This is a genomic window from uncultured Aquimarina sp. (assembly GCF_947492115.1).
Taxonomy (GTDB): domain Bacteria; phylum Bacteroidota; class Bacteroidia; order Flavobacteriales; family Flavobacteriaceae; genus Aquimarina.
In genome coordinates this window covers 115,344-173,014 of sequence record NZ_CANLMM010000006.1, presented here as the reverse complement: position 1 = coordinate 173,014, position 57,671 = coordinate 115,344, and the positions used below count along the sequence as shown (strand labels likewise).

Below are 57,671 nucleotides of genomic sequence, written 5' to 3'. Positions count from 1 at the left end.
ATTACCTAGTGGAGTCGAAGTGGAAATCAAAGTTTGATAAAACTTCCAGTAAGAAAGTCTTACATGAAATGTCCCAAGCTGCGTGCGAGGGAAAAACGGCAAAAATACATTCAGGGTTGAAGTATTTTGACCCTGTTTTTTTGCGAAATTTTAAATAAGTATACTAATTAATAATTAATAAATATGTCTGGGTTAATAGGAAAAAAGATCGGTATGACCAGCATCTTCGACGAGAATGGGAAAAACATTCCATGTACTGTGATCGAAGCTGGGCCATGCGTGGTTACCCAAGTCAGAACTGAAGAAGTGGATGGTTATGAGGCTATTCAATTAGGTTTCGATGACAAAGCAGACAAAAATGCTACGAAAGCGGCTTTAGGTCACTTTAAAAAAGCAGGAACTGTTGCTAAGCGCGAAGTTGTGGAATTCCAAGGTTTTGATGAGGAGTACAAGTTAGGTGATACAATCACTGTAGAGCACTTCGTAGAAGGAGAGTTCGTGGATGTAACAGGAACTTCTAAAGGAAAAGGTTTCCAAGGAGTTGTAAAGAGACACGGTTTTGGTGGTGTTGGACAAGCAACACATGGTCAGCATAACCGTTTAAGAGCTCCTGGTTCAATCGGAGCTGCATCGTATCCTGCAAGAGTGTTTAAAGGAATGCGTATGGCAGGAAGAATGGGTGGAGATAAAGTAAAGGTTCAAAACTTGAAAGTGTTAAAAGTAGTAGCTGAAAAGAATCTACTAGTTGTGAAAGGTTGTGTGCCTGGACATAAAAACGCTTACGTAACTATTCAGAAGTAATGAAGGTAGCAGTAATTGATATTAACGGAAAAGAAACAGGTAGAAAGGTAGATCTTTCTGATGCTGTTTTTGGTATAGAGCCTAATGATCACGCTGTTTATTTAGATGTTAAGCAGTACTTGGCGAATCAACGTCAAGGAACGCATAAAGCTAAAGAACGTGCTGAGATCGCAGGTAGTACAAGAAAAATTAAGAAACAAAAAGGAACCGGTACGGCGAGAGCAGGTAGTATTAAGTCTCCAATTTTCAAAGGTGGAGGTAGAATATTCGGACCTAGACCACGTAATTATTCTTTTAAATTAAATAAGAATTTAAAAAGATTAGCACGTAAATCTGCGCTAAGTATAAAGGCAAATGACAAGGCAATTACAGTGGTAGAGGACTTCACTTTTGATACAATTAAAACAAAGAATTTTACTGCAGTTTTAAAGTCGTTAGGGCTGGAGGATAAAAAATCTTTATTTGTGTTGGGAGAGTCAAATAAAAATGTATATTTGTCGTCACGTAATTTAAAAAGCTCTGAAGTTGTAACTTACTCAGAATTAAGTACTTATAAAATACTTAATGCTAAGAATGTTGTTCTTTTAGAGGGTTCTTTGAAAGGAATTGAAACGAATTTAAGTAAATAGAAGCCATGAGTATCTTAATAAAACCTATTATTACGGAAAAGGCTACTGCAGATAGTGAGGTTTATAATCGCTATGGATTTGTGGTAGATAGAAATGCGAATAAGGTAGAGATTAAAAAAGCAGTAGAAGCTGTTTATGGAGTATCTGTTACTAAAGTTCGAACTATTAATGTCCGTCCAGATCGTAAAACTCGTTATACAAAAACGGGAATGATCACTGGTAAAACAAAAGCTATTAAAAAAGCTATTGTACAGGTGGCGGAAGGTGATGTAATTGATTTATATAGTAATCTTTAAGACTAAAAAATGTCAGTAAGAAAATTGAAACCAATTACCCCAGGTCAGCGTTTTAGAGTAGTTAATGGGTTTGATGCCATTACTACTGATAAGCCGGAGAAAAGTTTATTAGCTCCGAAAAAAAGATCAGGCGGTAGAAACAATCAAGGAAAAATGACCATGCGCTACAAAGGTGGAGGTCATAAGAAAAGGTATCGTATTATCGATTTTAAAAGAGACAAGCAAGGAATTCCTGCTACTGTTGCTACTATCGAATATGATCCAAACAGAACTGCTTTTATAGCGCTTTTAAACTACCAAGATGGTGAGAAGCGTTATATTATCGCTCAGAATGGGCTGCAAGTGGGTCAGAACGTAGTTTCTGGTAATAATGTTGCTCCAGAAATTGGAAACGCAATGCCACTTAGCGATATCCCTCTAGGTACTATTATTTCTTGTATAGAATTAAGGCCAGGTCAAGGTGCTGTAATGGCGCGTAGTGCTGGTTCTTTTGCTCAGCTTATGGCGAGAGATGGTAAGTTTGCTACAGTAAAATTACCTTCTGGCGAAGTGAGAATGGTGTTAGTAAATTGTATGGCTACTGTCGGAGCAATTTCTAACAGTGATCACCAATTAGTTGTTGGTGGTAAAGCGGGTAGAGGAAGATGGTTAGGTCGTCGTCCTAGAACTAGACCAGTAGCAATGAACCCTGTTGATCATCCAATGGGTGGTGGTGAAGGACGCTCTTCTGGAGGTCACCCACGTTCTAGAAAAGGTCTTCCTGCTAAAGGATTTAGAACCCGTTCTAAGACAAAAGCGAGTAATAAGTATATTGTAGAACGTAGAAAGAAATAATAAGATATGGCACGTTCATTAAAAAAAGGACCTTACATTCACTACAAGTTAGAGAAGAAAGTTGCAGCGAATGTTGAGGCTAATAAGAAAACTGTTATCAAGACTTGGTCAAGAGCTTCTATGATTTCTCCTGATTTTGTTGGTCAGACGATCGCAGTTCACAATGGTCGCCAGTTTGTTCCTGTGTACATTACAGAAAATATGGTAGGTCATAAATTAGGAGAGTTTTCGCCAACACGTTCTTTCAGAGGGCACGCTGGTGCTAAAAATAAAGGTAAAAAATAATTTAAGCTATGGGAGTTCGTAAAAGAGAAATGGCAGAAAGAATTAAGGAAGAGAAAAAGCAGATTGCTTTTGCTAAACTTAATAACTGTCCTACGTCACCTCGCAAAATGCGTTTAGTAGCAGATTTAGTTCGTGGTGAAAAGGTAGAAAGAGCGCTTCATATTCTTAGATTTAGTCAAAAAGAAGCTGCACGTCGTTTAGAAAAGTTATTGCTTTCTGCAATAGCAAACTGGCAAGCAAAAAATGAAGACGCAAGCATTGAAGATGCTGATCTTTTCGTAAAAGAGATTCGTGTAGATGGTGGAAGTATGTTAAAAAGATTACGTCCAGCACCGCAGGGTCGTGCACACAGAATAAGAAAACGCTCTAATCACGTTACAATCGTGGTTGCGGCAAAAAATAATACACAAAGCTAATATAAATAGTATGGGACAGAAGACAAATCCAATCGGAAATCGCCTTGGTATCATTAGAGGATGGGAATCCAACTGGTATGGAGGTAATGACTACGGTGATAAATTAGCCGAAGACGATAAGATTAGAAAGTACGTACACGCACGTTTATCTAAAGCTAGTGTATCTAGAGTAATTATTGAGCGTACGCTTAAACTTGTAACCGTTACTATCACTACTGCTAGACCTGGGATTATTATCGGAAAAGGTGGCCAAGAGGTAGACAAGTTAAAAGAAGAGCTTAAGAAGATTACAGATAAGGAAGTTCAGATTAATATTTTTGAAATCAAGAGACCAGAGCTTGATGCGTTTTTAGTAGGATCTAGTGTTGCTAGACAGATAGAGAGTCGTATCTCTTATCGTAGAGCAATAAAGATGGCTATTGCGGCTGCAATGAGAATGAATGCTGAAGGTATCAAAATTCAAATTTCAGGAAGATTAAATGGTGCTGAAATGGCGCGTTCAGAGTCTTATAAAGACGGAAGAATTCCTTTATCAACATTTAGAGCTGACATAGATTATGCTTTGGTAGAAGCGCACACTACTTATGGTAGATTGGGTGTAAAAGTATGGATTATGAAAGGCGAAGTATATGGTAAGAGAGAGCTTTCTCCTTTAGTAGGTCTTTCTAAGAAACAAGGAAAAGGAGGCGACAGAGGAGCCGGACGAGGTGGAAATAATAAATCACGTCGTAGAAAGTAATTTTTTAAAGTAAATTAACAATGTTACAGCCTAAAAGAACAAAATTCCGTAAGCAGCAAAAAGGACGTATGAAAGGTCTTTCTCAAAGAGGTCATACGCTTTCAAATGGAACTTTCGGAATCAAAGCATTAGATTCAAGTTTTGTAACCGCTAGACAAATAGAAGCAGCTCGTATTTCTGCTACTCGTTATATGAAAAGAGAAGGTTCTCTGTGGATTAAAATTTTCCCAGACAAGCCTATTACAAAGAAACCTCTTGAAGTACGTATGGGTAAAGGAAAAGGTGCTGTAGAATATTGGGCAGCAGTTGTAAAACCAGGAAGAATCTTGTTTGAGATAAGTGGTGTTCCTCATGATGTGGCTAAAGAGGCGTTACGCTTAGCCGCTCAGAAATTACCAGTTAAAACTAAGTTTATCGTAGCTAGAGATTATCAAGCTTAATAATTGAAGATTATGAAACAATCACAAGTAAAAGAATCGTCGACAGCTGAATTACAAGAGGAACTTGGAAAATATCGAAAAGAATATTCAGATTTAAAAATGGCTCATGCTATGTCTCCATTAGAAAATCCTTTACAAATCCGTAAAGTTAGAAGATCTATTGCGAGAATGGAAACAGAGCTTACTAAAAGAGAATTAAACGGTTAATTCTGCTGAAAGATGGAAAAAAGAAACTTAAGAAAAGAACGTATAGGTGTAGTTACTAGTAACAAAATGCAGAAGTCAATTGTGGTTTCTGAGGTTAAAAAAGTGAAACACCCGATGTACGGAAAGTTCGTGTTAAAGACAAAGAAATATGTTGCGCACGACGAGAAAAATGACTGCAATATTGGTGATACCGTAAAGATCATGGAAACAAGACCTATGAGTAGAACCAAATGCTGGAGATTAGTAGAAGTAATTGAAAGAGCTAAGTAATTATGGTACAACAAGAGTCTAGATTAAAAGTAGCAGACAACACAGGTGGTAAAGAAGTTTTAGTTATCCGTGTTTTAGGTGGTACAAAAAGAAGATACGCCTCTGTAGGAGACAAGATCGTTGTCAGTGTTAAAGAAGCAACTCCAAATGGAAATATCAAAAAAGGAGCGGTTTCAACTGCAGTTGTAGTTCGTACCAAAAAAGAAGTGCGCAGACCAGATGGTTCTTATATTCGTTTCGATGATAATGCATGTGTTCTTTTGAACCCTGCTGGAGAAATGAGAGGAACACGTGTGTTTGGTCCTGTAGCGAGAGAACTTCGTGACAAGCAGTTTATGAAGATTGTATCACTAGCGCCAGAAGTGCTTTAATAGTATTGCAGACATGACAAAACTAAAAATTAAATCAGGAGATACAGTAAAGGTTATTGCTGGAGACAATAAAGGTCAGCAAGGAACTGTACAAAAGGTATTGAAAGATAAGAACAAGGCAATTGTTGAAGGTGTAAACCTTGTTTCAAAACACAAAAAGCCTAGTGCTGCTAATCCACAAGGTGGTATAGTAAAGCAAGAAGCACCAATTCATATTTCCAATTTATCATTGTTAACATCTAATGGTGAGACTACAAGAGTTGGATATAGAATGGAAGGAGATAAGAAAGTGAGATTTTCTAAAAAATCTAATGAAGTAATATAGTTATGGCTTATATCCCAAGACTTAAACAAGAGTATAAAGACAGAATCGTGTCAGCTCTTACAGAAGAATTTAGTTACGGTAATGTAATGGAAGTACCAAAACTTAAAAAAATAGTTTTAAGTAGAGGTATTGGTGCAGCTGTAGCAGATAAAAAGTTAATCGATTACGCTGTAGATGAATTAACAACAATTACAGGGCAAAAAGCTGTAGCTACAATTTCTAAGAAGGATGTTGCTTCTTTCAAATTACGTAAAGGAATGCCAATAGGTGCTAAGGTTACGTTAAGAGGAGAAAGAATGTATGAGTTTTTAGATCGTTTGATTACTTCAGCTTTACCACGTGTAAGAGATTTTAATGGTATTAAAGCAACTGGTTTTGATGGTAGAGGTAATTACTCTTTAGGGATTACTGAGCAGATCATTTTCCCGGAGATTGATATTGATAAGGTGAATAAAATTTCAGGAATGAATATCACTTTCGAAACTTCTGCGAATACTGATAAAGAAGCAAAATCATTGTTAACTGAACTAGGTTTACCTTTTAAAAAGAATTAATTATGGCTAAAGAATCAATGAAAGCCCGTGAGGTGAAGAGAGCTAAAACGGTTGCTAAATATGCTGAAAAGCGTAAGGCTTTAAAAGAAGCTGGAGATTATGAAGCATTACAAAAATTACCGAAAAACGCTTCGCCAATCCGTATGCACAATCGTTGTAAGTTAACAGGAAGACCAAAAGGATATATGCGTCAGTTTGGAATTTCTCGTGTTACTTTCCGAGAAATGGCAAATAAGGGATTAATTCCAGGTGTAACTAAAGCTAGTTGGTAATAACAAAAAATTAATTGGTCTAAGGTTCGGTTAAGAAATAATTGAAAACCAAGATCATAAATATCAAATAATGAATACAGATCCTATTGCAGATTATTTAACTAGAATTCGTAATGCAAATAGCGCTCAACATAGAGTAGTTGAGATTCCTGCATCGAAAGTTAAAAAAGAGATTACTAAGATATTATTCGATCAAGGGTATATCTTAAGTTATAAATTTGAGGATAATACAACACAAGGTAGTATTAAGATTGCTCTTAAATACGATAAGTTAACAAAAGAGCCTGTGATTAAAGAATTACAAAGAATCAGTAAGCCTGGTTTACGTAAATACGCAGGATCTAAAGAAATACCAAGAATTCTTAATGGATTAGGTATTGCGATTGTTTCTACTTCTCACGGTGTAATGACTGGTAAGCAAGCTAAGCGAGAGAATGTAGGTGGAGAAGTACTTTGTTACGTATACTAACAGTAAAAAAAGACAAAAGAAATGTCAAGAATAGGAAAAAATCCAGTAACTATTCCGTCTGGTGTCACTGTAGAGGTGACAGGTAATGTTGTTACTGTTAAAGGAAAATTAGGAGAGCTTTCACAGGAGATCGATAGTATCGATGTGAAAGTAGAAGAAGGTCAGGTTGTTCTAGAAAGACCTAGTGATGCTAAAGATCATAGAGCGAAGCACGGATTATACAGAGCTTTAATCAACAATATGGTACAGGGTGTTTCAGAAGGTTTTACTAAAGAGTTAGAATTGGTAGGGGTAGGATATAGAGCTTCTAATCAAGGACAGAAATTAGATTTGGCTTTAGGTTTTTCTCATAACATCGTTATAGATGTTGCACCAGAGGTAAAAATCGAAACTATATCTGAAAAAGGTAAAAACCCGATCGTAAAATTAACTTCTCATGACAAGCAATTGGTTGGTCAGGTAGCCGCTAAGATTAGAGGATTCCGTAAGCCAGAACCTTACAAAGGAAAAGGAGTTAAGTTCGTAGGAGAGCAATTAAGAAGAAAAGCAGGTAAATCTGCATAATAACGAAGTTATGGCATTCTCAAAAGATTTAAGAAGATTAAAAATCAGAAAGCGAATCCGCGGAACAGTAAGCGGAACAGAACAACGTCCTAGATTATCTGTTTTTAGAAGTAATAAAGAGATCTATGCACAGATCATAGATGATGTAACTGGTAAGACTATTAGTGCTGCTTCTTCAAGAGATAAAGATATAGCAGCTGCATCAGGAAGCAAAGCAGAAAAAGCTGGCTTAGTTGGTAAAGCTCTAGCAGAAAAAGCTATGAAAGCAGGTGTAGAAACCGTATCTTTTGATAGAGGTGGATATTTGTACCATGGAAGAGTTAAATCATTAGCTGAAGGAGCTAGAGAAGGAGGACTTAAATTCTAAGAAATTATGTATCAAAAATATAAAAACGCAGAATTAGTAAAACCAAGTGGACTTGAATTAAAGGATCGTTTAGTTGGTGTACAACGTGTTACTAAGGTAACAAAAGGAGGTAGAGCATTTGGATTCTCTGCTATCGTTGTTGTAGGAGACGAAAACGGTGTTGTAGGTCATGGTTTAGGTAAGTCTAAAGAAGTTGCTGAAGCTATTGCCAAAGCAGTAGAAGATGCTAAGAAGAATCTAGTACGTATACCATTAAATAAAGGAACTTTACCTCACGAACAAAAAGGTAAGTACGGTGGAGCAAGAGTATTATTAATGCCTGCTGCAACGGGTACAGGAGTTATTGCCGGTGGAGCGATCCGTGCGGTATTAGAATCTGTTGGTGTGCATGATGTACTTTCTAAAAATCAAGGATCATCTAACCCTCATAATGTGGTGAAAGCAACTTTCGATGCTTTGTTACAAATGAGAAGTGCAGAACAAGTTGCTAAGCAACGAGGTGTTTCACTTGAAAAAGTATTTAAAGGATAATAAATTAGGAACGATGGCAAAGATTAAAATTACTAAAGTAAAAAGCGCGATAAACCGTACTCAGAGACAGAAAAGAACTCTAGAGGCTTTAGGTCTTAAAAAGATCGGTCAGGTTGTTGAGCACGATGACACTCCTAATATCCTAGGGATGGTAAATAAAGTTAAACATTTAGTTTCAGTAGAAACAAAATAATATAAGCACATGGATTTAAGTAACTTAAAACCTGCTGCAGGTTCAGTAAAAAATAACAGCAAGCGATTAGGTCGTGGTCAAGGTTCTGGAAAAGGTGGAACAGCTGCTCGTGGTCACAAGGGAGCAAAGTCTCGTTCTGGTTACTCTAGAAAGATTGGTTTCGAAGGTGGGCAAATGCCTCTTCAAAGACGTGTGCCTAAGTTTGGTTTTACTAATATTAATAGAAAAGAATATCAGGGAATCAATTTAGATACACTTCAGAAGCTAGTTGACGCTGGTAAAATAACTGATACTGTAGATCTAGACGTGATATTGGAAACACGTTTAGCGGGGAAAAATGATTTGGTTAAGATACTGGGAAGAGGTGAGCTGAAAGCAAAATTAAAGGTTTCAGCACATAAATTTACAGCCACTGCAAAAGCTGCAATTGAAGCAGCAGGTGGTGAAGCGGTAACCTTATAAAAGATATTTCATGAAATTTATTGATACAATAAAAAACGTTTGGAAAATCGAAGAGCTGAAAAATAGAATTCTAGTGACATTAGGATTGCTTTTAGTATATCGATTTGGAGCACAAGTCGTGCTTCCTGGAGTAGATGGAGGTGAGTTAGCTAGTTTAGGGGCTCAAACAGAAAATGGATTACTTGGTTTATTTAATGCGTTTACTGGTGGGGCATTCGCTAATGCCTCTGTGTTTGCTCTTGGGATTATGCCATATATATCGGCTTCAATTGTTGTGCAACTCATGGGTATAGCCATTCCGTACTTGCAGAAGTTGCAAAAAGAGGGGGAGAGTGGAAGGAAAAAAATTAATCAGATCACTAGATGGTTAACAATTGCGATAACTTTAATACAAGGACCAGGTTATATTTACAATTTGTTTGCCACTCTTCCGGCTACTGCTTTTAGCACCGAAATTAGTCAAACTGTTTTCGTTGTATCGTCTGTTATAATTCTTACAACTGGTTGTATTTTTGCGATGTGGTTGGGAGAAAAGATTACCGATAAGGGTATCGGTAATGGAATATCCTTATTGATTATGGTTGGTATTATTGCTACACTTCCTCAATCATTTGTTCAGAATTTTGTTTCTAGAACTTCTGGAGAAGGAGGTGATGTGATTATGGTATTGATTGAATTAGTAATTTGGTTTGTTATTATTTTAGCTTCCGTGCTATTAGTGATGGCTGTTCGTCAAATACCGGTGCAATATGCCAGAAGAACTGCAAGTGGGGGATATGAGAAAAATGTATTTGGTTCTCGTCAATACATACCCTTGAAACTTAATGCCTCGGGGGTGATGCCGATTATATTTGCACAAGCTATTATGTTTGTGCCTGCTGCGGTTGCGAAACTTTCGGATTCTGATTTTTCTCAGGGAATAGCAGCTGCATTCAGCGATATTTTTGGGTTTTGGTATAACGTGGTATTTGGTTTGTTAATTATAATCTTTACATATTTCTATACTGCTATTACTGTACCGACAAACAAGATGGCTGATGATTTAAAAAGAAGCGGTGGTTTTATTCCAGGAATCAGACCAGGTAGTGAAACAGCAGAGTATTTAGATAAAATAATGTCTCAGATAACATTACCAGGATCTATATTTCTAGCTTTGATTGCTGTATTCCCTGCTATTGCAGTTAAGTTATTAGGTGTTCAACAAGGATGGGCACTGTTTTTCGGAGGAACCTCATTACTAATTATGGTGGGAGTAGCAATTGATACAATGCAACAGGTTAATTCATATTTGTTAAACAGACATTATGATGGATTAATGAAAACTGGTAAAAATAGAAAAGCGGTAGCATAATGGCAAAACAACCAGCAATAGAACAAGATGGAAGTATTATAGAAGCATTGTCTAATGCAATGTTTCGTGTGGAATTAGAAAATGGTCACGTGGTGACAGCCCATATCTCTGGTAAAATGCGTATGCATTATATTAAATTACTACCAGGTGATAAAGTGAAATTGGAAATGAGTCCTTATGATTTATCAAAGGCTCGTATAACATACAGATACTAATAATTTTAAGAATATTAGTTAATTAAGATTTTTTGTTTACTTTTGCAGGCTGAAAATCTTGTTAACGAGACCTTCTGAAATGCTAATACGTATTTTCAGGATTTAAACACAAAGAGATGAAAGTTAGAGCATCAATAAAAAAGAGAAGTGCCGAGTGCAAGATTGTGCGTAGAAAAGGCCGACTTTACGTAATTAATAAAAAAAATCCTAGATTTAAACAAAGACAAGGGTAATTATGGCAAGAATTGCAGGGGTAGATATACCTAAACAAAAGCGAGGAGTTATAGCATTAACCTATATCTTCGGAATCGGTAGAAGTAGAGCTAAAGAGATATTAGCTACTGCCAAAGTAGACGAGAGTATTAAAGTTTCTGACTGGGATGATGATCAAATTGGTCGTATTCGTGAAGCTGTAGGAGCCTATACCATTGAAGGAGAATTACGTTCTGAAGTACAACTGAATATTAAGCGTCTTATGGATATTGGATGCTACAGAGGTATACGTCACAGAGCTGGTTTACCACTTAGAGGACAACGTACAAAGAACAATTCTAGAACACGTAAAGGAAGAAGAAAAACAGTTGCTAATAAGAAAAAAGCAACTAAATAATAAGTAGTATGGCAAAGTCAACTTCGAAAAAACGTAAAGTAATCGTTGAATCTATAGGAGAAGCTCATGTAACAGCATCTTTTAACAACATTATTATTTCGTTAACTAATAAAAAAGGAGACGTTATTTCTTGGTCTTCAGCTGGTAAAATGGGATTCAGAGGTTCTAAAAAGAACACACCATATGCTGCACAGTTAGCTGCAGAAGATGCTGCTAAAGTGGCTATAGAAGCTGGATTAAAGAAAGTAAAAGTTTACGTTAAAGGTCCTGGAAACGGTAGAGAGTCTGCAATACGTTCTATTCATAATTCTGGAATAGAGGTTTCAGAAATCATCGATGTAACTCCAATGCCTCATAATGGTTGTCGTCCTCCTAAAAGACGTAGAGTATAAGTAAAAGTGTCCCGAGTTCATTCGGGATCTCTTTTATTAATATATTATAAATCAAAGTAAGTCTAAGAAGAGGAAAAACAATTATCGAAGGAAAGAGACCTTAATTCATAATTACCTCTCAAAATTTAAGTAAAAATCAAATGGCAAGATATACTGGTCCAAAAACTAAAATCGCTCGTAAATTTGGTGAAGCGATCTTCGGAGACGATAAGTCGTTCGAAAAAAGAAATTATCCTCCTGGTCAACATGGAAATAACAGACGTAGAGGAAAGAAAAGTGAATATGCAATCCAATTAATGGAAAAGCAAAAAGCTAAGTATACATATGGAATATTAGAGCGTCAGTTCAGAAATATGTTCGAAAAAGCAACAAGGTCACAAGGAATTACTGGTGAGGTTTTACTTCAATTATGTGAATCTCGTCTTGATAATGTTGCTTTTAGAATGGGATTGGCAAACTCTCGTAGAGGAGCTAGACAACTAGTTTCTCATAGACACATTACTGTTAATGGAGAGTTAGTAAATATTCCTTCTTACCGTTTAAAACCTGGTGATGTAGTAGGAGTAAGAGAAAAATCAAAATCTTTAGAAGTTATTCAAAACTCATTAGCTAACAATAGCAAGGTGTATGAGTGGATTACTTTTAATAATGACACAAAAGAAGGTACTTTTGTATCTGTGCCGGCAAGAATTCAAATTCCGGAAAATATCAACGAACAATTCATCGTCGAATTATATTCGAAGTAATAAATAACTCTTAGAAGAAACAATAATATGGCAATATTAAATTTTCAGAAGCCCGATAAAGTTATCATGATCGACTCTAGTGAGTTTGATGGTAAGTTTGAATTTAGACCATTAGAACCTGGATACGGACTGACAGTTGGTAACGCTTTACGAAGAGTTTTGCTATCTTCTTTAGAGGGATTCGCTATAACTTCATTGAGAATAGAAGGAGTAGATCATGAGTTTTCTACAATTTCTGGAGTTGTAGAGGATGTAACTGAGATTATTCTAAACCTAAAACAAGTTCGTTTTAAACGTCAGATTGAAGATATAGATAATGAGTCAGTAACCATTTCTATTTCTGGTCAAGAGCAATTAACAGCTGGAGATTTTCAGAAGTTTATTTCAGGTTTTCAAGTTCTTAATCCAGACTTGGTAATCTGTAATATGGATAAGAAAGTTGCTCTTAATCTAGAGATTACTATAGAAAAAGGTAGAGGATATGTGCCTGCTGAAGAAAATAAAAAGGCAAATGCTCCTATCGGAACAATCTTTACTGATTCAATCTATACGCCAATCAAAAATGTAAAGTATAGTATCGAGAATTATCGTGTAGAACAAAAAACAGATTACGAAAAGTTAGTTTTCGAAATTGTTACAGATGGTTCTATACATCCTAAAGATGCTTTGACTGAAGCTGCTAAAATCTTGATTCACCACTTTATGTTGTTCTCTGATGAGCGTATCACGTTAGAAGCTGACGAAATTGCTCAGACTGAAACATATGATGAGGAATCATTACATATGAGACAGTTATTAAAAACTAAATTAATCGATATGGATCTTTCTGTTAGAGCATTAAATTGCTTGAAAGCGGCAGAAGTTGATACATTAGGAGATTTAGTTTCTTACAACAAAAATGATTTAATGAAGTTCCGTAATTTCGGAAAGAAATCTTTAACAGAGCTTGAAGAGCTTGTAAATGTTAAAGGTCTTAATTTCGGTATGGATCTTTCTAAATACAAATTAGATAAAGACTAACACATCATATTTTGCTCTCTGCACGAGGTGGATCGAGCAAGATGATGCTAAATTTTTAATGTCATGAGACACGGAAAAAAAGTAAACCACTTAGGAAGAAAAACTGCACATCGCAAGGCAATGCTTGCAAACATGGCTTGTTCTCTTATCGAGCATAAAAGAATAAACACTACAGTTGCAAAAGCAAAAGCTTTAAAGCAGTTTGTTGAGCCATTAGTAACTAAATCTAAAGAAGATACTACGCACAACCGTAGAATCGTATTCAGTAAATTACGTAATAAGTATGCAGTTGCTGAATTGTTTAGAGATGTAGCAGCAAAAGTTGGAGACAGACCTGGAGGATACACTAGAATTATCAAGTTAGGGAATCGTCTTGGAGATAACGCTGATATGGCAATGATAGAATTAGTGGATTACAACGAATTGTATAACGCTGGTAAGCCTGCTAAAAAGAAATCTACTCGTAGAGGTAGAAACAAAAAGGCTAGTGCTCCTGCAGCACCTGCACCAGAAGCTACTAATTCAGAAGAAGAATAAATGATTAGTATTAATCACACATAATAGAAAAGGATAAACGTTCTGTCGTTTATCCTTTTTTTTTGAATTTTTGTAAAAACTTAAATCCTAAGAAAAAGGAATCGTAATATTAAATAATTATAAAGGATGAAATATCAATCTCGAAAAAAGGCAATCGTTTTATTAGCAGATGGTACTATTTTTTATGGAAAAGCAGTTGGAAGAGAAGGAACTGCATTTGGAGAAGTTTGTTTTAATACTGGTATGACAGGATACCAAGAGATTTTTACAGATCCTTCCTATTTTGGTCAATTAATGGTAGCTACCAACGCACATATCGGTAACTATGGGACACAAAAAGAAGAGGTTGAGTCTGATTCTATTAAAATTGCAGGATTAATCGTAAAGAATTTTAGCTACGAATTTTCTCGTGATCGTGCAGATAGTTCTTTACAAGATTTTCTAGAGGAGAATAATCTTCTGGCTATATCTGATGTAGATACAAGAGCACTAGTAAGTTATATTAGAGATAATGGAGCCATGAATGCACTGATTTCTACAGAAATTGATGATATCGAGGGGTTGAAAAAAAGATTGGCAGAAGTTCCTGATATGAATGGATTAGAACTTGCATCACAAGTATCTACAAAAGAGCCTTATTATTTTGGTAATCCTGATGCTACTTATAAAATCTCTGCTTTGGATATAGGAGTTAAGAAAAATATTCTACGTAATCTTTCTGAAAGAGATGCTTATATAAAAGTTTTCCCATATAATGCTACTTTTGAAGAAATGAGCGAATGGGGACCAGATGGTTATTTCTTATCTAATGGTCCTGGAGATCCTGAACCTTTATCCCAAGCCATTGCTACGGCAAAGGAAATAATCAGTAAAGACTTGCCTTTATTCGGAATATGTTTAGGACACCAAGTTATTGCATTAGCTAATGGAATCGGTACCTATAAAATGCATAATGGACATAGAGGAATTAATCATCCGGTAAAAAACTTAATTACAGGAAAAGGAGAAATTACTTCGCAAAATCATGGTTTTGCAATCAATAGAGAAGAAACAGAGGCAAATCCAGAAATTGAAATTACTCATGTTCATCTTAATGATGATACTGTGGCAGGTATAAGAATGAAAAATAAAAATTGTTTTTCTGTACAATATCACCCAGAAGCAAGTCCAGGTCCTAATGATTCTGTTTATCTATTTGATCAGTTTATAAATAATATTAAAAACGCAAAAGTAGAGGCTTAAAAAAACATAATTTTTGCAAAACCAAAGGATAATATGTAATAAGTTGATCTATAACGTTATAGTTGATAACTTGTTGTGTTTACTGGTGTTTAAGCAATAAATTAAGAGGTTTTCTGAGGTATTTAAACTAACTCGTTTTGTATATTGCGAAGAATTAAAATTATCCAACAAAAACAAATCAAGAAATGAGTGTAATTATCAATATTCACGCCAGACAAATTTTAGATTCACGTGGTAACCCAACTGTAGAAGTTGACGTGATAACCGAAAATGGTGTATTAGGAAGAGCAGCGGTTCCATCTGGTGCATCTACAGGAGAACATGAAGCGGTAGAGCTAAGAGATGGTGGTAGTGACTATATGGGTAAAGGAGTAAAAAAAGCTGTTGAAAATGTGAATACCATAATCGCAGAAGAATTACTTGGTTTTTCAGTGTTTGATCAGAATTTATTAGATCATACAATGATCAAATTAGATGGAACTCCTAATAAATCCAAATTAGGAGCGAATGCGATCCTAGGTGTTTCTTTGGCTGCTGCAAAAGCTGCTGCTAATGAGCTGAATATGCCATTGTATAGATACGTAGGAGGAGTGAGTGCTAATACATTACCAGTTCCTATGATGAATATCATTAATGGAGGATCTCATAGTGATGCACCAATTGCTTTTCAAGAGTTTATGGTAATGCCTGTAAAAGCTGAAAACTTTACACATGCTATGCAAATGGGAACCGAGATTTTTCATAATCTAAAAAAAGTTCTTCATGATAGAGGATTAAGTACAGCTGTAGGAGATGAAGGTGGTTTTGCTCCTACTTTAGATGGTACAGAAGATGCTTTAGATTCTATAGCACTTGCAGTAGAAAAAGCTGGGTATAAGTTTGGAGATGAAGTAATGGTAGCATTAGATTGTGCAGCGGCAGAATTTTATGTAGATGGAAAGTATGATTATACTAAGTTTGAAGGAAAATCTGGAGTAGTTAGAACTAGCGAAGAGCAAGCTGATTATTTAGCTTCCTTAACTGAAAAATATCCTATTATCTCTATTGAAGATGGTATGGACGAGAATGACTGGGATGGATGGAAATATTTGACAGAAAAAGTTGGTGATAAGGTTCAGTTAGTTGGAGATGATTTGTTTGTGACAAATGTAGAACGTTTGTCTAGAGGAATCGAGAATGGTATCGCGAATTCAATTTTGATAAAAGTGAATCAAATTGGTACACTTACTGAAACTATTGCAGCAGTAAATATGGCACATAATGCAGGGTACACTTCTGTGATGTCACATAGATCAGGAGAAACTGAGGATAATACCATAGCTGATTTAGCAGTTGCTTTAAATACTGGACAGATAAAAACAGGTTCAGCATCTAGAAGTGATAGAATGGCTAAATACAATCAATTACTTCGAATAGAAGAAGAATTGGGTATGGTAGCGTATTATCCAAAAGAAAAAGCATTTAAAGTCAAAAAATAAATGTATCAAAGAGCTCACCTTAATGGTGAGCTTTTTTTTTATATGTAAATCAATAAAAAATTAGGTAATATCCTTTAAGTAATCTTTTTCATATTCGTAAAAGTTGTGCTTATTTTCCTTAGTCTTAATAATTACGTATTGGACTTTTTATAGTTATGGAGTAAGTTATGATTGATGAATTATATGATTATTGAAAGTTATATGAAAAATAACTTCAAAAATGATATTTCCTGTGCAAAATTGATAGTGCGATTAATAATATATTAACACTATATTTTGTAATTTAGCAACCCTTACTATAACAGCAAAATTCTAAATAATAACAATGTCAAAAAAAGCTATTTTAGAAATCGACGGTAACAAATATGAGTTCCCTATAATCGAAGGAACTGAAAAAGAATTAGGAATAGATATCAAAACTCTCAGAGGTGCTACAGGTGGTATCACTACAATAGATCCAGGATATAAAAACACAGGAAGTTGTGAGAGTGCAATAACTTTTCTAGATGGAGAAAAAGGAATTTTAAGATACCGAGGATATTCTATAGAAGAATTAGCAGAAAAAGCAGATTTTTTGGAAGTAGCTTATTTGTTGATTTTTGGTGATTTACCAACTGCAGAACAATTAGATAAATTCGATAAAGACATTAAAGAAGAGTCTCATATAGATGAAGACATGAAAAGAATCCTAGATGGATTCCCTAAAAGCGCTCATCCAATGGGTGTGCTTTCTTCCTTAACAAGTGCGTTAATTGCTTTTAATCCTGGATCAGTAGATGTAGATTCAGAAGAAGCAATGTATGGTGCAATTGTAAAAATAATGGCTAAGTTTCCTGTTCTAGCTTCATGGACGATGAGAAAGCGAAAAAGTCTTCCTTTGGATTATGGAGATAGTTCTTTAGGGTATGTAGAGAACTTGAGCAAAATGATGTTTTCTAGACCGAATAAGACATATGAAGCTAATAAAATTGTAAATGATGCACTAGATAAACTATTAATTTTGCATGCAGATCATGAACAAAACTGTTCGACATCTACAGTAAGAATTGTAGGTTCTTCTCATGCAGGTTTATTCGCTTCCTTGTCAGCTGGTATTTCTGCTTTATGGGGTCCATTACATGGTGGAGCCAATCAAGCGGTTATAGAAATGTTAGAAGCAATTAGAGAAGATGGAGGAGATACTGCAAAGTACATCGCTAAAGCGAAAGATAAAGAAGATCCATTCCGTTTAATGGGATTTGGACATAGGGTATATAAAAACTTTGATCCTAGAGCAAAAATTATAAAGGTTGCAGCAGAAGAAGTATTAGGAGATCTGGGGATAGAAGATCCTGTTTTAGATATCGCTAAAGGGCTTGCAAAAGTAGCCTTGGAAGATGAATACTTCGTTAAAAGAAAACTTTATCCGAATGTAGATTTCTATTCTGGGATTATCTATAGAGCTTTAGGTATACCTACAGAAATGTTTACGGTTATGTTTGCTTTAGGTAGACTTCCAGGTTGGATTGCGCAGTGGAGAGAAATGCGTCTGCGTAAAGAACCGATAGGAAGACCAAGACAAATATATACAGGAGAAACTTACAGAGCGTTTAAATCGGTTTCTGAGAGATAATAAAAGTATAAAAAGTAAAAAAGGGTATTGATTTTTTCAATATAGTAAATTGAAAATGAGCTGCTAACTATGTTAGCGGCTTTTTTGCTTATTACGGGTATTGCAATAAAATAACGAACTAATTACATTTTAGTAAATGTATTTGGAGTAGTAAGACTTTTTTAATGTGAATAAATGTACATGTTAAGATCTTTCTTTTATTAAAAAACACTAAATAATGTTTAGTGTTTATTCTATTTTAATTAACATTTCTTAAATAATTGTTTAATTTATTTTTGAGGATTATTTGTTTTAAACTTAGTTTTATTGAAGTATTATTATTATTTCGAATGTTTGAAAATATATTTTTTAAAAATTCAAGAAAATTCAAATTTTAAGGTAACATTATTCCCCGTTGCGTAACTAAGTAATACGGAACTTATATTTAAATTCTACTTAGATGCTAAAACTATTGAACTCTTGGAGTCATGGCTATGTTGTTATTCCTGTAATTTGCGCTTTACAAAAAAGAGGTTTTTTTAAGTCAGTAAATAAGATTGATTTTTCTTTGGAAGAATTGTCTGAAATTATATCGTTCAATTCCGGATACATGAAAGCCACCTTAAGAATTCTATTATCTATGGGGTGGTTTAAGATCACTGAAAATGGTAAGTATCAATTGGTAAGCCAAAAAACGGAAGACGTTCCAATCTCCTTGTTAGAACTAATTAAAAAAGATTGTTTTAGTAAGGAGTCACCAATTGAAGATGTACAACTGTATTCGGATATACTAGATGACTTGAAAAAAGGATGGAATTGTAAGGACCCTTTTTTAATATCTATGCTCGATGGTATTACATTAATACCAATAATGCTGAAATTAAGAGCATGTTCTGAAAATTATAAGTATCAATTCGATAAAGAAATATTTCACGGGAAAATACAGTCTAAAATTGTTGCTTTATTTTTTGAAAGAGGATGGCTGATGAAAGAAGGTGATAATATCAGTTTTTCCGATTTTGGTAATACACTAATTGACAAAGCAATGAATTTCGGAACAGTAGTTTCCTATACGTCGTTGCTTTACAACATGGAATCGTTACTTTTTGGAAATCCAAAAGAACTTTTTGAATATTCTGATGAAGGTCATGAAGTACACGTCGATCGAAGCTTAAATGTCATTTCTAGCGGTTTTCAGCATCAAAGATATTTTAAAGAAGTTGACGATATTATTATAGATATCTTTAATAAACAACCTTTTGATAATCAACCGTCTTACGTTGCTGATATGGGATGTGGCGACGGTACCTTTTTGAAGAGAATTTATCAAACAATTACAGAAAATACTGAGCGGGGTAAGGTATTTGATAAGTACCCACTAAGATTAATAGGAATTGATTTTAACAAAAAAGCACTTTTAGAGACAGAAAAAACATTAGGAGAGATTCCTAATTTGCTGATTACAGGAGATATCGGAGATCCGGAAGCTTTATACGAATCACTATCTGAACGAATTGATGACCCTGAAAATGTATTACATATAAGATCATTTTTAGATCATGACAGACCATATATTCCTGCAAAAGAGGAATTTCCTTATGTAGATTCTGAAAGTTTTAGTATTGATAAAAATGGTCAACTAATAGATGAAAAGTTAGCTTTTGGAAGTTTAGTAGAACACTTTGATAGATGGGCAAAGTTGAAGTCCAGATTTGGTATTATTATCTTAGAAGTACATTCTTTGCCTTTCTCCATGGTGAATAGGTTTTTGAATGAATCCGAAAACTTACATTTTGATGCATATCATGCCTTTTCTCACCAGCATTTAGTCGAAGCATCGACATTTTTGTTAGCAACTGCAAATGTTGGGTTATTTCCTGATGAAAATTTTTCTAAAAAATTTCCAAGTCAATTACCTTATTCTAGAATTACCTTAAATTATTTCAAAAAAGAAAACTACGCTATACGAACTGCATCCGAAAAGGACCTTGATGAACTGTATCAGTTAGAAAAAGATTGTTGGCCTAAAAACCTTAGAAAAAGCCAGCGTATAATAAAAGAGAGAATTAAAAAAAAACCTACGAATCATTTTGTGATCCAATTTGAAGGGAAAATAGTAGGTGCAGTTTATACACAGTATATCGAAAGTGTCGAGGTTCTAAAGAATGCTAAGTTTGAAGATATCGATCAACTGAATCAGTCCAGCTCTGATATTATTCAATTATTAAATCTGAATATAACCCCTTCCTGCCAGCATATGGGTTTAGGAGATAAGCTATTGAAGTTTCTAGTAACACATTTGAAATTAAAGGGTGTTGTAAAACGAATTGTTGGAGTAAGTCGTTGCAGAGATTTTATTGAGGAGTCAGGCATTACCTATGAAGAATATGTACGAACAGAAGACCAAAGAGGGCTTCCACTTGACCCTATTTTAAGATTTCATGGCTTACACGGCGCAACAGTTTCGGATATTTTGTTTGGATATCGAAAAAGGGATAAAGAAAATTTAGGAAATGGAGTCCTTATAAGCTATGACTTGTTAAACGAATCTAAAAGTTCTCAAAATAGAAATGAAGAAAAGAAATTTTCGGGAGATAAAATGTTGGAAGGAATTAAAAATGATATCTATCAAAAAATAAATAAACTATTACGTTCTTCTTCTGATTTTGATTTTGATGTTCCTTTAATGGAAATGGGACTTGATTCTGCTGATTTAATGGAATTAGGCGTTTTAATAGATAATACATATCAAATTAAAACACCATCCACATTTTTTTTCCAATTTAACACACCTAAGGCTATTGTAAATAGGTTATTGGAGCTATCTCCTGAAACCATACTTGATAAAGAGGAAAAGCATACACGATCAAGCGATTCTCAACAATTGAATGAAGAAGGGATTAAGGATACGTCTGATAGCAATGAGGTAGCCATTGTTGGGTATAGTTTCAGACTTCCAGGTGCTTCTACAAATAAAGCACTCTGGGATATTTTAGAAAAAGGAAAGACGGTAATAAGCGACACACCAAAAGATAGATGGATCTGGCCAGAATGGATTGATATATATGAAGAGCATAAGGGTATAAACCTGGGAGGATATGTTGAAGATATAGATAAATTTGATGCTTCTTTTTTTAGAATAACACCAAGAGAAGCCGAATTAATGGATCCTCAACAAAGATTATCGCTGGAGTTAGTATGGGAGTTATTAGAGAATTCGGGTTATAAGCCTTCCAAAATAAAAGGGAGTAATACTGGAGTATATGTAGGAGTAAGCGGGAGTGATTATGAATTGTTGTTAAGAGATAATAAAGTAGAAGAAACCTTATCAGGAACAGGAACTTCTACAGCAATAATCGCCAATAGACTTTCTTATTTCTATGATATTGAGGGACCGAGTATACAGATCGATACCGCTTGTTCATCTTCTCTTGTAGCTTTAAATGAGGCTGTTAAATCAATAAAAACTGGAGAAAGCGATCAAGCAATCGTAGGAGGTATAAATATCATATGTCATCCCTCTCGCAGTATTTCTTATTATAAGTCCAAAATGTTGAGTAAAGATGGACGGTGCTTTACTTTTGATGAAAAAGCAAATGGATTTGTAAGGGGAGAAGGAGCGGTATATATGTTGCTTAAACCTTTAAAAACAGCTCTAAAGGAAGGAGACAAAATACATGCTGTTATAAAATCTACTGCGGTAAATCACGGTGGTCAATCAGGTGGTCTCACTGTTCCAAATCCGGAAAAACAACAGAAACTTATTGAAAATGCATATATAAACGCCAAGGTGCCAATTGAATCCGTGGACTATATAGAAGCACACGGAACTGGAACGGCATTGGGAGATCCAATAGAAATTTCTGGGTTATCCGAAGCATTTAAAAACCTCATACATGCTAAATCAAACAACTCCTATGCTAGTAAAAACACTAAACACAGAATAGAAATAGAACCTTGGTGCGCATTAGGTTCGATTAAAACAAATGTAGGTCATTTAGAAGCTGCATCTGGAATAACTGGATTGCTAAAAGTGCTATTGTCAATAGAAAAAAAGAGCCTACCCTCTTCTTTAAATTTTGATGTATTAAACTCTAAAATAGTATTAGACAATACACCTTTTTATATTCAGAATGAAACAAGTAATTGGATAAGCAAGAACGATAATAATATTTTAAGAGCTGGTATAAGTAGTTTTGGACTGGGAGGCGCTAATAGTCATGTAGTTATAGAATCTTATCCGGGTCAAACGAAAATACAAGACACCATAAAAAACCAACCTTATCTTTTCATTTTATCAGCAAAAAATGCAGATAGATTGAATGAATATATAGATAAAGTTATATTTCATTTGAAGGAAAACCCACTTATCAATCCTCTAGATCTTTCGTATACTTCACAAGTAACAAAAGAGGATTTGGCCAATAGAGTAGCTATAATTTACAAAGACTTGGCAGGTTTAACTCAGAAATTAATTGATTATAGAAATCACAAAGAATCAGAAAAAATTTATAGAAACACTGGTCTAAGGGAAGAAAATCCAGTTTCGATGCCAGATGGTTTTAGAATGAATTCTGATGAAGATAATTTAGTTAAAATTGCTGAATATTGGTGTAATGGGGCTATAATTGATTGGAGTCGATTGTATTCGAACTATAGACCAAATAAAATTGAATTTCCCTCCTATCCTTTTGAAAAATTACGTTGTTGGATTCAGAAGGATGACTCTTTGGAAGAAAACAAAAAAGAAATCCATTCCTTAATACACATTACCAAATCCGATAGAGAACAACCAGGGTATAGCAGCGAATTTAATGGGAACGAATATTTTTTTACCGATCACATAGTTTCTGAAGAAAAAGTATTTCCTGGAGTTGCCTATTTGGCGATCGCAAAAGAAGCGGGTAAAAGAAGCTTTCACAAAAGGGTTACCGCTTTAGAAAATGTTAATTGGTTTCAACCAATATCGGTGTCGAAAGATCATCAAAAAGTAAGTGTCAAAACTCACATCAATAAAGAAGGTTCTTACGAAATTATAACGGAATATGATGGAACCAAAGTGCTACATGGATCTGGGAATATTCAAACTACCGTTTCTAGGTTGGAAAATAGGTTTTTTGATCTAAATGCAATCAAAGGAAGATTGCTAAACTCAAAAAATAGAGAAGAATGTTATCGTTTGTTAGCTAAAAACGGTCTTCGTTATGGTCAAAGCTTTAAGGGGATTAAAGGGTTTTATTACAATGAAAAAGAAGCGTTGTCTAAAATAGAATTGCCTAGTAAAAATGATCCTACTTTACTAGGAATTATGGATTCGGCATTTCAGACTTGTGTATTGCAAAATATGATGATGGATGATGCACCTCGGGTTCTTATGCCGTTTAGTCTTAAGCAACTAAATATACTTGGAGACCTACCTGAAACTGTATGGTGTTATGTTCGAAATCACTCAAACAAACAACTGAAAAAGAACGTATCTACTTTCGAGATAGATCTTTTTAATCAAGAAGGTGAGGTTATTTTTAATTTTAAAGAATTAATACTACTACCACAACCACAGAATAAGAAATTAGTAAATACTATTGGAAACGATAACGGAGTAACGTTATCGAACAATAACCTCTTATACGTTCCTGTTTGGGAAAAAGCTAAAGCACTTCAAATTGAAAAAGGAATTAGTGACGGGGTCCATACGCTGGTAACAGATGGTAGATCAACCAGTTTATCAGAAGCGATAGGTAATTATTTAAGTGATCGGGGATGTCAGTTTGAAGAAGTTGCTTCTTTTGATCAAATTAATAGAAGAACAACAAATGTATACTTCTTATCAGGATGGTACGATGAAAATATCCAATATAACAATGTGGATATTTATGATGGAACTGAGCTGTCAATATTTGAATCCATTAAATCCTTGCTACGTTCGGATTGCGATATTCATAACCTTAATATTACCGTTTTTACCAAAAATACAAAGCAAATCTTTGAAAAAGATTTAGCTACTCATCGAGGAGGAGGAGTCAATGGATTAATGAGTTCGTTGGCAAAAGAAATACCTTCTGTGAACATTAGAATTATTGATTTTGAAAATAAAGAGTTCGACCATAAAGAAATAGAAAAAATATTACGTGCTCCTTATATCAATGATGTAGTTGGTTATCGAAACGGTAATTTTTATAAAAGAAAATTATCTAATATCACACTAAACCAAAGAACCGGTACCAGACTAAAAGCTAATCGAGTTTATGTGATTTTAGGTGGTGCGGGTGGAATTGGCAAAATAACAACACACTATTTGGCAGAAAAATACAATGCTCAAGTAATATGGTTAGGTCGTAGAGAATTAGATAAGGATATTCAGAAATCACAAGACGAAATTGAACAAGTAGGACCTAAACCGCTCTATATTCAATGTAATGCAAATAATAAACTTGAGCTGTTACAAGCTTATGATAAAATCAAAAAGTTATATCGATCTATAAATGGTTTGTTTCACTCTGCATTGGTACTCAATGATATGAGTTTGATGAATATGAAAAAAGAAGATTTTATTAGTTCTTTTTCAATAAAAGCAATAGCAAGCCATAATTTAGTAAGTACCTTTAAAAAAGAGCCATTAGACTTTATTTGTTTTTATTCTTCCATTCAATCTTACTGGAATGCACCAGGTCAAGCTAATTACTCTGCAGGTTGTACCTACAAGGATTCCCTATGCAACAGTTTAAGAAATACCCTGAGTATACCTATATACACTATTAATTGGGGGTATTGGGGAGAAGTAGGTGTTGTCGCTTCGGAAATCTATGCAGAGAAAATGAAACAAATGGGGATGGATAGTATTTCTCCAAAAGAAGGAATGGAAGTCTTGGAAAAAGTTTTATCCGGGAAGCAAACCGAGATTATCGCTATGAAACTTAACAGTCAGCGATCCGCAATAGTTCAAAACAAACTAATGGATAAAATGATGATTGATCTAAAGGATAGCTCGGCTCTTTCCCTTGTTACTCCAGAGATTGATGCATATAATAAAAACCAGATGGCTGATACAGAACTTAAACTTGTTTGTAGCAAAGGAATATTACAAGTGTTAATAGAGATGGGGCTTATGGAGTTCACTCAAAGTGAAAGAAATGAGCAATTAACGGATGATATATGTCAGTTTCTGAACATAGTTCCAAAATACAATAAGCTATTTGATGAAATTCTTAAATATCTAGAAGAGTTAGATTACATCCAAATATTAGCAAATGACATTTCAATCGATGAAAAACTCAGGGAAGAACTTAGAGATTATGATATTTCAAGTGAATTCGAAAGAATCAGATTGGAATATAAAGATTTAGCATCTTATATAAATCTTTTAGAAAGATGCTTTACTTCTTATTCAGAAATATTAAGAGGAAATAATCATGCGGTAGATATTATTTTTCCCAATGGAGATTTGAACTATGTTGAAGGTATTTATAAAGGGAATTACAGGTTCGATTATTTTAACCAAACGTTAGCTAAGACTGTAAAAGAGATTGTAAAAAATGGCATAGAAAATAATGGTATCAATAATAAGATAAGAATTCTGGAAGTAGGAGCGGGAACTGGTGCCACAAGTGAAGCTCTTTTTAAGGAATTATCTCAATATAAGGACAATGTTATTTACTATTACACAGATGTTTCGAATCGATTTTTGATATATGCTCGTGATCAATATTCGGATCAGACACCATACATCAGGACCGCTATACTTGATATAGAGGACGAAGAAGTACATAAATCCTTAGATATTGGGTCCTTTGATATCATTATCGGCTCAAATGTTATACATGCAACCAAAAGCATATCTAGTTCATTACTCAATATTAAAAGGCTACTAAAAAAGAATGGGATTTTGGTATTGAATGAGCTGAAAAAGAAAGACATATTTTTCACACTTACTTTTGGATTGTTAGATGGATGGTGGGGATACCAGGATCAAGAATTAAGAATAAAAGGGAGCCCTATACTATCAGAAGAAAGTTGGAAAAATGTACTTGAAGAAGCTGGATTTGATGACTTTATTTCATTAGAGAATAAAGAAGATATACCTCAACAACTTATTTTGGGTAAGAGTAATGGCCAAGTACTTATTCCTGCAGAAAGAGAAAAAACAGACATTACAGAGTTAAATACCTCTCAGTTAACCGAAAAACAATCAAATTCAGCAGAATTAAATTTACAAGAATATGCAGAATCATATCTAAAAAGAGTTTTTTATAAAGTGTTAAAACTTGAAGAAAAATCAATAGATGTTTACGCTTCTTTTGAGTCTTTAGGAATTGATTCTATATTAATAGGGTTACTGTCTAAAGAACTTTCTAGGAAATTTGACAAATTCCAAACTACGGTATTTTTTGAATTCAAAAATTTAAAACAACTTTCAGAATATTTTGTTCAGCAATATGGAGAGAGCTTAAGAAGAGAGATTAATGGAAAGGACAATGATTTACAAAATAGCTTTAGAAACAATTATTTGGATCATGAAGTACTCGAAAAAAAGAATACGCTTTCAGATGAGTCAAAGTTCTATGTAGAAAAAGAGAAGTTTTTACAAGAAGAGATAGCCATAATTGGATTGAGTGGTAGGTATCCCGGTGCAGATAATATGGAAGAGTTTTGGGAAAACCTAAAAACAGGAACAAACAGTGTTACCCAAATACCAAAATCCAGGTGGGATATTGATCCATTTTATGATGTTAAAAAAGGGAAAGAAGGAAAGATAAATTGTAAATACGGAGGCTTTATTAACGGGGTAGAAGAATTTGATCCTCTTTTCTTTAATATCTCGCCAAAAGAAGCAGTGAAGATGGATCCACAAGAAAGGTTGTTTCTTCAGACAACCTGGGAAGCGATCGAAGATGCGGGTTATAAGGCAAGTGAATTATCAAAAGAGTTTTCTGAAGGAAAGAAAACAGGGGTTTATGTAGGCGTAATGTATGAAGAATATAGTTTTTTTGGAATAGAGAAAACTATAGAAGGAAAACCCACTACACTAGGTGGTACTACATCTGGAATTGCTAACAGAGTTTCGCATCATTTGGATTTTGATGGACCAAGCATGGTAGTTAATACAATGTGCTCTTCTTCCTTAACTGCAATTCATTTAGCTTGTAACGATTTGATTTTAGGAGCTTCAGATGTAGCTATCGCAGGAGGTGTAAATATCTCAATTCATCCCAATAAATATCTTATGCTTAGCCAGGGAACCTTTTTATCTAATAGAGGTAAGTGCGAAAGTTTTGGAAGTCAGGGAGAAGGTTTTGTTCCTGCCGAGGGCGTGGGAGCGTTACTTCTCAAAAGACGGGCAGAAGCAGAAAGAGATGGTGATAGAATCTATGGTATAATTAAAGGAACAGCAATTAATCATGGAGGAAAAACAAATGGATATACAGTTCCAAATCCAACAGCTCAATCATCTGTGATCAAAACTGCTATTAAAAATGCTAGAATAAAAGCCGAAAATATCAGCTATATCGAAGCACACGGAACTGGAACCAGTTTGGGCGATCCTGTAGAAATAGCAGGCCTAACAAAAGCTTTTGGAACTCAAAAGAAGCAATATTGTAGCATTGGATCTATAAAGTCCAATATCGGACATTGCGAGTCTGCTGCCGGAATTGCAGGCATTACAAAAGTACTTTTACAGCTTAAATACAAAAAACTAGTCCCTTCATTACACGCATCTCAGCTTAATTCTAATATTGATTTTGACACCACTCCATTCAGGGTTCAGCAACATTTAGAAAATTGGAACGGCAAAAACGATATTCCCAGAATAGCAGGAGTTAGTGGCTTTGGAGCAGGAGGAAGCAATGCCCATATTATCATTGAAGAATATCAATCAAAACAGTCATATCAATCAAAACAGTCTGATAAAGGGAAATTCAATATCCCGGTAATTATTGTTCTTTCTGCAAAAAGAACGGATAGACTGAGACAGTATGTACTAAATTTAAAAACGCATCTAGAAAACTATCCAAACGAAAATCTTTATGATATAGCAGGTACACTGCAAATGGGTAGAGAAGAAATGTCTAAAAGATTGGCATTTACTGCTCACAATATCGAAGAGATAATTGAAAAATTAATAAAATACTTAAGTAACGATACTAACAATATATCTATAGGTAGCGTTAAAAAGAATACTCTTAACTATCCACAAGATTCCAAAAACCTTGATTTCATTGCGGATGCTATTAGGAATAAGAAATATGATGAGATTTCAAGAAGTTGGGTAGAAGGCGTATTTATTGATTGGTCATTACTTTATACAGATTTTCGTCCAAGAAAAATTAGTCTACCAACATATCCATTCGCAAAGGAACATTATTGGATACAAGATAATTTTGATTCGAATATTGTTTTTCCAGAAAAATCATTAGAAGTTGAAGAGTTAAGTGCCTTAATGCCAACCAATGTTTCGCTGATTCAACAACAGGTAGTTGATAAAATATGTGACCTAATTCATAAACTATTAAAAATTGATAAGGCACATATTGAAATTGATGAGGATTTAGGAGATTATGGTTTCGATTCGGTAACATTAACAAAATTTTCTATAAGTCTAAATGAATTTTATGATTTAGATCTTAAACCAACGATTTTTTATAATTATTCTACAATTGAACTTTTAGTTGATTTTTTAATCGAAAATTACTTAGCGAAAGTAAAAATTGTACATGGTGATAGCTTAAATGAAAATAGTCTTCATGCTAAAGAAGATTTATCCAAGGTTAAATCATCTTCAATTGATCTGGCTAACATTGCAGAAAATAGTGTTCCTCTAGATCATAATTTTAAAAAATCATACAAGTATTTAGCTGATTCTTCCCATAAATCATCAGCAGTTGCGGTGGTAGGTATAAGTGGTCGTTTTCCAGGTTCTCCAGATGTAAATACTTTCTGGGACCACATAAAAAATAACCAAGACTTAATCACTGAAGTTCCGGAATCCAGATGGAAATGGGAAAAATATTATGGGAATCCTTATCTGGATAAAAATAAAACGAAATCAAAATGGGGAGGGTTTATCGATGACATTGATAAATTTGATCCAATGTTTTTTGGGATTTCACCAAGAGAAGCAGAACTTATGGATCCTCAGCAAAGAATTACTTTAGAAGCAGTTTATGGTGCTTTTGAAGATGCTTCGATCCCTATTAGCAAAATAAAAGGAAGTAATACAGGAGTATTTATAGGCTGCTCAAGTTCAGATTATTCAACACTACTTAATAAAAATGAATACGCCGCGAGTCAGGCTCAATTTTCTACAGGTATTGCACATTCTATTTTAGCTAATAGAATATCATATTTATTTGATCTCCACGGGCCAAGTGAACCTATTGATACCGCATGTTCAAGTTCATTAATTTCGATTCATAGAGCGGTTGAATGCATAAGACATGGGCAATGCGATATGGCTATAGCAGGAGGTGTAAATGCCTTACTGTCTCCAGAGCTAACTCTTTCGTTTAGTCAAGCAGGGATGTTAAGTGAAGATGGTAGGTGTAAAACTTTTGATGATAGCGCTAATGGTTATGTTAGAGGTGAAGGAGTTGGAATTGTAATCCTTAAGCCATTACATCAAGCTCAGAAAGATGGGGATCAAATTTATGGGGTGATAAAAGGTTCTTCCGAGAATCACGGAGGAAAAGCCAATACCTTGACATCACCAAACATGAATGCCCAAAAACAACTATTATTAGATGCTTATCGTAATTCGAAGGTAGATGTAAGGAATATCGGGTATATAGAAGCCCACGGAACCGGAACCGCCTTGGGGGATCCAATAGAAATAGATGGTCTAAAGGCGGCATTTGATGATTTGTTTGAAGAACAAAATATCGCTAAACCTGAAAAACCTTACTGTGGAGTAGGAAGTGTAAAAACCAATATAGGACATTTAGAAGCGGCAGCAGGAGTAGCTGGGTTTTTAAAAGTATTACTATCCTTAAAACATAAATTAATACCTGGGAATCCTCAGTTAAAACAACCAAATAAATACTTAGATCTAGCGAAAAGCCCCTTTTATTTACAAAAAAGCACAACACATTGGGAAGTCAAAGATCATCAATTGAGAGTAGCAGGGATAAGTAGTTTTGGTGCAGGAGGAAGTAACGCCCATCTAGTGGTTGAAGAATATGGTTCTGATCATCCAAAACAATATAATACAAGCGACCCAGCAGTTATCGTATTATCTGCATCCGATAAAAATGGACTTAGAAATAGAGCAGTTGATATTTTAGAATATATCAAATCAAACGCCGATTTAAACCTTTATGAGATTGCATATACACTACAAGTAGGTCGAGAATCAATGGATGAGAGATTAGGATTTGTTGCAAATACTATTTCTGAATTAAAGGAAAAACTAGAACTGTATTTGGACCATAACTCCAAAAAGTCTATTTCCAACTTGATGTATACAGGTAATAGTAAAGAAGAAAATGCCACTTCTATTTTAAAAGGAGAAGCAGGTAGAGCATTCATTCAGAAATCAATTGAATTAAAAGAGTCCGAGTCGTTGGCCCAGTTATGGGTTAAAAATGTCTTTATTGATTGGAATCTGTTATACGGAATAGAAAAACCAAACAGAATAAGCTTGCCTACATATCCATTTGCAAGGGAGACATATTGGATACCATCAGATATATCAGGGACAGAGAATAAAAAGAAAACAAAATTACACCCATTATTACATTTTCAAAATTAGAAAACAGCGTTTGTTGAAAATGTAAAAATAGGATCAAGTAAGTCAAAAATATAATAAGGTAATATGAAAGAAAAACATTTTATAAGTGTTTACTCAGGAAAGGAATCCTTCTTAGAAGACCATAAAGTCAATCAAGAAAAAGTTTTTCCAGGAGCAGCCTATTTGGAACTGGCCAGAGAAGCCGGAACTAGGGTGTTAAAAAAAGAGGTTACTGAGATTACCGAAATTATATGGTTAAGACCTTTTTTTGTTTCTAAGAGAAGTAACGAATTACACACCAAAATTAGTTTCGATACGGAAAACGCCTTTTTCGAAATATTTACAAAAATAGAGGATGAGGAAATTACTCATTGCCGCGGAAGATTAAACACAACCACAATTCCTAAATCGGGAAATAAGAATGCTGAAAACATTAGAAAACGGTTGTCAAATTCTATAAACAGGGAAGAAAGTTATGATGTTTTTGGAGAACTAGGTCTTACATATGGTCCAAGTTTAAAAGGGATACATCATATCTATTATAATCACGATGAGGTACTTACTAGGATATCGGTTCCTAATACTGAAAACTGTTTCCTGTCTATTGGAGTATTAGACAGTGCATTTCAAAGTTCTATTGGATTCGAGCTTTCTGAAAATCATAAAAATATTCAAATGCCTTATAGTATTGAGAAGTTATCAATTTATGAGGCATTACCCGAATCAATATGGTGTCATATCAAAAAAAATCAATCCCGAGAGAACATAGCATCTTACGATATTTCACTTTTTGATGACCAATATGAGTTTGTGAGGATTAAAAAATTTGTACCACTTACATATAAAGCATCAATTGAAAGACAACCAATTAGTAATGATGCATTATCAAATCAGCCTACTATTAATAACATTTCATATACTCCAGTATGGAATTCTATTCCATCCGGTTACGGGAGTTTTTTAGAATCAGATTGTAAACTTCATGGTTTAATCAATCTAGAAAATGTAACTCCGAGTCACTTTTTAAATACTTTGAAAAAAAGTTTAGTAGGACTAGGAAAAGAAGTTAAAGAAATAGAAGGGCTAAGTGCTCTTAACGAAGAAGTTACAGATGTTTATTTGTTGAATGCTATCACAAACAAGTCTGATAAAGATATTTGTAATTGGCACGAAAGTCCAGAACGCGAGGCATTCAATGTTATAAAGTTTTTACTAAATAATTTTAAGGATAGAGAGTTAAGAATAACTGTATTTACATCAAATGTTCAAAAAGTTTTCCCAGGTGAATCCATGAATATTTTTGGTAGTGGATTACCAGGTTTGATAGGTTCATTATCCAAGGAAAATCCTCGTTGGAGATTACGTTTTCTTGATATTGATAATGCAAAGTTATCTTCTAAAGAGCTTGATAAAATACTTCGGTTTTCAAATTATAGGAATGGAGAAGTGACTGCGTATCGAAAAGGACACTTTTACCAGAAAATGTTATGTCCGTTAAAACTTTCGGAGGAACTTCCTGGTAAAATAAGAAAAAATGGAACTTATGTTATTCTCGGAGGAGCAGGAGGAATAGGAAAGGTTACAAGTGAATATCTTCTTAAAAATTACGATGCACAATTAATTTGGTTAGGAAGAAGTAAGATTGATGATAAAATTGAAAGTTGTCTAAAGACTATGGAAGAATTTGGATCAAAACCAATCTATATACAATGCGATGTTAACGAAAAATCTAATTTGCAAATTGCTTATGATCAAATTAAGGAGATCTGTAAAGGAGTAAATGGTTTAATTCATTCAGCGATTGTATTAAATGATAAGCTTCTTGTCAATATGAACGAGGACGACTTTACGAAAGCGTATCTTCCTAAATCTATAGGAACACATAATTTTATTGATGCTTTTAAGGACGAATCATTAGATTTTGTTTGTTTTTATTCTTCAGTGCAATCCTTTTGGAATGCTGCTGGTCAATCCAATTATTCCGCGGGATGTACATTCAAAGATTCATATGCAAACTATATCCGAAATACATATAATATACCTTCTTATACAATTAACTGGGGGTATTGGGGCGAGGTAGGAATTGTTCGTTCTAAAACGTATCAGGATCGAATGAAGCAATTAGGAATCGAAAGTGTTTCTGCAAATGAAGGAATGAAGATATTAGAGCTGGTGCTTTCTAATAACTTTGACCAAGTTGCTGCTGTAAAACTGGATGATAAAGGCAAATCTATGGTAGAAAATATCATGGATAAACAGGGATTGACTGAAATAGCTAGAACCACTTTTTTTACTAACGAATCACCTAAAGTAGAGGCTTTCCAGAGAAATGAAAGTATCGAAAAACTTTTCAGAGAAATATGTTTAAAAGGAGTACTACAAGTGTTACTCCAATTAGGTATTGATCGAAAGACACATAAAAATATTGAATTTAAAAACCTGAGAAGTTCTCTGGGGATTTTGGATTTATATGATCGTCTTTTTAATGAGTTAATTAGAGAAATCAAACTAGCAGGGTATGCCAGACTTATTGATGATAAATTAGTTTTGGATGAAGAGATAAAATTAGAATCCGAAAGGTTTTCATTGACAAAATCACTAAAAGACTTTGTAGTCGCAAACCCATCGTATAGTGCATATGCAAAATTGCTAAAAGCATGTTTAGAATCTTTTAATTCTATATGGACTGGTACAATCATTTCGACTGATGTACTTTTTCCAAGTGGAGATATTGATTTAGTAGGTGCGGTTTATAAGGACAATTATCAAGCTACCTATTTTAATGAGTTGTTAGCAGAAACTACTTTAAGATTGGTTAAAGAAAGTTTGGAACAAAATGGCACAGAGGATAAAGTTAGAATTTTAGAGATCGGAGCAGGTACAGGTGGAACGAGTCAATATATTTTTGAAAAACTTGAATATTATCTAGATCGTGTTGAATATTGTTATTCAGATATTTCCAAAAGTTTCTTAATACACGCAGAGGATACTTTTAAAAGTGATGTTCCACATCTGTCGACCGCTATTTTCGACATAGAAAGAAACCCAATAGAGCAAAATTTACCATCAGGATATTTTGACATTGTAATTGGAGCGAATGTTATACACGCCACTAAGAACATTAAGAATACACTTCATAATATAAAAAATGTAACAAAAAAAGGAGGAATATTACTACTAAATGAATTAGCTAGTACAGAATTGTTTAGCAGCATCACTTTTGGTCTTTTGGAAGGATGGTGGAGTTATGAAGATGAAGAGATTCGTTTAGAAGGTAGTCCTGGACTTTCTCCAGAAAACTGGATACACATCTTACAAGAAGTAGGTTACGAAATGCCAAAATCTTATCCTGAACAATATGGATTACCACAGCAAATAGTTTTGGCTAAAAGTGATGGTAAAGTTCTTTTGCCTTTAGTTTCTGCAAGTAAGACTCCAAGCCAACCGACAAGTGAAAATTTGGTCAGAAAAAATGATAAAACTAATGCTAATATCACTTCAGAAATAGTAACCTATTTAATTCAAATTTTTTCTAGGGTATTAAAATTAGAAGAGCATAAAATAAACCCAGATATCTCATTTGATACTTTGGGGATAGATTCAATTTTGATAGGCGAATTGACTAAAGAGTTTTCAAAGGACTTCTTATCCATTACAACTACAAATTTTTTCGAATATCAAAATATCAAAGAACTAAGTACATACTTTTTCAAAAATCATCTGGATCATTTCACAAAGAGTAATAATAGTTTAGAACCAAGTACAAGTATAGGTCAAGTAGTGGAAGAAGATAGGAATATGCTTCCTAATAAAATCATAGAACCTAAAGTCAGTTCTGATGAAACACAAAACTCTTTTGGCACCATTGAAGATATTGCGATTGTTGGTTTGAGCGGCCGATATCCCGAGGCGCGTAATATGAATGAGTTTTGGGAAAATTTAAAACTTGGTAAAGATAGTATTACCCTAATTCCAAAGGATCGATGGAATATCGACGATTTTTATAATGAGGAAGAAAATCAACATCATCACGTAACCAGTAAATATGGAGGTTTTATTGATGGGATTTCCGAGTTTGATCCACTTTTTTTTAATATATCTCCTAAAGAAGCAGAGTTAATGGACCCTCAGGAACGGTTGTTTTTGCAAACGGTTTGGGAAGCCATAGAAGATTCTGGTTATAAGGTTAATGATTTGTCTAAAAGATCTGTAAATGGTTTAATTACAGGGGTGTATGTTGGAGTGATGTACGAAGAATATCAATTATATGGAGCGGAGAGTACAGCAAACGGACAACCTTTATCACTTGGAGGAAGTCCAAGCAGTATTGCAAATAGAGTATCATATTTTTGCGATTTCAATGGTCCAAGTATGGCTGTTGATACAATGTGCTCTTCATCATTGACCGCAATTCACTTAGCTTGTAATGACCTCCTTAATGAGACTGCAGATGTCGCTATAGCAGGAGGTGTAAATATTAGTATACACCCTAATAAATATTTAATGTTAAGTCAAAGCTCGTTTTTGTCGAAAAGAGGCAAATGTGAGAGTTTTGGCAGTAAAGGAAGCGGTTTTATTCCTGGGGAGGGCGTAGGAGCAATTGTACTAAAAAAATTAAGTCAGGCCGAAAGGGATAATGATCAGATATATGGTGTGATTAAAGGAACAGCGCTTAATCACGGAGGAAAAACCCATGGATATACCGTACCTAATCCTAATGCACAGGCAGAAGTGATAAAAAGAGCAATTCAAAAATCAAAAATAAATGTTGAAGATTTTAGTTATATCGAAGCCCATGGTACAGGAACAAGTTTGGGAGACCCTATTGAAATTTCTGGCTTAATAAAAGCTTTTCAGTCAGATAAAAAACAATTCTGCAGTATAGGATCTATTAAATCAAACATTGGACATTGCGAATCCGCTGCGGGAATTGCAGGAGTTACAAAAGTGCTATTACAGTTAAAGTATAAAAGTTTGGTTCCATCTTTACATTCAGCCGAACTAAATCCTGAAATTGACTTTGAAAATAGTCCCTTTAAAGTGCAGCAAAAACTTCAAGAGTGGAAAACAACAAATAACAAACCTCGTTTAGCAGGAGTTAGCAGTTTTGGAGCCGGTGGAAGTAATGCTCATATCATTATTGAAGAATATAAGCAAGAAAAAGCACAAGCTAATTTCCATGCTACTCCGTTAATTATTTTGCTATCAGCTAAAAATCTTGATGGTTTAAAAAATCAAGTTGTTAACCTTAAGGAATACTTGCTGTCTAATAAAAATATAGATCTTCATAAAGTAGCATATACGCTACAAGAGGGTAGACAAGAGATGTTCGTTCGTTTAGCTTTAATCGTACAAGATAGGGAAGACCTATTGCATCAATTGTCATCTTGTATAGATAAAGGTATGGAAGGTAGATTGTTTGGAGATATTAGAAATAACAAATTGGATTTATTTCTAGCAGGAAACGCAGGAGAAGCATACCTAAAACAAGCAATTGCAGATAAAGAAATACGTTCTATTGCACAATTATGGGTACTTGGTGTTGTAATAGATTGGGGATTGTTATACGCAGACGGAAAACCTGATAAAATTAGTTTACCAACTTATCCTTTTGCTAAAAGTAAGTATTGGTATCCAAAATCGGATGCAAAAATCAACAATCTGGAAAAACCTATTGAGTATTTACATCCGTTGTTGCACACGAATAGTTCAAGTTTTAATGAGCAAAAGTTTACCAGTTTTTTTACAGGAAAAGAGGATTTCTTCCAAGATCACAAGGTTCATGGAGATAAAATATTATCCGGTGTAGCTTATATAGAACTTGCAAGAAAAGCTGCACAATTATCAATTGATAAAAAAGTAACAAGTATTAGGGATCTTACCTGGGTGAGCCCTATAAAGGTTGAAAAGATAGCTAAAGAAGTACAGATTAGTTTATGGGAAGATGGGGATGATATAGTTTTTGAGGTATATTCTGAAACTAAACAAGATAAGCACTATCATAGCCATGGAATTATTGGTACAGAAACGCCTACGGTAACAAACCTGATTGATATTAATGAATTAAAGAGCGGGTTAACTAATTCAAAAAGTGGGGCAGAATGTTATGATTTTTTCAATTCCATGGGATTGTATCATGGTCCAAGTTTTCAGGGAATTCAGAATTTATTTTACAATGAGGAAGAATCACTTTCCAAAATAAGCCTTGCAAAAAATACAGATTACCTGCTTACTCCTGGAGTATTAGATAGCGCATTACAGACTTGTGTTGGGTTCAGCTTTGCTTCAGGAAATACAGAGTTGTTTTTACCATTCAGCGTAAAAGAAATTACTATATACGATGAGTTACCAAAAGATATTTGGTGTCTGGTTAGAAAAGCCCAAAATCAAGAACCCGGCGTAAAAATGAATTGTTACAACATTTATTTACTAGATGAAAATGGACGAATGCTAATTTCTTTTAGTGATTTTGTAACATTACCAGTTTCCGGACTCAATAGTCAAGAAAAGTTTAAAACAAATGACAATCCACAGATTCAACTATATAATAACGCTTGGAAAACTTCAAAAATAGTAGAAACATCTATTGAACCAGATCTTGGTGAAGTCCAAGAAATGATAATTGTTTTAGGTGATTCTGAACAATTAATATATGAAAAACTTGAAGAAAATCTTTCTTTAGAAGTAAAGTGGATCAATGAATCAACTGAGGAACGTTGTTTTCTGGAAATTTTTGAATTACTAAAAGAAATAACCTTAAAGGATCGGAGAACAAATTTATTATTTGTGAGTAAAAATTCTAGTCATTTAAACTACGAATTTTTATCTGGTCTATTAAAATCTGTAACCCAAGAAAATCCTAAAATTAATTTTAAGACGATTGGTGTAGATAGTCAATCGTTTAAAAGTGTAGGTAGATTAGTAGAAATAATAATTCAGGAAAAAACTAATTCGGATGCTGAAGTTCGTTACTCAGGAATAGAACGAAAAGTTAAAGTTTTACATCCATTAGTTCCAGAACCTTCCAAAAATTCCTTATCCATCAAAGAAGGAGGTGTCTATATAATTACAGGCGGCACAGGAGGTTTGGGTAGGATTTTTTCCAGATATATTGATGGTTTCAAGGATACGAAGATTGTTTTAACAGGTAGAAGAAATTTGATTTCTAAAGAGGATACTACTATCAATGAATTTCAAAACGCCTCTTATCTCCAATGTGATGTTGCGAACAAAGAATCAGTCGAAACATTAATTAATGAGGTGAAGAAAAAATATGGTAGGATAGATGGGATCATACATAGCGCTGGGATCACTCGGGATAACTTAATAATCAATAAGACCCATAAAGAAATATCAGAAGTATTTGCTTCAAAAATAACCGGAACTAAAAATATAGACGAAGTTACGAAGAATGAAAAATTAGATTTTGTAGTCTTCTTTTCTTCGATAGCTGGGGTTTTTGGAAATATCGGACAATGCGATTATGCTTCTGCAAATGCGTATATGGATCACTATGCAAACTATAGAAATAAAGAGAAAGTAAAAGGCAACAGGTATGGTCATACAATCAGTATAAATTGGCCTGTTTGGGAAGAAGGAGGAATGAAGGTTACTATGGATAAAGAAGAATTAAGAAGTAGATGGGGTATCATTCCTCTTCCAGAAAAGGAAGGGATATTATCTTTTATCGAAGCTCTTAATACTGGTTTAGTCAATGTTACTGTGGTTTATGGAGTAAAATCAGAATTGGAACAGAAACTTATTAATAGTGAACAAACTGAGAAAATAAAGAAAAAGAATAGTGAACCAATATTAGGTTTAGATATCCAAAAGTTGAAACAATTGTTGACCCAAAAGATAAAGAGCTTAGTCTCTGAATTACTTAAACTGGATTCCGACATTATTAGAATTACTGATGAGTTTGGAAGTTATGGCTTCGATTCAGTCTCGTTAACGAAATTATCTAACCACTTAAATGGTTTCTACAATATTGATTTAACCCCAACTGTATTCTTTAATCATCCAACTATTGATAAGCTTTCAAATTTTTTATTGGAGGATTATCAAGACGAGATATTTGGTAAATATGAGGTTACTGCTCAAAAATTAAATGGAAGCGGCAAGATTACGGAAAATACAACAGGGGATATTAAGATTACAGGAAAAAAAGAAATTCCAAGGTATTCACATATGTCAAAACGAAAAGTAGTCCTAAATAATCAAGAAAATCTTAAAAATGATCCAGTAGCCATTATTGGTGTTAGTGGTCGTTTCCCAGGATCGTCTGATATAAATAGTTTTTGGAATAATTTAAAAGAAAACAAAGACATGATTTCTGAAATTCCATCGGATAGATGGGATTGGGAAAAGTATTATGGGAATCCTTTAAAAGAAAAGAACAAGACACGATCCAAGTGGGGTGGATTTATTAAGGATATTGATAAATTTGATCCCTTGTTTTTTGGTATTTCTCCTTTAGAGGCTGAATTAATGGATCCTCAACAGCGGATTACCCTAGAGACTGTATATGCCTCACTTGAAGATGCAGGAATTTCTTTAAGTACTATTAAAGGAAGCAACACTGGTGTTTTTATTGGTTGTTCAAGTTCAGATTATAATCTTCTTATAAATCAGCATGCCGGATTAATTAATCAAACGCTTTCTACCACAGGAAATTCGCATTCAGTTTTAGTAAATCGAATATCTTATCTTCTGGATATTCATGGTCCCAGTGAACCTATTGACACTGCCTGTTCAAGTTCTTTAATTGCTATACATAGAGCGGTAGAAAACATTAGGTCCGGTAACTGTGAAATGGCGTTTGCCGGTGGTGTCAATGCACTACTTTCTCCTGTACAGACGTTGTCCTTCAGTCAAGCAGGTGTGTTAAGTGAAGATGGTAGATGTAAAACTTTCGATCAAAATGCTAACGGTTATGTAAGAGGTGAAGGCGTTGGTGTTGTACTATTAAAAAAACTAAGTAAAGCAGAGGCAGATGGAGATCATATTTATGGTGTAATTAGAGGTACTGCAGAAAATCATGGAGGTAGAGCTAATAGTATGACCTCACCGAATCCAAATGCTCAAAAAGATCTATTAGTAAAAGCATATGAAGATGCCAATATTGACCCGCGACATATAAGTTATATTGAAGCACATGGTACAGGAACTCCATTAGGAGATCCCATAGAAACAGAAGGGCTAAAATTGGCCTTTAAAAAACTGTATAAGCAACGAAACTTAGAGCAGCCTAGTCAACCTTTTTGTGCACTTGGTAGTGTAAAAACAAATATAGGTCATCTAGAGGCAGCAGCTGGTATAGCAGGTGTGATAAAAGTATTGTTATCCATGAAGCACAATACAATTCCAGGGAATCCAAATCTAAAGAAACCTAATGAATACCTGCAGCTTTCTAAGTCTCCATTTTATTTAGTAAAGGAAAGCAAAGATTGGATTACAGATAATAATGTTCCTAAGATTGCAGGAATTAGCAGTTTTGGAGCAGGTGGTAGTAATGCGCATATAGTTATCGAAGAGTATATAGCTAATAAAAATCATGAAAACACTAAAGTATCTCCTTCAATTATAATATTATCTGCAAAAAATAAATCAAGATTAGAGAAAAGAATCACAGACCTATTAGGTTATTTAGAAGATCATTCAGAAACGAATCTTAAACAATTAGCGTATACGTTGCAATTAGGCAGGGAGCCCATGGAACATAGAGTAGCTTGTATAGCATCTACTATAGAAGACTTAATACAACAATTACGTAGATATAGTATCGATAGTGAGCAGGATTTCTCATATGGTCGGGTAAAGAAGCAAAAAAAGGATGGATTTTCAGAAGGAGAATCGGAAACAAAGTATATTGATTATCTGATTGAAAATAAAGATAATGAGTCGCTTGCACAATTATGGCTCAAAGGAGAAGAGATTGACTGGTCCTTACTTTATACAGATTTCCGTCCCAATAAAATAAGTCTGCCAACTTATCCGTTTGATCGAGTTACCTGTTGGATTCCGCAAAATGAAAATGTAATTTCCGAATTTAAAGGTCAAAATAAATTACATCCCTTAGTACATCAAAATACTTCTAGCTTAGGAAAACTAAAATTTACAAGTGTATTTTCAGGAATAGAATCTTTTCTTAAAGATCACAAAGTAAAAGGAACTAAAATTTTACCAGGAGTAGCATATATAGAACTTGCCCAAAAGGCAGGTGAGCTATCTTTAAATAAGAAAATTACAGGAGTTAAAGATATAACCTGGATAAGCCCTTTTAGTACTTTAGAAAGCCCTAAAGAAATAAATATTCAAATCTATGAGGAAAAAGAAAATATATGTTTTGAGATATTTTCTGGACCCGAAAATAATAAGACAGTACATACCAAAGGAAAGCTACTAACCCTATCCAAAGAATCGAATGTAAAAAAGGATATCAATGCCATAAAATTGAATCTTTCAAATAAAAAAACTAAGAATGAATGTTATATAAAATTCAAAGAGTTAGGCATAGACTATGGCAGCACTTTTCAGGGGATTGAAGAGCTACATTATAATGAAGACGAAGCTTTGTCCAAAATAGTACTTCCTGTAATGGATGGCTATAGGTTATCACCCGGGATATTAGATAGTGCGCTACAAACCTGTGGAGGATTTAGTTTTATCCAAAGTGAGAACAAATTAGAACTACCTTTTAGTGCACAAGAAATTACCTTTTATCAGGAATTATCAGACATAACCTGGTGTCACCTAAAAAAGAACACCACGGTTAATAAAAAGGTAAATAGTTATAACATTGATCTTCTAAATAATAATGGAGAACTCGTTCTAAGTTTCAAAAACTTCACTACGCTACCTATTGATCGAAATGTTGAACCAAATAATGTGTCGAAGAAAGAAAATGCGTCTATACAGTTGTACCAATCTATTTGGAAAAAAACACTAATCAGTCATAAGAAAACTGATCAGAATGATGATGCTACTTCAACGGCTTTGATCCTAGTTTTAAATGGAGCAGCAGCTACAGCGGATTATCTTAAAAAAACAATGGAAATAGAAGTTATAGCTTTAAATGAAGACTCAGAACAGGAATATGTATCCAAAATCATTAAAATAATACAGCCTTTATTAAAATCAAAAAGATTATCTGATCTCACATTACTTTATGATAATACAGAATATGCTGAATTTGGATTTATAGCGGGACTGCTAAAGACACTTCAACAAGAAAAACCTGGTCTAAAAAGTAGGTTAATTGGTGTAAATGAACTCTCAATTACTAACATAAAATCAATCTCATCAATAATAGAGTACGAAATTGGACAATCTGATATAGAAGTACAATATATATCGGAAGAAAGACAGGTGAAATCCTTTATGCCAATCGAACTGCATGACTCTAAATCTGTTGTTTTCAAGGAAGATGGTGTGTATTTGGTAACAGGTGGAATGGGAGGTTTAGGAAAACTTATTGCAAATCATATTAGTAAGATCAAAACTGCTAAAGTTATTGTTGTCGGTCGAAGTCTACCTGATCAGGAAGTACTTAGCACATTATCCGCTTCAGGTAACGTAAAATATTTTCAATGTGATGTAGCACAAAAGAACGAGGTAATCTCGCTCATGAAAAAAATAAAAAGTGCATATAATCATTTAGATGGTATTATACATTGTGCAGGTGTTATCAGAGATAGTCTAATCGAGAATAAGACTGAAAACGAAGTGCTAGATGTGTTGTCTCCTAAAACAACAGGTGTAAAAAACTTGGATGAGGTTACCAAGGATCAGCCTCTTGATTTCTTTGCACTTTTCTCATCTGTTACTGCTATTATCGGAAATGTAGGTCAGGCAGATTATAGTGCTGCCAATGCGTATTTGGATTGTTTTGCAGATGAACGAAATTGTAAAGTCCATGAAGGTAAAAGAATAGGAAAAACCGTTAGTATAAACTGGCCATTATGGGCAGATGGAGGAATTAAAATGGATCCAATCTCCAAAAAATTCTTGAAAAATAAATGGGGCATGGAACCGCTACCCGCAGAATTAGGAATTAATTTATTTGAGTCGATTCTAAAGACCTCTTTAACTCAAGTAATACCAACTTTTGGAGATAAATATAAAATTGAGAAGGTGCTTCTGAGTAAAAAAAATACAGAAGCAGATGTTAAGCCATCCAATAGTACTGGATTTACGGTTTCTGATATAAAAAAGATAGTAGTCGAGATTTGCTCCGAACTATTAAAAATAAATCTAAAGGATATAGAAACCGAAGTTGAGTTTTCTGAGTATGGTGTGGATTCAATAATGATGATCAAAGTACTGGATGCGCTAGAATCAAAATTTAAAATAGCTATCGAGCCTACTGCGATTGTAAGTTACCCTACTATAGATTTGATATCGGAGTATCTAATTTCTGAAATTCAAGAATCTACGGCTAAAGACATATTAACTGAAGCATTTCCGGAAACCAATTTAAACGGCAATCAAGAAGAATCGCCAGAAACGATTTATGTAGAAGAAGAGAATCACGGTGCTCCAAAACAAGTAGCAATAATTGGAATGTCATGTAAATTACCTGGATCCGATAGCCTTGAGGAATTTTGGGAGCATTTAAAATCAGGAAAAGACTTGATTACGGATACACCCGATACAAGGTGGGACCCTTCTTTATATTATGCAAAGGAAGATAGGTTGGATAAAACGTATACAACCAAAGGAGGTTTCATCAATGACCCTGGTATTTTTGATGCAGAGTATTTCGGAATTAGCGATAAAGAAGCTATTTCAATGGATCCACAGCACAGAATTGCTTTACTGCTGGCAAGGGATTTATTTGCACAGGCAGGGTATAAAAAAGAAGAGGTTTATGACACGAAGACTGGGGTTTATATTGGTGCTAAGGATAATAATTACGTAAGAAATAACTATCACCTTCTTCCCGAAGGAGCCCATCAGCATACTGTAGTAAACAATATCAGTAATATGATTGCTGCCAGACTTTCAGACTTTTATAACCTCAAGGGAAAAAGTCAGGTGATTGATACTGCTTGTTCTAGTTCTCTTGTAGCAATTCATCAAGCTTGTGAAGATATATTGAATAACAAAGTGAACTTAGCAATAGCAGGTGGTGTTTCAATTATGGTTGATGCATTTGGACATATTGCTTTTAGTCAGGCTAAAGTCCTTTCCAGAGAAGGAAAAAGTTTTGTTTTTGATGAACGAGCATCAGGCTTTGTACTTGGTGAGGGAGGAGCTTTAATCTTGTTGAAAGATTATGAATCTGCCAAAAATGATGGTGATCAAATATTAGGAATCATAAAAGGGTCCTCGGTAAACAATGACGGTCAAACCATGGGATTAACTGTGCCAAATAAAGAAGGACAAAAAGATGTAATTAAAGATGCATTGCAAAAGTCTTCTATTTCTCCTGATGAAATAACTTATTATGAAGCTCATGGTACTGGAACGTTGTTAGGAGATCCTATAGAAATAAAAGCAGCAACAGAAATATATAATGAAGAAACTGCAAAAACACAGTATTGTGCATTGGGATCAGTAAAAAGTAATCTAGGCCATAATATGACCGCAGCGGGTGTCACAGGACTAATTAAAATTCTGCTACAAATGAAGTATAAACAATTAGTTCCTACGTTACATTGCGAAAATCCACATCCAAGATTTAAGTTTGAAACCTCACCCTTCTATCCAAATACATCCGTAAAAGATTGGAATCATGATCAGAAAATAGCAGCAATATCTAGTTTTGGTTTTGGAGGTACAAATTGTCACATGATTATTGAAGCTCCTTCTTCAGAAATAATATCAAAACGAAAAACACTAAAAACAGAATGGCTTTCCAGAAATTACTATTGGCTTGGAGATGAAATTATTAAAGAAAAAGTTGAAGAAAGTACAAATAAACAAATAATTGGAGAGCAATATTCTTACGGAGAGCCTTATCTAAGAGATCATAAGGTAAATGGAGATAGAGTAATCCTTGGAGTAACGTACCTATCTTTAATTCTAGATAAACTTCGCGAAAATGATAAGCAAATAATTAGCCTGGGAAGCCTATTGTTTAAAGATCCGGTAATACTGTATCCCGATGAGAAAACCATGGTTAGTGTTCATCTCAAGAACAACTTAATAGACGTCTTTAGTGAAAAATCTAAAACCAATCAGTTAAAAGTAGCTGAAGGAAAAATTATTGAAACGATCCCATCAAGAATAAAAGAAAATCTGATTGATGAAATTAATGAAGTCATTAACAATGCAAAAGAAATCATCGAAAAAGATAGCTTTTATGAAGAAGAAAATAAAAAATCGATTTATCAGGGAGATAGCCTAAAGGTAATCGATAAAATTTATGTTTCTGATAAGGGGTCCGTTGGAAAATTAAGACTTCCTGTAGGCGATGACAGTCATACCTATTCTTTGGTTCATCCTGCACTAATAAATGGTGCTTTAGTTAGTTGTTTAACATCTATTTCTGGTGAAACTCCATTTGTTCCATTAATGATTAAAAGTGTAAACATGTTCCATAAGGTGCATAAAGAATGTATATGCTATGGAACAATTGTAAAGAGTAACAGAGAAGTAATCGAGGTAGATATCGATATATGCTCAAGTCAGGGAGAGGTTCTCCTCGAAATAAGAGGTTTTGTATGTAAACGCATACCAAAAGTAAAGAAAACTATAGAGAACACTAAAGATGAGTCGATATCAACTAAATCAGAGATAAATGGTGAAAATTCTGCAGAAAACTTTATAAGAAATCTTCTTCAAAAAGTGGTAACAAAAGATATGAGTAAGGTTTCTTCTAAAAAGAATTTTATGGATATGGGGATAGACTCATCAGAACTGATTCAGTTGGTAAAAGTTATGGAGGATTCATTAGAAATAGAGTTATATCCAACTTTGTTTTTTGAATATCAAAACATTGCTGAATTGGCAGGCTATCTATCAGAACATAGTCAGGTTGATACCATGAATTAAATCTTTATGTAAGTGAAGAAACCAATGAAAAAGTAAAAAAGTTGATGTAATTCTTTGAAATAATCAAAAAAAATGAAGCCATTACAATTCGGTAAAAATATATCAAGCCAAAATCTTTGTGCAAAGTCAAATCAAATACAAGACGTAGCTATAGTGGGTATTCATGGAGTATTTCCTGGTGCTAGAAATAAGGATGATTTTTGGAAAGAACTCTATAATAAAACAGATTTAATCAAAGAAATCCCAACAGATCATTTTGATTATAAAACTTGGTTTGATCCACGACAAGGTATCGAGGATAAGATGTACTCGAAGTGGGGTAGCTTTATTGATGATATTGATAAATTCGATGCTGATTTTTTCAATATTACTCCTATAGAGGCAGAAGTAATGGACCCGCAGTTAAGGTATCTATTACAGGTTTTATATGGGACAATAGAAGATGCTGGAGCGATTAATGATATAAAAGGAAGTAATACAGGTTTGTATGTAGGAGTTTGTTTTCATGATTATGCACAAGAAATGAGCAGATTGAAAACAACAGTTAATCCACATGACGGAACTGGAAATGCTGCTACCATGTTAGCTAACAGACCTTCTTTTTATTTTGATCTAAAAGGACCTAGCATGGTAATAGATACTGCTTGCTCCAGTTCTTTAATTGCTTTGCACACTGCATTCAAAGCAATACAACAAGGAGAATGCGAACAAGCTCTTGTCGCAGGAGCAAATTTATTGCTCACATCATTACATTATCGATATTTCTGTAGTATCGGAGCATTATCTCCAACAGGTAGATGTCACACTTTTGATAGTCAGGCAGATGGGTATGTTCCTGGTGAAAGTGTTGCGGCAGTAATGATGAAACCTTTAGAGAAAGCTATAGCCGATAATGACAACATATATGCAGTTATTAAAGGAAGCGCAACTACGCATGGAGGATATACCCCTTCAATAACAGCACCTAGTGTTGACGGAGAAGTAAATGTTTTATTAAAAGCTTGGGAAGATGCAGAAATAAACCCGAATACTATCGGATATATTGAAGCCCATGGAACTGGAACAAAATTAGGAGATCCTGTAGAGATAAATGCATTAAAAAAGGCATTTAAAAAACATACTGAAAACACCGATTTTTGCGCAATTGGATCTGCAAAAGCACATGTTGGACATACAGAAGGTGCAGCAGGAATTGTTGGAGTAATAAAGGCTATTTTATCCATAAAGAACAGGGAAATTCCTGCCATGCCAAAGTTTGAGAGTTTAAACCCGTATATAAATTTAAATGATTCTCCTTTCTATATTAATCAGGAACCTATCGACTGGATTACAAATGATCAGCATCCTTTGAGAGCAGGGATTAGTAGTTTTGGTTTTGGAGGAGCTTATGCTCATATGGTGATAGAAGAATATTTACCAAAACAAAACCACAGTTATAGAAGTGAGGAACCTGCGGTAATTATTCTATCAGCTAAAAATAAAGATCAGCTAAGTGCGAATGTTAGAAATCTTAAGTTATTTCTAGAATCTAATAAAGATCTGAATATTCATGATATAGCTTATACCTTGCAAATTGGAAGGGAGCCAATGGAAGAAAGGTTTGGTGTTGTGGTTTCTAATACTAATGAATTGATTCAAAAATTAGAAACCTATTCCGAGGGAATACAAAATAATGCACCAAAAAGCAATAATATTTCTGAAAACGAGTCAGCGCATAAAAAACATGGGGAGCTATTGGATTCCTGGTCTAAACGAGTATCAATAGATTGGAGTTCTTTATACCCAGAAGAAACACCTTCCAAGATAAGTTTGCCAACCTATACCTTTGCTAAAAACAGGTATTGGTTTTCCAACTCAAACATAGTAGAATCGGAAGATAACCAAAAGATACATCCACTATTACATATAGGAAAAGAGAATACAGAAAACTTAATTTTCGAAAGTACTTTTAATGGAAACGAATCTGTTTTTAACGATCATCAGGTAAGTGGAGATAAAGTCTTACCAGGAGTAGCTTTTATTGAGTTAATAAGAGCAACAGGAGAAGAAGTTAGTAAAAATGAAGTTTTTCAAATCAAAGATTTAACCTGGACAACTCCAATTGTCGTAGAAGACGACTTTAAGCAAATACAGATTAGAAATACGACAGGTAGAAAAAACATTAATTGTGAAATAACCAGTATTGCTGATCATAAGGAAATTCTACACTGTAGCAGCAAAATAGTCCTAGGTAATATCGACAGAAACCCCAAAAGAATTGATGTAAAAACGATAATTTCCGAAAGTTTAAACGAAATTTCAGGAAAAGAAGTTTATCAAAATTTCTATGAAGAAGGACTGCATTTAGGCGAAACATTTCAAGGAGTAGAACGAATTTATGTAGGTGATTCTTATGCTTTTTCAAAGATAAACCTTCCGTTAATTGACGGTTATAAATATACGCCAGGAATCCTTGATAGTGCATTGCATACGATTTATGGGCTGGCTACATCACATGGTGCATCTTATTCATTATCCTTTCCTTATCACGTAAATGAAATCAACTTTTATAAAAGTTTTGAAGATGTTTCTCAGTTTTGGGGACTAGTAAGAAAAAGCAATGGTGTTACATCTGATGAGAATATAACATCTTATGACATAGATTTAATGGATCAGGACGGACAGGTGCTCTTAAGTTTTAAAAACTTTGTAGCCTTACCGGTTGATGCCGCTATACAAAACTCAGAAGATTCTGGTCAATTCTCAAAAACTAATAAAGAATCAATATGTTACATTCCTATTTGGGATGAGATTCGTCAACGAAATAAATCGGTAGAAGATAAAAACGAAAAGATAGTACTTCTTGGTCATAATAATATAGATGATGAGTTTGTACAATCTATGAAGAAATCTCTTAACGATCTGGAATCCGAAATTGTTTTTCAAGAAAAACTAAATCATATTCCGGATCGAATAAGTAATATCTATTTTTTACATGGCATTTCTGAGTATAAGCACAAAAGAGATTTCAGTTATGTAGAAAAATCACTATTTCAAACAATAAAGTACTTGATATCTAATCATAGTCAGGATAGGTTGAAATTAACATTTTTCACGTGTAATACTCAAAAAGTTTCTGTAGAAGATAAATCATCAGTTTTTGGAGCAGGTATCCCAGGATTAGTAGGTTCATTAGCCAAAGAACAGACAAATTGGAAAATCAGAATGATTGATTTCCAGGGTGTTCATCAGGATTTTAACGACATAAAGAAATCTTTAGAATTGCCTTATGATCGCTCGGGTGAATTAATTTGTTATAAGAGAGGTTCCTTTTTGGAAAGAAAACTATATCCAATGGATCTTCAGGATCATTATCCTAGTAGATTTAGAAAAGATGGTGTTTATGTTATTCTGGGTGGTTCTGGAGGAATTGGTCAGGAAACCACAAAGTATTTGGTGAAAAAATATAATGCTCAAATTATTTGGTTAGGCAGAAGTCCTCTAAATAAGACGATAGAAACAAACCAAAATAAAATTGAACTTCATGGAAAAAGACCACAGTATATACAATGTGATGCTTTAGAAAGACTAGATGTATTTAAAGCTTATGATAAGATCAAGGCAAACTTTCCTACTATTCATGGATTATTTCATTCTGCATTAGTTCTTAATGATATGAGATTGGAGAATATGGATGAGTCAAATTTTGCAAAATCATTTTTACCAAAATCCCTTGGAAGTCATAATTTTATAGAACCATTTTTAAACGAGCCACTTGATTTTATATGTTTTTATTCTTCAGTACAATCTCAGTGGAATGCCATGGGGCAATCAAATTATTCTGCAGGATGTACCTATAAAGACACCTATGCGAGACATATAGAAGAACATTATGGAATACCTGCTTATGTGATTAATTGGGGGTATTGGGGAGAAGTAGGTGTTGTAAGCTCTAAGGATTACGAAAGTAGGTTTTCTCAAAGTGGTATAGGTAGTATTTCTGCAAATGAGGGGATGGAAGTATTGGAATTGGTTTTGTCCAATAAGAAGCGACAGATAGTATCGATTAAACTAAGTGAAAAAGCAAAATCATTAGTCGATAATATTTCAAGAGACAAAAAATTCAAAGAATTATCAGGTTTATCATCCCTATCACTTGAGAAAATGGATATTCCATATTATTCTTTTGATAAAAATATTCAAGATCAATTTCAAAAATACTGTTCTAACGCTTGCTTTCAGGTTTTGATTGATATGGGATTAAAGGATGCTTTTGAAACCAGAAATAGTCTTAGTCAATATTTAGAGTTTTTAGGGATAGCACATAAATATGAGCGTTTATTTAAAGAGCTAATCAGAAACTTCTTGGAGATTGGATACGTTGTAGAAGAAAAAAATATAATTAAAATTGATCCTATCGCTTTCAAAGAACTTAAAAAGTTTGAAACAGAAAATGATACTTTTTTACCAGGATATAAACCTCATAAAAGGCTTGTTGATCAATGTATTACATATTTTGATAAAGTACTAAGAGGAGAAATAGCAGCTACGGATATTGTTTTTCCTAATGGTAGTTCAGAATATGTTAGTGAAGTCTATAAAGATAATAATCAAGCGGATTATTTTAATAATCTCATAGCGGATAGCATTGTAAAAACAGTTTCAGAAAGAATAAAAAAAATAAAGAAAGGAGAAAAGATTAATATTCTTGAAGTAGGAGCTGGTACAGGAGGAACAAGTCAGGTAGTTTTTGATAGATTACAACCCTATGCCCAATTTTTGAATTATGTATATACAGATATTTCAAAGAGCTTTTTACTTCAGGCTGAAAGTAACTTCCAGCATAAGGCTCCCTATATGTCTACAGCTATTTTCGATATTGAAAAGCCGGCTTCTTCTCAGAATATTCCTCTAGGTTCATTCGATATTGTCATAGCCGCTAATGTTGTCCACGCAACTAAAAATATCAAAAACACATTACATAATATTAAAGCTGTTCTTAAAAAGCATGGACTACTATTTTTAAATGAACTTAAGGGAAATGAATTGTTTACAACATTAACTTTTGGTTTGCTAGATGGATGGTGGCTTTTTGAAGATGAAGAAATAAGAGAAAAAGGAAGTCCAGGCCTATCACCCGATAATTGGTTATTCGTTTTGGAATCAATAGGTTTTATGGACACTTCTATTTATCCTGAGAATAATAATTTGTCGCAACAAATGATAATCACCAAAAGTGATGGATATATAAGAACCATAAATGACACTATAAATGATCAGAAAATCGCAGAAGAAAAGGTAAATAAGCCACGAAAGCATGCCAATGATGTCGACCAAACCTTACAAGATAGATTAAAGAATATTGCCGCAGAAACCATAAAATATGATAAGGATAATTTCGATATTAGTAAACAATTTATGGATTATGGTTTTGATTCTATTCTGGGGGCATCCCTTATTAAAAATATAAACGAGCAATTAAAAATAGAATTAAGTCCGGTAGATATTTTTAATTATCCTAATATCCAAACATTATCAGAATATATTGGACAGACATATTCAGACGCTATTTTATTCAATGATGATGCAGTACCTAATGTAGAAGTTACGAATCAGCAAAGCATCGAGGACCTTAATACAATGGTTCCTCCTGAAACTAGTACGAGTAGTTTTTCCAATAATGGATCAAAGACAAAAAACAATAGTGATATTGCTATTATTGGAATGAGTGGTCAGTATGGACGAGCTAGAGATCTTGAAGAATTTTGGACTTTTTTAAAAGAAGGGGAAAGTTTAGTAGAAGAGGTTCCAAGTAGTAGATGGGATTTTAATCAACATTATAGCCCAGATAAAGAAGATAAGGACAAAACTTATAGCAAGTGGGGTAGTTTTTTAAGAGATATTGATAAGTTCGATCCTTTATTTTTTGGTATCTCAGGTGCGGAGGCAGAAATGATGGACCCACAGCAACGGCTATTTTTAGAACATTGTTGGAAAGCAATTGAAGATGCTGGAATAGATCCTAAAACATTATCAGGAACTAAATCAGGAGTCTATGTTGGAGCTAGTACCGGAGATTATTTGTCATCAGTTGAGGATATACCAGCTTCTGCATTTTGGGGCAATTCTAGTTCAATTTTGGCTTCTAGAATTTCTTACTTTTTGAATTTAAAAGGACCGGCTGTACCTATTGATACTGCATGTTCCAGCTCTTTAGTTGCTCTCGATATGGGCTGTAAGAGCTTAATTAATATGGAGTCTGATCTTATTATAACCGGTGGGGTGAATGTAATGACTACTCCCAATTTTTACAAGCTTTCAAGTCGAGCGGGAATGTTATCCCCAGATGGAAAATGTTATTCATTTGATAGTAGAGCTAATGGTTTTGTCCCGGGAGAAGGAGTAGGGGTTATCGTTATGAAGCGCTTATCGGATGCCGAAAGGGATGGGGATCGAATTTATGGTGTTATAAAAGGAAGTGTAACAAATCAAGATGGTACTTCAAACGGAATTTTGGCTCCAAGCGTATTATCTCAAACTTCCTTAGAAAAAGAAGCGTACGAAAAGTTTGCTATCAACCCAGAATCTGTTACGTACGTAGAAGCACACGGTACAGGAACTGAATTAGGAGATCCAATTGAATTTGAGGCACTTAAAAACACTTTTGAATCATATACAAGTAATAAACAATTTTGCTCTATTGGAAGTGTGAAAACTAATATTGGTCACACGCTGATGGCGGCAGGAATTGCTGGGGTTATAAAAGTGTTATTATCTATGAAATATCAAAAGATACCCCCTTCTCTAAACTTTAGCCAACCGAATCCGTTAATAGATTTTGAAAACAGCCCTTTTAAAATACAAGATAAACTGACGTTTTGGGAACCAGCTGGTGCAAATGCCAGAAGAGCTTCAGTTAGTAGTTTTGGGTTTAGTGGTACAAATGCATATGTACTATTAGAAGAATATCTCCCGAAATCTTCCTATAAATACGCTAGCTCAGAACAAGGGATTTTTATTTTATCTGCAAAAAATAAAACGGGATTAAAAAAACAAGGGTCAAACTTATTGAACTTTTTAAACGATAATCCTAATACTTCTTTTTTTGATATTGCTTACACCCTGCAATCAGGAAGGGAGTCCATGGATGAAAGGTTGGCCATAATCGCTAATAGCATTGAGCATCTAAAGAATCAACTTAAAAAGTATGTTTCTGATACATCTGGAACATTGATTTTTACAGGAAATGTAAAGAAATCTATTCCTGGTTTTCAACCTGAAAAAAAGGATTTAGAAAAATATATTGAGAATAGAGAACTAAGTGCTTTAGCAGAGTTTTGGATAAATGGAATCAACGTTGAATGGGAAAAGCTATATAATAACCCAAGACCAAATAAAATAAGCTTACCAACCTATCCATTCTCAAGAGGTCGATTCTGGAAGCATAGTTCATTAGAGTTAGATCAGTTAAAAAATGAAAATGTAAGTAATGAAGATCACACTGTAAAGAAGCTTCAGTTATTTCAAAAAGAATGGGTGCCATTTACCCTGGAACATACGAAAAACTTACCAGGTTTGACATTAGTAGTAAGTGACGGTTCGAGTACATCATTGATAAAAGAATTAGAAAGGAGTATAGAAAGAATTTTAGTTGTTTCATCGATTGAGGAGGTTTTGGAAATAGAAAATGTGGTTGGACTTATTGATATTACTCCTTTAGAAGACCAAAAGAAAAATAACTACAGATCCGTAGAGCTACTACAAAATATCATAAACCAAACTAAATACGATAAATTGAAGTTGTTGATAGTTAGTTCTTTGGAAGGAAGACTTACTGGTGCAGTATATTTTGGAGTATACCATATGCTTCAAGCAGAGTATTCAAAAGTTTGTAGTACGCATATAGAAATTGAAGAAAATTCTCCTCTTAACCAAAGTCAACGAATAGTAGAGGCCTATCAAAGTAATTCAGAGTATACACAACTTAGATTTAGAAATGGAAATTGGTTGCATCCGATTTTAGAAACTGTTCATACAGAAAAAAAGAAAAGAGTAGAAATTACAGGGACGGTTTTAATAACTGGAGGAACAAGAGGTTTAGGAATGGCCTGCGCTAAACATTTAGTAGAACAGTACAATATCAAAAAACTTGTTCTGATGGGTAAAGAAAGGCTTCCAGATCGAGATCAATGGAAAGACTATATGAATACCAATTCTAGAATAAGCTCGAAAATTAAGGATATTGTTTATTTAGAAAGTAAAGGAGCTAGAGTTAGAGTTTTGTATGATTCTTTATCGGATAAAGTTCAATTGTCTGATTCATTGAGAAGTATTAAATCAGATTGGGGAAATATAGAATTATTGCTGCATGCTGCTGGTAGTGTGGATACGGATACACCTGGATTTCTAAATAAATCGATTGAGAATATAGAAAAGATATTGCAGCCCAAAGTGTCTGGCTTAAATAATCTTCATGAGGTACTAAAAGATCATGATCTTAAGTATGGAATTTTATTTTCTTCAATTTCAGCACTGATACCGAGGTTAGGAACCGGACAAAGTGATTATGTGATGGCCAATAGCTATATGGATTATTTTGCCAATTATCAGCAAATGAATGGTCATAATTATATGAGTATACAATGGCCAAGTTGGAAGGAAGGAAGCATGCAAGAAATCAAAGGGAGTATCTATGAGAGATTAGGTTTTTTATCTATTTCAAAAGACGCAGGGTTAGCTGTTTTGGATAATTTATTATCGGAGAACTTGCCTTACCCAGTTGTTTTTCCGGCAGTATATAACACCTCAATATTCAATAAAGAAAATATATTAAAAATCCCTGAAAGAAAGAAAATAAGGAATATCCAAGTAAGAAAAAAGAGTGAATTTAAAGCAGCAGAATGGTTACAAAATTTAATAAGTGAAGTCTTAAAATTACCGGTTGAAGATCTGGGCCTAAATGTACCTTTTCAGGAATTTGGAGTTGATTCAATCTTGTTGGTACAACTTATCAAAAGCATAGAATCTAAGATGGGAAATATTAGTATTTCTCCAACCGTTGTTTTGGAAAACCCAACTATTTCTGAGCTGAGTGATTATTTACTAAAAGAATATCCAAACTTTTCGGGTAATGATGATCAAATAAATATTTCCGAAATACCGAAAAACTCTATAAGTCATGATAAAACTAGAGAAGAAGAACAGTTAGCAAAATCACCGGAAACCACCCCATCTAATGAATCTATTGCAGTAGTAGGGATGGCATGTCATTTTCCGGATGCTAGAAATATCAATGAGTATTGGAATAATCTTAAAAAAGGAAGAGATAGTATTAAGTTAGTTCCTAAGGAAAGGTGGGATACTAATGAGCATTATGATAGTCAACCGAATACCGAAGGTAAGAGTATTAGTAAATGGGGTGGTTTTTTGGATAATATTGAGGATTTTGATCCAGCGTATTTTGGAATCGATGAAACTCTAGCATCACAAATAGATCCCTTACAAAGACAATGGTTGGAGGTAAGTATAGAAGCAATTCAAGATTCAGGACATTCTTTAAAACAACTTTCTGGTAAAAAGATAGGTGTATATGCAGGAAGTAGAGTAAGTACTTTTAAAGATAAAATAACGGATCCTTGTAAAGATTTTATTGTTGGAACGGGTCAAAATTTTATTGCAGCCCACCTAGCTCATATATACAATTTTAAGGGACCAAATATGGTAGTTGATACTGCCTGTAGCAGCTCTATAACTGCTATAGACCTTGCGGTTAAAGGGCTCTTAAATGGGGAAACTGAAATAGCCTTGGCAGGAGGAGTTGATATTATTTTAGATGAAAAAATATTTATATCTCTTACCAAATCTGGTGTGCTTTCTCCAGACGGAATAAGCAAAACATTTGATGAAAGTGCCGATGGTACAGGTTTAGGAGAAGGTTGTGGTGTCTTAGTTCTGAAAAAAATGAGCGATGCTATTAATTCTGGAGATAAGATTTATGGAGTAATCGATAGTACATCATTAAATAATGATGGAAGAACTATGGGTATAACTACTCCTAACCCAAAAGCACAAGAATCCTTGTTGGAAGATGCGATCACCAAAAGAAGTATAGACCCTACTTCGATTAGTTATATCGAAACTCATGGAACTGGGACACTAATTGGAGATCCTATAGAACTAAAAGGTATAACCAGAGTTTTAGAGAAATATACCGATCAAAAACAAATATGTGGAGTAGGAAGTGTAAAAAGCAATTTTGGACATTTACTAAGTGCTGCAGGAGTAGCGGGAGTGATTAAAACACTTTTGTCTATAAGTGCAGGACAGATTCCGCCAACCCTTCATTGTACCAGACCTAATCGTAGATTCGAATTTAAGAATTCTCCCGTATATCCCGTTAGAGAACTTCAAGATTGGACAGGAGTAAACAATATAAGAAGAGCTGGAGTAAGTGCATTCGGGTTAGGAGGGAATAATGCTTTCATATTACTAAGTAATGAAGGAATTCCTGAGAACAACAAAATCAAACCGCCTTTTCAAGTTCCTGACATAAATTATAACCGAAAAAGATATTGGCCAGAAGAAAAAACCAGTGCCGAAATAGATACTAATATGGATGCGGAGGCTATAATAAAAGAAGAGGAAGCTTTTAATAAATACTTGAATTTTGAAACAAACTGATATGAATAATAAGACCTTAACTATAGATTTTGATCATGATAATTTTATTCTTCGGGATCATAAAGTGTACGGTGTTAGAATCGTACCTGGAGTGACTTATTTAGATTTAATACTGCGTTCTGCGAAAAAGCTTTTTTCCAAAGAGTTTAGCGTAAGTAAGGTGTTATTTATTGAACCTCTTTCCACAACAAAAGATTATAATCGAAAACTCGAAATTAGATATAGTGAAGGGAGTCAGTCTTTGTTGGATGTCGAATTACGTTCTAAAAAAACAAATCATAAAGGGGAGGTATATGGAGAGTGGACAAAACACCTGCAAGGACGCTTGGATTATGCCACAGGGCAAAACAAGTATCCAACTTTTGACATAGAGAATTTTATCCAGAATAGCCAAAGAAGCTATAATATGGATGAGGTATATGCTGGGGCGAGAACGATAGAGATATGTCATGGGGAATTTATGCAAACCTCTGGAGTAATATACCAAAAAAACGATGAGGAGCTCATGGTTTTGGAATTGAGTGAGTTAGCAGAAGGTTATCGCAATAAAATGATAGTCCATCCAGCGTTTTTAGATGGGTCTACTTTTGCAGGAAGTTCTTTTAAACTAAAAGATGATCAGGATGGAAAAATATCCTCGACAACGGGAATTCCCTATATACCATTTTCTATTGAACAATTTGAAATATATAAATCTTTTCCCCAAAAGATCTATGTCTACAGTAAAAAACAAAACATTCCAAGTGATAAATTACCAGAAGTTATTTCCAATGAGATAATAATTTATAACCAAGATGGAGAAGTACTTGCTGTCTTTAAAAATATTGTTAGTAAAAGAATTAGGCAACCAGAATCCATTAAGAACATAGTTTCAAAACCAAAGGCAAAAAAGAAAAAGAAAATAAAAAGTTCACCAGCTTCAAATCAAGTCAATGAAGTAGTTACCTCCGGTAATTCTGCTGTTCAAACAATTCGAGAATACTTAAAAAATATTATCAGTGCTAAAATTGATAAGAAAGTAACCGAAATAGATGAGAAATTAGGGTTTTATGATTTAGGATTAGATTCTAATTCAACCATGGAA

General features: G+C 34.2%; 36 protein-coding genes (2 of these 36 cut by a window edge). All 36 read left to right on the top strand.

Going from position 1 to position 57,671, the window contains the following annotated elements; all coding sequences use genetic code 11:
* Positions 1–37, top strand: partial view of a 30S ribosomal protein S10 gene (gene rpsJ / locus Q1A73_RS18265; protein ID WP_010181931.1) — the 3' portion only. Its footprint begins 269 nt before the window's first position; 37 of the gene's 306 nt are visible here — the last part of the coding sequence; the start codon falls outside the window, past its left edge; the stop codon is at positions 35–37.
* 146 nt (positions 38–183) lie between these two features.
* Complete coding sequence (gene rplC, locus Q1A73_RS18260; protein WP_299608399.1) at positions 184–801, top strand: 50S ribosomal protein L3; 618 nt, start codon at positions 184–186, stop codon at positions 799–801.
* On the top strand, positions 801–1,430 hold the full coding sequence (gene rplD / locus Q1A73_RS18255; RefSeq protein ID WP_299608397.1) for a 50S ribosomal protein L4: 630 nt from the start codon (positions 801–803) through the stop codon (positions 1,428–1,430). The genes rplC and rplD overlap by 1 nt, the downstream gene beginning before the upstream one ends.
* A gap of 5 nt (positions 1,431–1,435) precedes the next feature.
* A complete protein-coding gene (gene rplW, locus Q1A73_RS18250) occupies positions 1,436–1,726 on the top strand; it encodes a 50S ribosomal protein L23 (RefSeq protein WP_299608395.1) in 291 nt (96 codons plus the stop codon).
* A 9-nt stretch (positions 1,727–1,735) separates the two neighbouring features.
* A complete protein-coding gene (gene rplB, locus Q1A73_RS18245; RefSeq protein ID WP_299608393.1) occupies positions 1,736–2,560 on the top strand; it encodes a 50S ribosomal protein L2 in 825 nt (274 codons plus the stop codon).
* A gap of 6 nt (positions 2,561–2,566) precedes the next feature.
* Positions 2,567–2,845 (top strand): 30S ribosomal protein S19, encoded by a 279-nt coding sequence (gene rpsS, locus Q1A73_RS18240; protein WP_027392549.1) that lies wholly within the window; start codon positions 2,567–2,569, stop codon positions 2,843–2,845.
* Positions 2,846–2,853: 8 nt separating this feature from the next.
* A complete protein-coding gene (rplV, locus tag Q1A73_RS18235) occupies positions 2,854–3,261 on the top strand; it encodes a 50S ribosomal protein L22 (protein ID WP_299608390.1) in 408 nt (135 codons plus the stop codon).
* 10 nt (positions 3,262–3,271) lie between these two features.
* On the top strand, positions 3,272–4,000 hold the full coding sequence (gene rpsC, locus Q1A73_RS18230; protein ID WP_027392547.1) for a 30S ribosomal protein S3: 729 nt from the start codon (positions 3,272–3,274) through the stop codon (positions 3,998–4,000).
* Between the two features lie 20 nt (positions 4,001–4,020).
* Positions 4,021–4,440, top strand: coding sequence for a 50S ribosomal protein L16 (rplP, locus tag Q1A73_RS18225; protein ID WP_299608388.1), 420 nt, complete (start codon positions 4,021–4,023; stop codon positions 4,438–4,440).
* A gap of 12 nt (positions 4,441–4,452) precedes the next feature.
* Positions 4,453–4,647, top strand: coding sequence for a 50S ribosomal protein L29 (rpmC, locus tag Q1A73_RS18220; RefSeq protein ID WP_299608386.1), 195 nt, complete (start codon positions 4,453–4,455; stop codon positions 4,645–4,647).
* A 12-nt stretch (positions 4,648–4,659) separates the two neighbouring features.
* Positions 4,660–4,917: a 30S ribosomal protein S17 gene (rpsQ, locus tag Q1A73_RS18215; protein WP_025741866.1), complete on the top strand. Its 258-nt coding sequence runs from the start codon at positions 4,660–4,662 to the stop codon at positions 4,915–4,917.
* 2 nt (positions 4,918–4,919) lie between these two features.
* The gene (gene rplN, locus Q1A73_RS18210) at positions 4,920–5,288 is read left to right on the top strand and encodes a 50S ribosomal protein L14 (protein ID WP_027392543.1); all 369 of its coding nucleotides are present in this window, start codon (positions 4,920–4,922) and stop codon (positions 5,286–5,288) included.
* 13 nt (positions 5,289–5,301) lie between these two features.
* Positions 5,302–5,613 (top strand): 50S ribosomal protein L24, encoded by a 312-nt coding sequence (rplX, locus tag Q1A73_RS18205; protein WP_219009323.1) that lies wholly within the window; start codon positions 5,302–5,304, stop codon positions 5,611–5,613.
* Positions 5,614–5,615: 2 nt separating this feature from the next.
* Positions 5,616–6,167 (top strand): 50S ribosomal protein L5, encoded by a 552-nt coding sequence (gene rplE, locus Q1A73_RS18200; protein ID WP_219009322.1) that lies wholly within the window; start codon positions 5,616–5,618, stop codon positions 6,165–6,167.
* Between the two features lie 2 nt (positions 6,168–6,169).
* Entirely contained in the window at positions 6,170–6,439 is a 270-nt protein-coding gene (gene rpsN / locus Q1A73_RS18195; RefSeq protein WP_140597674.1) for a 30S ribosomal protein S14, read from the top strand.
* Between the two features lie 70 nt (positions 6,440–6,509).
* Entirely contained in the window at positions 6,510–6,908 is a 399-nt protein-coding gene (gene rpsH / locus Q1A73_RS18190; protein ID WP_219009320.1) for a 30S ribosomal protein S8, read from the top strand.
* A gap of 21 nt (positions 6,909–6,929) precedes the next feature.
* Positions 6,930–7,472 (top strand): 50S ribosomal protein L6, encoded by a 543-nt coding sequence (gene rplF / locus Q1A73_RS18185; protein WP_299608378.1) that lies wholly within the window; start codon positions 6,930–6,932, stop codon positions 7,470–7,472.
* Between the two features lie 10 nt (positions 7,473–7,482).
* Positions 7,483–7,839, top strand: a complete 357-nt coding sequence (gene rplR / locus Q1A73_RS18180; RefSeq protein WP_299608376.1) for a 50S ribosomal protein L18 — start codon at positions 7,483–7,485, stop codon at positions 7,837–7,839.
* A 6-nt stretch (positions 7,840–7,845) separates the two neighbouring features.
* The gene (gene rpsE, locus Q1A73_RS18175; protein ID WP_219009317.1) at positions 7,846–8,370 is read left to right on the top strand and encodes a 30S ribosomal protein S5; all 525 of its coding nucleotides are present in this window, start codon (positions 7,846–7,848) and stop codon (positions 8,368–8,370) included.
* Between the two features lie 13 nt (positions 8,371–8,383).
* Positions 8,384–8,563 carry a 50S ribosomal protein L30 gene (gene rpmD / locus Q1A73_RS18170; protein WP_027392536.1) on the top strand — a complete coding sequence of 60 codons (180 nt, stop codon included), beginning with the start codon at positions 8,384–8,386 and terminating at the stop codon, positions 8,561–8,563.
* A gap of 9 nt (positions 8,564–8,572) precedes the next feature.
* Positions 8,573–9,025, top strand: a complete 453-nt coding sequence (gene rplO / locus Q1A73_RS18165) for a 50S ribosomal protein L15 (protein ID WP_219009316.1) — start codon at positions 8,573–8,575, stop codon at positions 9,023–9,025.
* A gap of 10 nt (positions 9,026–9,035) precedes the next feature.
* Positions 9,036–10,376, top strand: a complete 1,341-nt coding sequence (secY, locus tag Q1A73_RS18160) for a preprotein translocase subunit SecY (protein WP_299608373.1) — start codon at positions 9,036–9,038, stop codon at positions 10,374–10,376.
* Positions 10,376–10,591, top strand: coding sequence for a translation initiation factor IF-1 (infA, locus tag Q1A73_RS18155; RefSeq protein WP_010181908.1), 216 nt, complete (start codon positions 10,376–10,378; stop codon positions 10,589–10,591). The genes secY and infA overlap by 1 nt, the downstream gene beginning before the upstream one ends.
* A gap of 116 nt (positions 10,592–10,707) precedes the next feature.
* Complete coding sequence (ykgO, locus tag Q1A73_RS18150; RefSeq protein ID WP_013621733.1) at positions 10,708–10,824, top strand: type B 50S ribosomal protein L36; 117 nt, start codon at positions 10,708–10,710, stop codon at positions 10,822–10,824.
* Positions 10,825–10,826: 2 nt separating this feature from the next.
* A complete protein-coding gene (gene rpsM / locus Q1A73_RS18145; protein ID WP_073316874.1) occupies positions 10,827–11,201 on the top strand; it encodes a 30S ribosomal protein S13 in 375 nt (124 codons plus the stop codon).
* A gap of 8 nt (positions 11,202–11,209) precedes the next feature.
* Positions 11,210–11,593, top strand: a complete 384-nt coding sequence (gene rpsK, locus Q1A73_RS18140; protein WP_299608368.1) for a 30S ribosomal protein S11 — start codon at positions 11,210–11,212, stop codon at positions 11,591–11,593.
* Positions 11,594–11,733: 140 nt separating this feature from the next.
* Complete coding sequence (gene rpsD, locus Q1A73_RS18135) at positions 11,734–12,339, top strand: 30S ribosomal protein S4 (protein ID WP_219009313.1); 606 nt, start codon at positions 11,734–11,736, stop codon at positions 12,337–12,339.
* Positions 12,340–12,366: 27 nt separating this feature from the next.
* Positions 12,367–13,359 carry a DNA-directed RNA polymerase subunit alpha gene (locus Q1A73_RS18130; protein WP_027392530.1) on the top strand — a complete coding sequence of 331 codons (993 nt, stop codon included), beginning with the start codon at positions 12,367–12,369 and terminating at the stop codon, positions 13,357–13,359.
* 63 nt (positions 13,360–13,422) lie between these two features.
* Positions 13,423–13,896, top strand: coding sequence for a 50S ribosomal protein L17 (gene rplQ / locus Q1A73_RS18125; protein WP_299608361.1), 474 nt, complete (start codon positions 13,423–13,425; stop codon positions 13,894–13,896).
* A 126-nt stretch (positions 13,897–14,022) separates the two neighbouring features.
* The gene (carA, locus tag Q1A73_RS18120) at positions 14,023–15,138 is read left to right on the top strand and encodes a glutamine-hydrolyzing carbamoyl-phosphate synthase small subunit (protein WP_299608359.1); all 1,116 of its coding nucleotides are present in this window, start codon (positions 14,023–14,025) and stop codon (positions 15,136–15,138) included.
* Between the two features lie 185 nt (positions 15,139–15,323).
* A complete protein-coding gene (gene eno / locus Q1A73_RS18115; protein WP_299608357.1) occupies positions 15,324–16,616 on the top strand; it encodes a phosphopyruvate hydratase in 1,293 nt (430 codons plus the stop codon).
* A gap of 325 nt (positions 16,617–16,941) precedes the next feature.
* Positions 16,942–18,228 (top strand): citrate synthase, encoded by a 1,287-nt coding sequence (locus Q1A73_RS18110; RefSeq protein WP_299608355.1) that lies wholly within the window; start codon positions 16,942–16,944, stop codon positions 18,226–18,228.
* 439 nt (positions 18,229–18,667) lie between these two features.
* Positions 18,668–30,949: an SDR family NAD(P)-dependent oxidoreductase gene (locus Q1A73_RS18105; protein WP_299608353.1), complete on the top strand. Its 12,282-nt coding sequence runs from the start codon at positions 18,668–18,670 to the stop codon at positions 30,947–30,949.
* Positions 30,950–31,012: 63 nt separating this feature from the next.
* A complete protein-coding gene (locus Q1A73_RS18100; protein WP_299608351.1) occupies positions 31,013–45,928 on the top strand; it encodes an SDR family NAD(P)-dependent oxidoreductase in 14,916 nt (4,971 codons plus the stop codon).
* Between the two features lie 72 nt (positions 45,929–46,000).
* Complete coding sequence (locus Q1A73_RS18095) at positions 46,001–56,587, top strand: SDR family NAD(P)-dependent oxidoreductase (RefSeq protein ID WP_299608349.1); 10,587 nt, start codon at positions 46,001–46,003, stop codon at positions 56,585–56,587.
* Positions 56,574–57,671 carry the beginning of an SDR family NAD(P)-dependent oxidoreductase gene (locus Q1A73_RS18090; protein ID WP_299608347.1) on the top strand. The gene runs 12,366 nt beyond the window's last position, so the window shows 1,098 of its 13,464 coding nt (coding positions 1–1,098); it begins with the start codon at positions 56,574–56,576; its stop codon lies beyond the right edge, outside the window. The genes Q1A73_RS18095 and Q1A73_RS18090 overlap by 14 nt, the downstream gene beginning before the upstream one ends.

Bases quoted from the DNA above. Each gene is read 5' to 3' on its own strand.
- rplC (WP_299608399.1), top strand. From the start codon at position 184: ATGTCTGGGTTAATAGGAAAAAAGATCGGTATGACCAGCATCTTCGAC.
- rplD (WP_299608397.1), top strand. From the start codon at position 801: ATGAAGGTAGCAGTAATTGATATTAACGGAAAAGAAACAGGTAGAAAG.
- rplW (WP_299608395.1), top strand. From the start codon at position 1,436: ATGAGTATCTTAATAAAACCTATTATTACGGAAAAGGCTACTGCAGAT.
- rplB (WP_299608393.1), top strand. From the start codon at position 1,736: ATGTCAGTAAGAAAATTGAAACCAATTACCCCAGGTCAGCGTTTTAGA.
- rpsS (WP_027392549.1), top strand. From the start codon at position 2,567: ATGGCACGTTCATTAAAAAAAGGACCTTACATTCACTACAAGTTAGAG.
- rplV (WP_299608390.1), top strand. From the start codon at position 2,854: ATGGGAGTTCGTAAAAGAGAAATGGCAGAAAGAATTAAGGAAGAGAAA.
- rpsC (WP_027392547.1), top strand. From the start codon at position 3,272: ATGGGACAGAAGACAAATCCAATCGGAAATCGCCTTGGTATCATTAGA.
- rplP (WP_299608388.1), top strand. From the start codon at position 4,021: ATGTTACAGCCTAAAAGAACAAAATTCCGTAAGCAGCAAAAAGGACGT.
- rpmC (WP_299608386.1), top strand. From the start codon at position 4,453: ATGAAACAATCACAAGTAAAAGAATCGTCGACAGCTGAATTACAAGAG.
- rpsQ (WP_025741866.1), top strand. From the start codon at position 4,660: ATGGAAAAAAGAAACTTAAGAAAAGAACGTATAGGTGTAGTTACTAGT.
- rplN (WP_027392543.1), top strand. From the start codon at position 4,920: ATGGTACAACAAGAGTCTAGATTAAAAGTAGCAGACAACACAGGTGGT.
- rplX (WP_219009323.1), top strand. From the start codon at position 5,302: ATGACAAAACTAAAAATTAAATCAGGAGATACAGTAAAGGTTATTGCT.
- rplE (WP_219009322.1), top strand. From the start codon at position 5,616: ATGGCTTATATCCCAAGACTTAAACAAGAGTATAAAGACAGAATCGTG.
- rpsN (WP_140597674.1), top strand. From the start codon at position 6,170: ATGGCTAAAGAATCAATGAAAGCCCGTGAGGTGAAGAGAGCTAAAACG.
- rpsH (WP_219009320.1), top strand. From the start codon at position 6,510: ATGAATACAGATCCTATTGCAGATTATTTAACTAGAATTCGTAATGCA.
- rplF (WP_299608378.1), top strand. From the start codon at position 6,930: ATGTCAAGAATAGGAAAAAATCCAGTAACTATTCCGTCTGGTGTCACT.
- rplR (WP_299608376.1), top strand. From the start codon at position 7,483: ATGGCATTCTCAAAAGATTTAAGAAGATTAAAAATCAGAAAGCGAATC.
- rpsE (WP_219009317.1), top strand. From the start codon at position 7,846: ATGTATCAAAAATATAAAAACGCAGAATTAGTAAAACCAAGTGGACTT.
- rpmD (WP_027392536.1), top strand. From the start codon at position 8,384: ATGGCAAAGATTAAAATTACTAAAGTAAAAAGCGCGATAAACCGTACT.
- rplO (WP_219009316.1), top strand. From the start codon at position 8,573: ATGGATTTAAGTAACTTAAAACCTGCTGCAGGTTCAGTAAAAAATAAC.
- secY (WP_299608373.1), top strand. From the start codon at position 9,036: ATGAAATTTATTGATACAATAAAAAACGTTTGGAAAATCGAAGAGCTG.
- infA (WP_010181908.1), top strand. From the start codon at position 10,376: ATGGCAAAACAACCAGCAATAGAACAAGATGGAAGTATTATAGAAGCA.
- ykgO (WP_013621733.1), top strand. From the start codon at position 10,708: ATGAAAGTTAGAGCATCAATAAAAAAGAGAAGTGCCGAGTGCAAGATT.
- rpsM (WP_073316874.1), top strand. From the start codon at position 10,827: ATGGCAAGAATTGCAGGGGTAGATATACCTAAACAAAAGCGAGGAGTT.
- rpsK (WP_299608368.1), top strand. From the start codon at position 11,210: ATGGCAAAGTCAACTTCGAAAAAACGTAAAGTAATCGTTGAATCTATA.
- rpsD (WP_219009313.1), top strand. From the start codon at position 11,734: ATGGCAAGATATACTGGTCCAAAAACTAAAATCGCTCGTAAATTTGGT.
- Q1A73_RS18130 (WP_027392530.1), top strand. From the start codon at position 12,367: ATGGCAATATTAAATTTTCAGAAGCCCGATAAAGTTATCATGATCGAC.
- rplQ (WP_299608361.1), top strand. From the start codon at position 13,423: ATGAGACACGGAAAAAAAGTAAACCACTTAGGAAGAAAAACTGCACAT.
- carA (WP_299608359.1), top strand. From the start codon at position 14,023: ATGAAATATCAATCTCGAAAAAAGGCAATCGTTTTATTAGCAGATGGT.
- eno (WP_299608357.1), top strand. From the start codon at position 15,324: ATGAGTGTAATTATCAATATTCACGCCAGACAAATTTTAGATTCACGT.
- Q1A73_RS18110 (WP_299608355.1), top strand. From the start codon at position 16,942: ATGTCAAAAAAAGCTATTTTAGAAATCGACGGTAACAAATATGAGTTC.
- Q1A73_RS18105 (WP_299608353.1), top strand. From the start codon at position 18,668: ATGCTAAAACTATTGAACTCTTGGAGTCATGGCTATGTTGTTATTCCT.
- Q1A73_RS18100 (WP_299608351.1), top strand. From the start codon at position 31,013: ATGAAAGAAAAACATTTTATAAGTGTTTACTCAGGAAAGGAATCCTTC.
- Q1A73_RS18095 (WP_299608349.1), top strand. From the start codon at position 46,001: ATGAAGCCATTACAATTCGGTAAAAATATATCAAGCCAAAATCTTTGT.